The sequence below is a fragment of the Micromonospora sp. NPDC048843 genome, from assembly GCF_040649965.1.
Lineage (GTDB): Bacteria > Actinomycetota > Actinomycetes > Mycobacteriales > Micromonosporaceae > Micromonospora > Micromonospora hortensis.
In genome coordinates this window covers 1-45,656 of record NZ_JBEZGJ010000039.1, presented here as the reverse complement: position 1 = coordinate 45,656, position 45,656 = coordinate 1, and the positions used below count along the sequence as shown (strand labels likewise).

Below are 45,656 nucleotides of genomic sequence, written 5' to 3'. Positions count from 1 at the left end.
GGCACCGGCGCCGCCCGCATCGAGCTGGTGGGCTGGGTGGACTGGTCCCGGTCCCTGCTCTACCTCGACGTGGGCGGGCCGGGAGCGGGGGCCGCTCTTCTGCACACAACTGCAGCAGGTGTGATCGGTCGACGGGGCACGCGGCCGGGACCATTCAGGCGCGGGCGCGGGCCCAGGAGAGGAAGCGGTCGGTCAGCCGGGCCGGGTCGAGGTCGGTGAGGTGTTCGCCGGCCTCTGTTTGCAGCGTCGCCAGGTAGACGGTCAACGCGAGCCGGTCGTGCCGGTATTCGCCGAGCAGCCGCAGCTTCGCCGCCGAGCAGGGCCAGGCGATGCCGCACGCGGCACAGCGCCAGGTCGGTCGGGTCGGTAGGTGGTTCCGGTAGCGGCGGCGGGGCACGGGCTCATCTCCTTCGCGGTGGGCGGGGGCCGCCCCGCCTCCCCGTCGGGGCGACCCCGGACTGACGCCGACCGCCGGGCCCCTCCGCCTCCACCGGCCACGCCGTCTTCTGTGGACCACCATCGGGAGAGTTACGAGACAGATACACCGCGTAGCGATATGGTTCCCGGATATCTAGGACATCCGATGGAGGAGCCGTGAACGACGCGCTTCGGGTGGCGCTCAGCGACACCGGACACACCACCGAATCTCTCGCCGAGACCGTCGGCGTCGACCCGAAGACCGTGGGGCGCTGGTTGACCGAGGACCGGATCCCGCATCCACGCCACCGACTGGCGGCAGCGGAGGCGCTACACAAGGACGTGTCGGACATCTGGCCGGACACTTCAAGACGTCGTGACCCCATTTGGTTTCGTCCGTGGCAGGAGATCGAGCGCGAGGCGGTGTCGCTTCGCTGGTTCGAGTCGACAGTTCTGCCGGGATTGCTCCAGACCGAGGCGTACGCCCGCGCGGTGCTGGGCGACGCGGGCCTGATCCCCCGGGGTGAGATCGAGCGGCATCTCACGGTCCGACTCGGCCGGCAGGGCATCCTCAAGCGGGACGACCCGCCGCAGTTCACGGCGGTCGTGGACGAGGCGGTCATCCGCCGTCCGGTGGGCGGCCGGTCGACGATGCGCGAGCAACTGCTGGCCGTGGCGGCGGCGTGCGTCGAGCCGCACATCCGGGTGCACGTCGTGCCCAGCGCGGTCGGCGCCTATGCCGGCCTCAACGGACCTTTCGTGATCGCGCACAGCCACGACCACCGGGTCGCCGGCTACCTCGACAATCAACTTCAGGGACAAGTCGCTAGCGACCCCGAGGACATCGCGGCCATGATGGCGGCATGGGAGAACGTGCGCGGCGAGGCGTTGTCCCACTGGCAGTCGGTCGAACTCATCCAGGAAGTGGCGGAGTCATGGAGCTGAACGGCGCCCGGTGGCGCAAGAGCAGCCGCAGCAGCGGCAACGGCGGCGCCTGCGTCGAGGTCGCCGACAATCTGCCCGGCGTCATCGGCGTACGGGATTCAAAGGACCCGGCCGGCCCGGCGCTCGCCTTCGCGCCCACGGCCTGGCGCGCGTTCGTCAGCCAGGTCACCCGACGCACCTGACCTGCGCCCGGTCGCACGCCCACCGCGGCAGGTAGGTCACGAGCCGTCGCGGAGATCGCCCAGACGCTCTGCCCGGAACGTGATCTCGTCGAAGGTCACGCCGCACCCCTCACCGGTCGGGGACTGGCCCGCGAAGCCGATCCGGTCGCGAGACGTGTCAGGGTCGAGGAGGAAGACGCGGATCAACCGCCAGGTCACACCGTCGACCGAGGCGTGGTACGCGTAGACCCCGTCGACGCGGGAGACCCGCAGCCACACCGACCGGTCGGGTACGACGAAGGCGTTCGCGTCGTCGGCGACGCCTCGGCAGATGACCGACACGATCATCGGGTCGCCTGCTGGGGAGAACTCGAAGCACAGCTTGGCCCAGCGCCGCTCGTCGAGCCACAGCAGGAGCACCCCGGCATCGAAGGTGGCGGCGAAGTCCACTGTGACCCGGGCGCTGAACTGGAAGTCCCCCGTCGGCAGGTCCCCGAGCAGCGTCGCCGCGTTGAGCGTCGACTCGGCACTGACGGTGGTGGTCTCGGCCGCCCCGGCGGAGCCGGTGCTGGGGTCGATGAAGATGTCAGTGTGCGGCTGCGCCTCGACCGCCACGGTGCCGGCCGCCTCGTCGACCCGCCACAGCTCGGCGGACGAGGGCACGAGCGGGAACGGCACACCGGAGACGCTGAGTTGATTGGCCATGGCCAGGACCGTACAACCGTCGCCCTGCTCGCCGATGCCCTCTCGTCGAGCAGGGGCCCGGCACGTCCACCCTCCGGCCGGTACCGTCCCAGGCACGGAAGGCGGGGAATCCGTCGTACACATGTTCTATCCACAGGCTGTGGACGACCGGAGGTTCGATGGCTTACCAGCTCAGCGCGGTGGTCGCGGACGTTGAACTGCTCCGCGAGCAGACCGCCGAGCTGGATCACGCGGTCCTCGGCGAGCTGCGCCAGGACTTCGCGTTACTGCCGGTCACCCCGCAGTTGGTGATCGAGCTGACCGGGTCGTTGCCGGATTTCGCCACTGACGACCGGAGTGCCGCGCGCCCGTTCGGCCTGGTGTTGTCGACGGCGCTGGTCGAGGTGCTGACCCGCTGGTCACAGTCGGGGCCGGTGGCCTATCTGGAGGCGGAGTTCGGTGGTGGGGTCGGCTACCAGGCGGCGGCGGTGTGGTTGGGCGGGGCGCTGTCCTGGGGCCCGTGCTTCGACGACGAGTTGAGCGCGCCGCGCGAGCAGTGGCCGATCAACTGTGCGCTGAGTCAGCTCGGCGTGGAGCCCGGCACCTGGATCGACAGGTTCGCCGAATTGGGGTTGCACCTGGAGCGGAGCACCGAGGGTTGGCTGGCGCACGGCCGGCGTCGACTCAGCGCCGACTACTGGGACGAGCTGGTCGAGCAGTGGGAAAACCAGTAATCCGGCGATCGGCAGCAACCTGAACGCTTCCGTTCCGTTGGGGACTGGGGGATTCCATGAAATTGCGACAATTTGCGTTTATCGCCACGCTGATGACGGCTGCCTCGATCGCGGGCAGCGGCGTACCGCCAACCGGGTCGATTCCGAACGGCCGGCCCGCCGGCAACGTGGAGATCATCGACCTGAACGGCCTGCGCAACATCGAGTTCGGCGCCACCGAGGACGAGCTGACCCGACGCGGCATCCTGCGTACCAGCCTGGACGCCTGCGGGCCGATGCTCGCCGGCCACGACACGGTCAGCCCGGTCTTCGTTGAGGACAAACTCGTGCTGCTCTGGGTAGGCGACCCGATGCGGACACCGGAGGGCATCACGGCGGGCTCCCCCGTCGGCGAGGTCTGGGACCGCTACACGGAGGTCAGCCGGCTACGGGCTCCACAGGGGACACACAGGCTCGACGGGTTACTTGCCCGCAGCGGCGACCGCGCGTACCTGTTCCTGCACGACGGGCGCACTGTCCAAAAAACCATCGCCGGGTACGCGGACTGGGCCCGCCGCCTCTTCGACGAGGGTGCGGGCCCGTGCTGACCGGCGCGGACTGATCAGGACGACGTGCGGCTGACGCAGTCGAGGTCTCTGGCCGGCAACTGCCCGTCGGCGAGGTACGCGACGACCGCGTCGTCCACGCAGACGTTGCCGTAGTTGCCGAAGACACCGTGAATCCGAGCGTCGTGCAGGGTGATCAGCCGGGAACCGGTGAGCGCCCGATGCATGGCCTGACCGTGCCGGTAGATCGTGCGAGTGTCCCCCGTGGACTGCACGATCAGTGCCGGCACGGAATTCCGCACGACTGTCGGCCGCTCCCGGGGTTGCTGAGGCCAGAACGCACACGGGCTGATCGCCCTGGTCAACTCCCCAAAACGGGGCTCGGCGGTCTGATGCTGTCGAATATCGCGCCAGTAGTGCCCAGCATCACGGCGTACCGGCACGTCGCCGCAGAGGATCGCGGCCTGCACACTGCCCGTTGCCGACTCGGCCCCGGTCAACAGGAACGACAACGTGTCCGCCAGAGACGCGGTCGGCGTCGCAGAACCCGACACCGCGGCCTGCCACAGCACCCGAACCGTCTCCGCGAGGTCGGCCTGGGTTTCGTCCCGATCGTCGCTGAGCCGATTGATCAGCAGGTACGGCACCGACTGCCGGTCCACCTGATAGCCACCCACCCGTAGCGGGCGGCGGGCCGCGGCGGCGAGGATCCCGTCCACCACGGCCAGCACCTGCTGACCGGTGCGGCCCAGGCCGTACCGCTGGTGGTGGCGGGCCGTCCAGTCCGCCCAGTCGCGCAGTGCGACCTCGTTGGCGGGCCCGGCCTCGCGCAGCACCCTCGCGCCGTAGCTGGCGGGGTCGACAGCGCTGTCCAGGACGACCCGATCGGCACGCTCCGGGAACATCTGGGTGTAGACCGCGCCCAGGTAGGTGCCGTAGGAGTAGCCCAGGTAGGAGAGCTTCTGCTCGCCGAGCGCGGCCCGGAGCAGGTCCATGTCGCGGGCCGTGTTCCGGGTGGTGATGTGCGGCAACAGGTCGGCGTGCCGGCGGGCACATCGGGAGGCCAGGTCCCGTTCGAATGCGGTCAGCCGGTCGAACGTGGCGCGGTCTGGTCCGGCGGAGCGAGTCCAGGTGCCCGTTGGCCAGCCGCAGTCCAGCGGGGTGCTGCGACCAACGAACCGAGGGTCCAGCCCGATGAGGTCGAATCTTGCCCCGACCTCACCCAGCCACTGCCGGATCGGCAGAACGTCCGACATTCCCGGCGCACCGGGACCGCCGGTGTTCAGCAGCAGGACGCCGAGCCGGTGCGCGGTGTCGGTCGCCGGCAGCCGGGACAATGCCAGGGTGATGGTGCGGCCGTCCGGGCGGGCGTGATCCAGCGGAACGGCCAGCTCGGTGCAGGAAGCACCGGCCTGGTCCAGCTCCGCACCAGCCGGGTCGGCCGAGCCCCGCTGGCAGGTGTGCCAGTCGAGCCGCTGCCGCTGGGGACCGGCCAGGTCGGCGGCGGCGGCGGCCGGCACCGGCCCGGCGGCGGTGGCGGTGATGGCGAGCACGGTCAGCGCGGCCACCATTCTCAGCGCCGTCGCGGTCCATCTGCTCCAGGTCATGTTCATCTCCTCGGTGGGAAAATCGGCCCCGCGGCGGATCACCGGGACTCACACAGGGCGGTGTGCAGGGTCGTGGACAGCGCCTGCCAGCTCTCGTACGACGCCGGCTCGTCGTTCACCACCAACTGCGCCCGGCGACCGTCGGCGGTGACCCCGCCCAGGGTGCGAAAGCCCGGTGTCGTGCCACCGTGGCCCCAGTACAGGGCCCCGCCGCAGCCGGCCAACGGCGTCGAGATGATCCCGAGCCCGTATCGGGCGTCGGGCCACAGCCGGTCCGGATCGGTCGGCACGGTGTGGGTCATCTCGGCGAGGCGGACCGGGTCCAGCAGTTGACCGCCGAGCAGCGCGGCGAAGAACCGGTTCTGGTCGGCGAGGGTCGAGACCAGCGCCCCACCAGCTCCGCCGTACGACATGTTGAACTCGGTGACGTCGCGCCGCCGCTGGGTTATGTCGCTCCGCCGCTCAGCGCCGATCAACGCGTAGCCGCGCGGATGGGGACCCCGGATCCGCACCGAGTCGCCCGGCCAGTAGGTATCGCGCAGGCCCAACGGCCCGATGATCCGTCGGGTGATCTGCACGCTGATGTCGCGGCCGGTGACCTGCTCGACGATCAGGCCGGCGAGGACGTAGTTGGTGGTCGAGTAGTGCCAACTGGTGGCCAGCCGCGGCTGGCCCAGCGCCATCGCGATCAGCTCCGCTGGCGCGAAGTGCCGATACCGCCAGCGATCCACCCGGTCCCAGTCGAGCGCGTCGACGTGGTCGGGCAGGCCGCTGGTGTGCCGCAGCAGATCACGGACGGTGATCCGTCGGCCGTCGTACCCGTTGCCACGGACCCGGCCTGGCAGGTACCTCTCGATTGGGGCGTCCAGGACGAGCTGGCCCTCCGCGACGAGTTGCAGCACCACTGTCGCGGTGAATGCCTTCGTCGAACTGCCGATCCGGATCCGTTCGTCGACAGGCATCGGCCGGCCCGTCCGCAGGTCGGCCCACCCGCTGGCAGCAGCCCACCTGCCGCACCCCGGTCCGCTCACCTCGATGGCCGCGCCTGCCAACCGATGGGTGCCGGTCAGGTAATGCAGCGCGGCGGTCGTCGCCGGCCGATCGGAGCACGCCGGCCCCGGTTGACGGGCCGCGGCTGGTGCCCCCACGCCGGCGAGGGTGAGCAGGACAGCTCCGGCGAGCACCCCGATTGTGTGCCGTCGTCGTGTCGGTCTTCTCATGTCGTCGACGCTAGGGACGGCCAGGCGGGGCCACGAGGGAGCAGAGGCCCTGATCAATGGTGTAGCTGGCTACACTGCCCCGGCCGCCCCTGTGGACGGAGAATGTGACGATGCGGCGGGCTCGGTTCGCGACGACGTACCTGGTGACCGGCGGGGCTACTGCGGTGGCGTCGGCGGTCGCGATCGGCGCGCTCGCCGGGGCACTTGGCCTGAGCCTCGTCCTGGTCGGCATCGCGCTGCTGCCGCCAGCCGTGCGTGTCCTCCGGTCGATCGTTCGCCTGGAGCGGCGCCGCGCAGACCGGTTGCTGGGCCTAGCAGTTCCGGCCGAGTCCCAGGTGCTGTGCGCGAGTCAGGCCGCGTGGCTGCGCATTGCCGGAGGCGATTTGGTCACCTACCGAAGTGCGCTCTGGCTGACCGTGCACGCCATCGCCGGTGTGCCGCTAGCTGCCGGTGTGCTGCTGCTCTGGCTACTCGCGCTGGGCGGGTTGATCGTGCCGCTGATGTGGTGGACCGTGCCGGTCGAGGCTCCGCTCACCTTTGTCGTGCCGATCCGGAGCTGGTCCCAGGCGCTGCTGGTGCCGCCCCTGCTCGGGCTCGCCGCGCTGGCACTTCTCCGGTGGGCTGTCCCGGCCTGCGCCGTGGCGTACGCACGGGCGGCGCGAGCGTCGTTCGCGCCGTCCTCGCGGAGCCGGTTGGAGCGGCGGGTCACGGAGCTCACCGCCACCCGGGCCGGCGCGCTCGACGCCCACGCGGCGGAGCTGCGGCGGATCGAGCGCGACCTGCACGACGGCACCCAGGCCCGGTTGGTGGCGATCGCCATTCAGCTCGGCGTCGCGCAACGTCAACGGGCAGCCGACCCGGCGCTGGCGGACCAGCTGGTCGAGCGGGCGCGGACGAGCGTCGAGGCAGCGCTGACCGAGCTGCGCGCGGTGGTGCGGGGCATCTACCCACCAATTCTGGCTGACCGAGGTCTGCCGGGCGCGGTGCACGCGCTCGCCGCTGACTGTCCGGTGCCGCTGACGGTCCGGGTCACCCCGCTGCGACGACTACCGGCGGCGTTGGAGAGCGCCGCCTACTTCGTCGTGGCCGAAGCGCTGGCCAACATCACTCGGCACAGCAGGGCGACCGGTGGTGATCTGCGGGTGGAGCACCAGGCGGGTCACCTGGTGGTCAACGTGACCGACGACGGCGTCGGCGGCGCACAACCGTCGACCGGCACCGGCCTGACCGGCATCCGGCGCCGGGTCGCGGCACTGGACGGCACTGTCGAGCTGAGCAGCCCGATCGGCGGGCCGACAGTGCTACGGGTGGAGTTGCCGTGCGCGTCCTGATCGCCGAAGACAACGTCCTGCTCCAGGAAGGGCTCAACCTGCTGCTCAGCACCGCCGGCTTCGAGGTGACGGCAGCGGTCGACACGCCGGACGACATCATCGCGGCGATCGATCGGCAGCGGCCCGACGTCGCCATCATGGACATCCGACTGCCGCCGACGTTCCGCGACGAGGGGTTGCGCACCGCATTGGCCGTGCGTCGGCTGCACCCCGGACTGCCGGTGCTGCTGCTGTCCCAGTACGTCGAGCGCGCCTACGCGACCGAGCTGCTCGTCGACGGGCAGGGCGGCGTCGGCTACCTGCTCAAGGACCGGGTGTCCCGGGTCGAGGAGTTCCTCGACGCCTTACGTCGGGTCGCCGCCGGAGGCACAGTGCTGGACCCGCAGGTCGTGGCGCAACTCGTCACCGCCCGGCGCAACCCGCTCACCGAGCTCACCGCCCGGGAACGCGAGGTGCTCGCGCTGATGGCCGGAGGCAGCACCAACACGGGCATCGCCGCCCAGCTCGTGATCACCGAGCGCGCGGTGAGCAAGCACATCGGGAACATCTTCACCAAGCTCGACCTGCCACCCGACAGCGACGTGCATCGCCGGGTCGCCGCCGTGCTCGCCTTCCTGAAGGATCCGGGTAGGTGAGCGGGCCGGGTCCCCTGAGGGCCGGCCCACTCGTCGCGCCCGTGACGGCATCAGCGGCGCAGCGACCTCCAGAAGTCGTACGAGTGGGCCGCCGCGAAGTCCGTCCTGCCCGGTCCGCCGCCACCGGCGAACACCCGCACGTACGTGGCGTCAGGGCGCAGTCGAGGCCAGCTCGCCCGACCCGTCCGGGCGAAGTCGCTCCAGGTGCGCACCATCTCGTCGGAGAGCCGCCGCTGGGTCGGCGTCAACGCCTCGGCGTAGTCGACAGCGAACAGGTACGGCAGCTCGGCACAGTGGTACGCGCCGATGGCGAACGTCGGTTCGGGTCCTTCGGTGAAGAACGGCGCGTCCTCGTCGGCGAACTCGTACGCGAACGTCGGCACCTGCCGCGCGAATGCCAACGCGGCGGAGTAGACCGGCTCGGCGTAGTCGTGATCGGTCAGCACGGCGCCCAACGTCGCGCTGGCCGATTGGGCGGGGTCGCGCGGATAGCGGGCCAGCACCTCCTCGGCGTGGTCACCGAACATGGCGCGCACCTGGTCGCGGTGCTGGTCGTCGGTGAGCGGGCACGACTCCGGCTCCTGGTCCGGCTTCGGCGGCTCCGGGCAGTTGAGTCCGAACCGTTCCATCCCCCACACCACGAGCCGGGACTCGTCCCGGTTCATCCCGGTCAGCACCGGTACCGGATGCAGCCTCCCGGTGGTCAGCGCGTCCGCCGGGTCCACCGGTAGCGTGCGACCGTCGACGACCGGGCCCAGGTCGACACCCTCGCCGGGGTAGCCGGCCGTCTCGACCAGCCGGGCGGGGGGACGTCCGCGCAGGCAGGCGGCGACCACTGCCGGGTCGGTGCAGCCGATCCTCCGGGCGAACTCCTGAGCCGCCCCGATCGCCTCGGCCCGGGTCTGGACCGGGTTGGCGCACGAGTTGCTCTGCATGATCGCCCGGTGGAACAGTCCAGCGGAGCCCGGCGCGGCGAGCTGCGCGCAGACACTTGTCGCCCCGGCGGACTGGCCGAACACTGTGACGTTGCCCGGGTCGCCGCCGAAGGCCGCGGCGTTGCGCCGCACCCAGCGCAGTGCGGCCTGCTGGTCCTGCAACCCGAAGTTGCCGGTGATTCCGTCCCGACCGGCCAGCGCCGGATGCGCCAGGAAGCCGAGCGCGCCGAGCCGGTAGTTCACAGTGACGATTATGACGTCACCTCCGGCGGCCAGCCGCTGCCCGCCGTATCCGTCACCGCTGCCGAACCGGTAGTCCCCGCCGTGCAACCAGACCATCACCGGTCGAGGCGTTCGTTCGACCGAGCGCGGGGTGGTGACATTCAGGTAGAGGCAGTCCTCGGACTCGGAGGGTGTGTCCATCGGCAGCCCTTGCAGTTGGGCGCAGCCGTCACCGGGTCGGCTCGCGTCGCGCACTCCGGTCCATGTCGGACCGGGCTGCGGCGGTGCCCAGCGCAGCGCGCCCAGCGGTGGTCTCGCGTACGGGATGCCCTGGAACGAGCGGTGGTCTGCCGCGACGGTCCCCCGCACCGCGCCCTGGTCGGTCCGGACGACGGCAGCGCTCCGGCGGTCGTCGTCGGCCGCGGCCGGACCGACGGCCATCGCCGGGCAGACGAGGACGACAGCGCCCACCGTGACGGCCCATCGGGGGTACGGAAGTCTTCTCATGCTCTCCTCATTTCGTCGACGCCGGTACGGCGTACGCACCGGGCTGCGTCGAGCATGTCGAGCTGGTGACCAGCCGGCCAGGGAGCTCTAGTACGCAATGGCCGGAAGGGCGGGGGCGCCTACCGGTGCTCTAGTGCGCTACGGTCACCGCGAGGCTGGCGGGAGGCGATCGTGGCGGAGTTAGACGAATCCACTCCTCCTTATCTGCGCATCGTCGGGGAGTTGCGACGGCGCATCGTGGCAGGCGAGTTGGGCCCCGGCGACCGGGTGCCATCCACCCGGCAGATCGTCCGGGAGTGGGGCGTCGCCATGGCGACCGCCAGCCGGGCGCTCACCGCGCTTCGCCAGGAGAACCTGGTCCGGGCGGTGCCGGGTGTGGGCATGGTGGTGGCCGGCGCAACGCCGACCACGCCGGGTCGGGGTGCCCCGCCCGGCGGTCGGCGGCTGCCCGTCCAGGGGTTGACCCGCGACCAGGTGGTGCGGACCGCCATGACGATTGCCGACGCCGAGGGGCTACCGGCACTGAGCATGCGGCGCATCGCGATGGAGTTGGACGTCCCCACCATGTCGCTGTACCGGCAGGTTCGGGGCAAGGAGCAGCTTCTCGTGCTGATGGCGGACGCGGCCTTCGCCGCGCATCGGCTGCCGCGCACGTTCCCGCCCGGATGGCGAGCCCAACTGGAGTTGCTCAGCCGACTTCAGTGGTCGATCTACCGGCGGCATCCCTGGCTGGCCCAGGTCATCTCGCTGACCCGCCCACTGATGGCACCGCACGCCGTCGCGCACACGGAGTGGGCGCTGCGCGCCCTCGCCCGGCACGGCCTGGACCAGCACACCCAGCTTCACCTGGCGGCCGCACTGGCCAACCATGTCCGAGGTACCGCCGTCAACCTGGAGCGGGAGGCCGAGGCGGAGCAGGACACCGGCCTGACCGACGACGAGTGGATGGCGGCCCAGGCCGACGTGTTCGGTGGGCTGCTCGCGGCGGGCGAGTTTCCGCATCTGGCCCGACTCAGCCGGACAGCGGTCGACCTCAATGTCGAGAGTCTCTTCGAATTCGGTCTGCAACGTCTGCTCGACGGGATGGCGGCGCTGCTCGAACGGTGACCGCTCAGACCCTGTCGCTGGCCTGCTCGGGCAGGCGCGCCCCGGACGCGGCCACGAAACCGGCGAGCGCGATCTCCGCGGCCTGTCGCAGGTCTTCCCTGCTGACCCCGGCGGCTGCATGCACCGCCTGCCCCTCGGTGACGATCATGACGAAGCGGGCGAGCGCGACCGGGTCGGCCTGCGCGGGCAGGTCGCCGTCGGCGACGGCGCGGGCGAGCCGGTCGGCGAGGGCACCTTCACCGCCCAGGCGACTGGTGGCGAGGAAACCGGCGATGGACGCGTTCTCGGTAGAGCAGCTCGTGCCGCCCTGGATCGACAGGCAACCGGCCGGTCGGTCGGTCCGGGTCACGGCGATCGCGTTCTCGCGCAGCAGGGTGGCGACCACCTCGTACGCGGTCGGCTGGGCGAAAGCGTCCCGCGCGTACTCCATGTCCTTTTCGGCATAGCGGGCCACGGCCTTGCGGAACAGCTCCTCCTTACCGCCGAAGGCGGCGTAGAGGCTGGGTTTGTTGATCCCCATGGCCTCGGCGAGGTCGTTCATCGAGGCGCCCTCGTATCCCTGTCGCCAGAACACCTCCACCGCGCGCTCCAACGCCTCGTCGGCGTCGAAGCCACGTGGTCGACCTCGCTGCGGCACAGCCCATCACCCCTTCTCCGCCCATCCTACCGACAGCGGAAACCGATCGGTACAGAAATTTGCGGACCCGGTCGGCGGTTGCTACGTTCGGATACGTACCGCTCGGTACAAAACTTGCTTGAGGCCCGGCCGGCCGCACACCACCACACCCCAACAGAGGAGTTCCATCGTGGGACAGCTCGACGGCAAGACCGCCCTCGTCACCGGGGGCACCACGGGCATCGGCCTGGCCGCCGCCCGCCGCTTCGCCGCAGAAGGCGCGTACGTCTTCGTCACCGGCCGCCGCAAGGGCCCGGTGGACGAGGCCGTCGCCAGCATCGGCGCGAACGTCACAGGCATCGCCAGCGATGTCAGCAAGCTCGACGACCTGGACCGGGTGATGCGGGCGATCGAGGAGCGGGGCGCTGGGCTGGACGTGGTGTTCGCCAACGCCGGCGGTGGCGAGTTCCGTTCGCTCGACTCGATCACGGTCGAGCACGTGGCAACCACCTTCGACACCAACATCTACGGCACCATTTTCACAGTGCAGAAGGCCCTGCCCCTGCTCAACGAGGGCGCGTCGATCGTGCTGACCGGCTCGACCGCCGCCAGCAACGGCACCCCCGCGTTCAGCGTCTACGCCGCGTCCAAGGCGGCCATCCGCTCGTTCGGCCGCACCTGGGCCGCCGAGCTGATCGGCCGGAAGATCAGGGTCAACACCCTGATCCCCGGCTCGACCGAGACCCCCGGGCTCGCCGGCCTCGCGCCCAGCCCCGCCGAGGCACCCGGGTTGCTGAAGGCCATCGCCTCGGGCGTGCCCATGCAGCGCATGGCACACCCGGACGAGATCGCCAACGCCGCGCTCTTCCTCGCCTCCGACCAGAGCAGCTTCATGACCGGCGGCGAATTGTTCGTCGACGGCGGCGAGCAGCAGCTCTGACGCGAAAACGCCCGGTCGATCCTCGCGGATCGACCGGGCGTTTCTGCACTACAGAGCGGTGGCGGAGGGATTTGAACCCTCGGAGGGCGTTAACCCTCACACGCTTTCGAGGCGTGCTCCTTAGGCCGCTCGGACACGCCACCGCCGACGAGGGTACAGGACCGCCGGTTCCGACGCCGAACCGGTATCGCCCGGGCCGGCCTGGCAGGATCTTTGCCATGAGTACGCACATCGGCGCGAAGCCGGGCGAGATCGCCGAGCGGGTCCTGATGCCGGGTGACCCCCTGCGGGCCAAGTGGATCGCGGAGACCTACCTCGAGGGCGCCACCTGCTACTCGACGGTTCGGGGCATGCTGGGCTTCACCGGCCGCTGGAACGGCGTCGAGGTTTCCGTCCAGGGCTCCGGCATGGGCATGCCGTCGGCCTCCATCTACGCCCACGAGTTGATCAACGAGTACGGCGTGAAGACGCTGATTCGGGTCGGCTCGTGTGGCGCCCTCAGCACCGACCTGCAACTGCGGGACGTGGTGGCCGCGATCGGGTCGTCCACCGACTCGAACATGAACCGGATGCGCTTCGACGGGCTGATCGACTACGCCCCGGTGGCCGACTTCGGGCTGCTGCGTGCGTCGGTCGAGGTGGCCGAGCGGCGCGGCATCACCATGCACGTCGGGCCGATCCTGGCGGCGGATGCCTTCTACACCGACCGGCCGGACCTGTACGACACCCTCGCCGACTACGGCGTGCTGGCTGTGGAGATGGAGTCGGCGGCGCTCTACACGATCGCCGCCCGGTTCAAGGCCCGCGCGCTGACCGTGTTGACAGTCAGCGACCACATCAAGACCGGTGAGAAGACCACCTCGGAGGAGCGCGAGCAGACCTTCAGCCAGATGGTCGAGATCGCCCTCGACACGATCATCGCCTGACCCGTTCCGGCGGGCGGCGTCACCGCGACGAGCGTGATGACTGTGAGGCATCAATATGCCGCACAGTCATCACGCTCTTTCGCATCACGCCGACCCGGGACAGCCCGGCCGAGCCCCGCCAACCCAACCGGGCCAGGCCGACCGGCCCGTGCCACGCCGGTCACACGGCGGCCAGCGCCTCCGTCGGCGCGAGGCGGGCGGCACGCACCGCCGGGTAGAGGCCGGCGAAGCCGCCGATGACCAGCGTCGCGCCCACCCCGCCGAGCATCGCCCAGGCCGGCACCACTGTCGGCCAGTCCTGGGACAGCGCGTAGCCCGCTGTGACCAGGATGCCCAGCACCACCCCACCGATCCCGCCGAGCGCCGAGAGCAGCAGCGATTCGGTGAGGAACTGGGCCCGTACCTGACCGCGGGTGGCGCCGAGTGACCGGCGCAGGCCGATCTCGGCTCGGCGTTCCAGCACCGAGATCACCATGGTGTTCGCCACGCCGACACCACCGACCAGCAGGGCGACCGCGCCCAGGCCCAGCAACAGGCCGGTGAACGCGTCGTCGGTCGCCTCGGCGGCAGCCAGCGCGTCCGAGGGCCGGGACACCTCGACCTCGTTCGGCGCCTCCGGATTGGTGGTCGCGCCGAGCACCGACCGGACCGCCTCGACCTGCGACTCCTGTGCCCGGGTGTAGACGGTGGTCGGGTGACCGTCGAAGCCCAGGTATTCGGCCGCCGCCGCCCAGCCGACCAACGCCGACGTGTCCAACTCCGGGGCGAGCGGTGCGGCGGCGAGGGTGCCGACCACTGTGAACGGCCGTCCACCCAGCCACACCTGCATCTGCGGGTCCGCCGAGGTGATCCCGAGCCGCTGCGCGGCGGTGGCACCGAGCACGACCGCCGGGTAGCGAGCGGTCGCCTCGTTGAGCCAGGTGCCGGTGGTCACCTGGGCTCCCACTGTGCCGAGCAGGTCCAGCCGGGCCGCCCGGGTGGCGATGCCACCGGTCTCCGCCGTCGGGATCCGATCCGAGCGGTACACCTTGGCGTCAGGCACCTGCCCGGTCGCGGACACCTCGGTCACCGGGCCGATCCGCCCGATCATCGCGATCGACTCCTCGGGCAGCTGCGCGTCAGCGCCGAACAGGGTGCTGCCCGGCTCGACGGTGAGCAGGTTGGTGCCGAGCGCGTCGAGCGCCCGGTCCAGCTCGGCCCGGGACGACGAGGAGATGCCGACCACAGCGATCATCGCGGCGATGCCGATCGCGATGCCCAACGCGGAGAGGAACGCCCGCAGCGGACGGGTCCGCAGCCCCACCCCACCGACGCGCACGACGTCCGCCGGTCGCAGTCGGGCCGGCGTCAGCGTCGCCATCAGCCGACACCGCCCGACGCGAGGGCCGAGTCGTGCCGCACCGCGCCGTCGCGCATCCGCACCTGCCGGGGCAGGCTTCCCGCGATCTCCCGGTCATGGGTGATCACCACCACTGTGGTGCCGGCCCGGTGCAGGTCGTGCAGCAGCGCCAACACCCCGGCGCCGGAGTGGGAGTCGAGGTTGCCGGTCGGCTCGTCGGCGAGCAGCACCGCCGGCTCACCGACCACCGCGCGGGCCACGGCCACCCGCTGCCGTTCCCCGCCGGACAGCTCGTGCGGCCGGTGCCCCAACCGGTGGCCCAGGCCGACCCGGACCAACGCGGCCTCCGCCCGGTCCCGCCGCCTCCTGAGAGGTACGCCGGAGTAGAGCAACCCGTCGGCCACGTTGTCCACGACCGGGACGCCGGGGGCGAGGTGGAACTGCTGGAAGACGAAACCGATCCGGGTGGCCCGCAGCGCGGACAACTCCCGGTCGGTCAGCTTCGCCGCGTCGTACCCGTCGATGAGCACGCTGCCCGACGACGGCCGGTCCAGGGTGCCGATCAGGTGCAACATTGTCGACTTGCCCGATCCGGACGGGCCGACGATCGCGACCAACTCGCCCTGACCGATCCGCAGCGACACGTCGTCCAACGCGACGACACCGCCGGCGTACCGCTTGCTGACCCGGTCGAGCACTATCACCTCGCCGCTCACGTCGGCACCACCACCGTGGTGCCCTCGGTGAGGCCCGTACCGGTGACCTCCACCCGACCGTCGGCGAACAACCCGGTGGTCACCGCGACGACCCGGCTCGCGTCGCCCTCGGCGACCTGGACGCCGTAGCCGCCCTCGGCCAGCGCCAACAGGGCCGCCACCGGCACTGTGAGCACGTCGCGGCGCTCCGAGACGGTGAACGTGACGTTCGCGCTGGCCTGGTCGAAGCCGGTGAGGGCCTTCGGGTCGGTCACCGCGACTGTCACCTCGATCTTCGTCTCGGCGTCGCCGGCCTGCCCGTTGGCGCCGGTCGCGCCGGCCTGGACGACCGTCTCGACAGTGCTGATCGTGCCCGCCACCGACCGGCCGTCCGGCAACCGCACTGTGACCTTCGCGTCGCGCTTGGCCAACCGCTGGTCGTCCACGTCCAACTCGACGGTGACGACCCGGCTGGTGCCGGTGTACGTCAGCACCGCCTGGCCGGGCTGGGTGAGATCGCCGACGTCGACCTGGTGGCTCTCCACCCGGACCTCCCGGTCGGCGTACACGACCCGCCCCGGCTCGACCCGACCGGTCTCGGTCAGGCCCAGGTCCTCCTGCCAGTCCCGGACCGCGTCCGCTGTGGCGCCGGTGTACTCGTCGTCGACGGTGAAGCCGGTGTAGCCCAGCGCTTCGAGATTCCGCTCGAACTGCGCCACGTCGGGCCCCTCCACCCCGGGGGCGAGGTCCCGGTACGCGGGCAGCCCGCCGTAGAGCAGCACCACCTCCTCGTTGTCGACCAGGTAGAGCGCCTTGCCCCGCCGTACCGTCGATCCGGTGGCCGCCAGCCCGGTGACGGTGCCGCTGAGCTTCACCGTGGCGGTACGCGTCGCGCCGTACCCCAGCTCACCGTCCGCCGTCTCCGAGTCGGCGAGGGTCTGCCGGGTGACAGCGGCGGTGGCGGGTGGTGCGGAGCCGGCCTGGGCACGGCCCTCGTCGGCACCGCCGCCGAAGCCCACAGCGGCGACCACTCCCACGGCGGCGACCAGCAGGACGACGCCGCCGGTGACGGCGGCGCGCAGCCGCGTGCGTCGGATGGCGCCCGTCACCGGCCGGCCCCGAACTGCGGCGCGTGCTGCCGGCACTTCTCCAGCGCGGCCTTCATGGCCGGATCGCCGATGTTGATCGCGTTGCCCCCCGCCCCGATGCGGACCCGCCCGTCGGCGTCCGGGTCCGGGAAGTCCGGCACCCCGTTCTCCCGCATGCATTTGGCCAGCGTGCGCATCTGCTCGGCCTGCTCGGGGTTGAGCTGCGGTCCCTGCCCGCCGTTTGGCAGCTTGTCCTGGCACTTCTCCATGGCCGCCTGGACCTTCTGCTGATCCACGTCCACACCGAACCGGAAGCCGGGACGCCCGCCCGCCTCCGGGTCGGGCATGTCCACCCCGTTCTCCCGCATGCACCTGGCGAAGGCGAGTTGCCGCTCGGAGTCACTGGCCGGCGGGCCGCTCGCCGTGGCCTCTGCCTTCGCCCCACCGGCGGTCGCGACCCCGCCGCCGCCGTCGCCTCCCGCGCCGCACCCGGACAGCACCAGGGCGAGCAGGACGGGGATCGCAAGCATCTGTCGTCGCATCGTGTCCGCTTCCGCTCAGGTCCGACGCGGTTCGCCGAACGTGACACCCAGTGCAGGGCAGTGGGCGTATCCCCGGCGTTACCGTCGGCGGTTATGCCGCCGTTACCGCACCCCGAGCACCATGGAGGGGTGAGAGTGCTGGTGGTCGAGGACGAGAACGTGCTGGCGGACGCCATCGCCGAGTGGCTGCGTCGGGAGTCGTTCGCTGTCGACGTGGCGTACGACGGGGACGCCGCGTTGGAACGGCTCGGCGTCAACGAGTACGCGGTGGTGGTCCTGGACCGGGATCTGCCGGTGGTGCACGGCGACGACGTGTGCCGGGCGATCGTGGACGCGGGCGGGGAGACCCGGGTGCTGATGTTGACAGCGTCGGCGGCGGTCCGGGAACGGGTGGCGGGGCTGGCGCTCGGTGCCGACGACTACCTGACCAAGCCGTTCGCCCTGGTCGAGCTGTCGGCCCGGGTGCACGCACTGACCCGCCGGTCCCGCCCGGCGGCGCCGCCGACGCTGCGTCGCGCCGGCATTCAGCTCGACCCGGCCCGACACGAGGTACGCCGGGACGACCGGCACGTGGCGCTGTCCCGCAAGGAGTTCGCGGTGCTTGCCGAACTGCTGCGCGCCGACGGCGCGGTGGTCTCCGCCGAGGACCTGTTGGAACGCGCCTGGGACGAGCACATCGACCCGTTCACCAACGTGGTCCGGGTGACAGTCATGAAGCTGCGCCGCAAACTCGGCGACCCGCCGGTGATCGAGACGGTTCCCGGGGCGGGGTACCAGATCCGATGAAACGCCTCACGATCCGCGCCCGGCTCACCCTCATCTACGGCGGGCTCTTCCTGTTGGCCGGCGTGGTCCTGCTCGCCGTCACGTACGTGCTGGTGGATCAACGGATGGCGCAGCCGTTCGGGGTGAAACTGCGGGACCTGCCGAAGACCTCCCCCACGACGCCCAGCGGGCAGAACGTCGACGACCTGCGCGCCCTGTTGCAGGAGGTGCAGGACGAGGCGAAGCGCAACGCTTTGGAGTCGCTTCTCACCCAGGGCGGTATCGCGTTGATCGTGGTGTCGACGGTGGCGATCGCGTTCGGCTGGTTGCTCGCCGGTCGGGCGTTGCAGCCCCTGCTCCAGATCACCGGCACGGCCCGCCGGATCGCCGGCGCGGACACCGCCGGTCGTGGTCTGCACGAGCGGATCGCGCTCACCGGCCCTCCCGACGAGGTACGCGAACTCGCCGACACCTTCGACGAGATGCTGGAACGGCTGGATCGCTCCTTCGACGGGCAGCGCCGGTTCGTGGCGAACGCCTCGCACGAGCTGCGTACGCCGCTGGCGCTCAACCGCGCCCTGGTGGAGCTGGCGATCACCCGCCCGGACGCCTCGGCGGAGACCCGGCGACTGGGTGAGTCGCTACTGGCTGTCAACGAGCGCCACGAGCGGCTGATCGACGGTCTGCTGACCCTGGCCGACTCGGAGAACGAGCTGACCGAGCGTACGCCGGTCGACCTGGCCGAGGTCTGCGCGCACACGACCGATCAGGCCGGGAAGCAGGCACCCGGCGTGCCGGTTCGGCGGGCCCTGGCCCCGGCGCCCACCAGTGGCGACCCGGTGCTGTTGGAGCGGCTCACGTTCAACCTGGTGGAAAACGCGCTGCGCCACAATCTGCCCGACGACGGTTGGGTGGAGGTCCGCACCGGGCTGGTCGACGGCCGGCCCACCCTCACTGTGACGAACACCGGCCCGGTCATCCCGGGCTACGACGTCGAGACGATGTTCCAGCCCTTCCGGCGGCTGTCGCGGGAGCGGGTCGTCGGCGCGCGGGGCTTCGGGCTGGGGCTGTCCATCGTCCGCGCGGTGGCCCGGGCCCACTGCGGCACCGCCGAGGCGCAGCCCCGCCCGGACGGCGGTCTGATCGTCACCGTCACCCTGCCGCCGGCCTGACCGGCGGCGCGGCCTCAGCGGAAGAACGCGCGGAGGACGGTGGCGGTCTCGGCCTCCAGCACCCCGCCGTAGACCTCGGGGCGGTGGTTGAGCCGACGGTCCCGCAGCACGTCCCAGAGCGATCCGGCAGCGCCGGTCTTGGGTTCCCACGCGCCGAACACGACTGTGGAGACCCGGGACAGCACCAGCGCCCCGGCGCACATGGTGCACGGTTCGAGGGTGACCACCAGGGTGCAGCCGTCCAGCCGCCACCGGCCGGTGCGCTCGGCGCCCCGGCGTAGGGCCAGCACCTCGGCGTGGGCGGTGGGGTCGCCGGTCAGCTCGCGTTCGTTGCGTCCGGTGGCCAACTCGGTGCCGTCTGGCCCGTAGAGCACCGCCCCCACCGGCACGTCGTCGACGTCGGTGCTGACCGTGTCGTCGACCTGTGGACCGGCGACGGCGATCTCCAGGGCGCGGCGCATCCACAGCTCGTGCCGCTGTCGTCGGCCGACCTCGCCCAGGTCGGCCAGGCCCTCGTGGGCGCCCGGCCCGGCGCGGCCCACAGCGCCGGGGGTCGGCTGGCCCGGTCGGATCGACTCCAGCGAAGGATCGGTGGCGTCGGTCGGCTCAGACCTCACGCAGCTCCTCGACCTCGTCGGCGCAGCCGAGCACCTGGCAGATCTCGGCGGTGACGTCCGCCGGCATCATCCCCTCGTGGGTGCAGAGGGTCAGCAGCTTCTGCGCGGAGATGCCCAGGTTGGCCAGCAGGTCGGCGTCACCGACCGGGTCGGCCTCCGGGTCGACGACGGGCTGCTCGCTCTCCTCGTCACCGGTGCTCACCGGGCGTGGCTCGTCGTCACCGTCGAGCCCGGTGACCGAGGTCTTCAGGTCACCGACCAGCAGCGACCCGAGCTGCGACTCCTCGGCGTACGCGGAGTCCGAACCGAACACCCGCAGGTCCTCGCCCTCGTCGAGGCGCAGGATCACCAGGTACGCGTCGTCGGCCTCGACGAAGAGCAGCGACACGTCGGCCTCCTGGTCGACGTCACGCAGCCGGTCGGCAACCTCGTCGATGTCGGTGGCGCCACGCAGGCTGACCTCGGCGGCGGTCCAGCCACTGTCGTCGCGCACCACGGCCGCAGCGAAGTACGACACGGTCCCCCCAATAGCCCTCGACACAGCGTCGACTCGTTACGCGTGCACGTTAGCCGGTCGGGTCGGCAGGCGACCCGTCAACGCCCCGAAGGGCGGGTCATTCCTGACAAAGTCGGATCAGCCGACGACTCGACGGCGGGTCGCGATGAGCTGACGCAGACGCTCGGTGCGCTGCCGCTGCGGTCGGCTGCGCTGGCGGACCGCCCGGGCGCCCGCCAACTCGGCCAGCAACTGCAGTCGACGGCGATTGCGATCGGGATCCTGCCGGGGAGTGGTCCAGGCCATAGTCCCGAGCGTGCCGAGTCTCGGCGGCCACGTCAAGACGGCGTTCGCTACGCAGCCAACCGGGCACACGGTGCAGTCACCGAGCGCCGTTCAGAGCCCGTCCGTGCCGGTCACCACAGCGGCCAGTCACCACTGGTGGCCCAGCGGACCGCCACCACGGCGGCGGCGATGCTCCAGCCACCCGCCGTGACGATGGCGACCCCGGTGGCCACCCCTCGGTCGCCGAAGCGGACCAGCACCAGGGCGGTGGCCCAGGCCAGCAGGCCGGCGAACACAGTCCACCACGCGTAGCTGGCCACGTCGGTGCCGAGCAGGCCGAACAGCAGCAGCCAGCCGGCCGCCGCGCCGCCACCGGAGGCGACACCACCGCCGGTGACCGGGTGCGGCTCGCGGTAGGTGGGCCGCGTCGGTGGCCCGGAGGGGAAGAGACCCGACGGGGTACGCGGCACCGGGCGGACGGCGCCGAAATCCGGGCCACCGTCGGGTCGGGCAATGGTCACCGTCGCTGCCCTCCCTCACGCGTGCCGCTCGTGCCCACGGTACCGGCTCTGCCAGGATGACCGGATGTCCTCGCCGACGATCAGCCGCCGCGCTCGTCCGGCGTACCCGATCCTGCTGTTGCTCGCCCCGGTGCTGGCCGCCGGCTGTGCGACCACCCGGCCGGGGGTGCCCGACGGCGCCGCGCCGACGCCACCGTCGGTCTGGGCGACCGCCGACCAGCCGGCGTCGCAGCCGCCCACGCCGGCGGCGACCGGCCCGAGCTCCCCGGCGCCGTCGTCGGCCAGGCCGTCGGCGACGGCACCCCGCACCGGGCTGAAGCACGTCTTTCCGGTACGCGCCGACAACGTCGACTACCACCCGACGCACGGGGCGTACCCGGGGACGGATCTCTTCGCCGACTGCGGCGAACCGTTCGTGGCGGTGACCGACGGGACGGTGCTGCAGGTGAGCCGCGTGGACCGCTACCGCAAGCGTGGGCCGCAGGGCCCGGACAACGGCGGCCTGTCGGTCGCCCTGCTCGGCGACGACGGGGTGCGGTACTACGGCTCGCACCTGAGTGTCGTGGCCAGCGGAGTCGACCCCGGGGTGCGGGTCCGCGCCGGGCAGCAGCTCGGCAAGGTGGGCCGCACCGGCAACGCGAACAACGTGTGTCACGTGCACTTCGGCATCTCGCCGGCGTGCGCGGGCAAGGACGGCTGGTGGATCCGGCGCGGGGTGATCTGGCCGGCGCGTTACCTGGACTCCTGGCGGCGCGGCGGCAACAAGGAGCCGGCCGCCGAGGTCACCGCGTGGCAACGCAAGCACGGCTGCCCGAAGGCGCCCTGACATGGCTCGCGCGAGAGATCCCATCGCCGACCTGCGCCGGATCGCGTTCCTGTTGGAACGGGCGAACGAGGCCACCTACCGGGTGCGCGCGTTCCGGTCGGCGGCGAAGGCGCTGGCCGGCCTGCCTGCGGCCGAGCTGACCGAACGGGCCGGCAACGGCACGCTCACCGAACTGGCCGGTGTCGGTGACGTCACGGCCCGCTGCGTGGCGGAGTCCCTCGCCGGTGAGGAACCGGTCTATCTCCGCCGGCTGGTGGCGACCGAGGGCAGCGACCTGGACGCCGAGGCCACGGCGCTCCGCGCCGCCCTGCGCGGCGACTGTCACACCCACTCGGACTGGTCCGACGGCGGCTCGCCCATCGAGGAGATGGCGCTGGCGGCTGTGGAGTTGGGCCATGAGTACCTGGTGCTGACCGACCACTCGCCCCGGCTGACGGTTGCCCGGGGGCTGACCGCGGAGCGGCTGCGCCGGCAGCTCGACCACGTGGCGCAGGTAAACGCGGCGCTGCCCGAGGGTTTCCGGATCCTCACCGGGATCGAGGTGGACATCCTCGCCGACGGCTCCCTGGACCAGGACGACGACCTGCTGGCGCGGCTCGACGTGGTGGTCGGGTCGGTGCACAGCGGCCTGAAGGACGAGCGGTCGAAGATGACCCGGCGGATGCTGAAGGTGGTCGCCAACCCGCACCTGGACATCCTCGGTCACGTCACCGGCCGGATGGTGTCGTCCCGCCCGGCCGGGGTGACCGGTCCGGGCGATCGGGGGCACCGCGCGCGTACGCGGGCGGAGAGCGACTTCGACGCGGACGCCGTCTTCGCCGCCTGCGCCGAGCACGACACCGCCGTCGAGATCAACTCTCGGCCGGAGCGGCAGGACCCGCCGAAGCGCCTGATCCGCCGCGCCCTGGAGGCTGGCTGCCGGTTCGCCATCAACACCGACGCGCACGCGCCCGGCCAACTCGACTGGCAACGGTTCGGCTGTGAACGCGCCGCCCTGTGCGGCGTTCCCGCCGACCGCGTGATCAACACCTGGTCGGCAGAGCAACTGGTGGCCTGGACGCACAACCGCACCTGACCAGCCCTCCGGCGCCCGCCCCGCCCCGATCACCTACCGGATGACCCGTCCGCGAGCGGGCGCGTCGGTGTCAGCGGTGGGCGGGTTCGGCGGCGGGTGTGGCGGGAGCGCCGACGCCGACGACCGGGCTGCTCCGGCGGCGACTGAACATCCCCTGCGAGACCGCGACCCCGAGCAGCACGATCAGCGCGCCGACCGGTTGGTGCCAGTTGAGTCGTTCGTCGAGCGCCAGAGCACCGATCAGCACCGCGAAGATCGGAATCAGGTACGTGACAGTGGACGCGGTGCTCGCGCCGGCCACCCGGATGTTCCGCATGTTGATCACGAACGCGAGCCCGGTGCCGAGCGCGCCGAGGGTCAGCACACTTGCCACCACTCCTGCCGACAGCTCGGTGGGCAGCGGCGGCAGGCCGGCGACGAAGGGAGTGACGATTGCCAGTTGCGCGGCGGCGAGCAGCAGTTGCGCCGTGGAGAGCGACAGACCCGAGTACGCGCTGCCGGCGACGAACCGCTTCTGGTACGGGATGGCCACGCCGTAGCAGGCCGCCGCACCGAAGCACATGAGCTGCCCGGTGAAGTGCGCCCCGCCGATGCCCTCCCAGACCCCGAGCACCACCAGCACTCCGACGAAGCCCAGCCCGAGCCCGACCGCGCGGCGCGCTGTGAGCCGCTCGGTGCGGAAGACCAGCACCGCCAGCGGCAGCACGATCAAGGGCGTGGTGGCATTCCAGATGCCGGCCAGCATCGACTCGACCCGCTGCTCGCCGTAACCGAAGAGGGTGAACGGCACTGCCACGCCGAAGGCGGCGACGACTGTCAGGTGCGCCCAGACCCGGGGCTCGCGGGGCAGCCGGTCGCGCAGCACGGCGAGGACCACCAGCAGGGTCAACGCGCCGGCGAGGACCCGGTAGAGGGTGAGTTGGACCGGGTGCAGCTCGGCCACCCCGACCTTGATGAAGAGAAAGCTGGAACCCCAGATCGCGGCGAGGGCGACAAAGCCGGGCAGCCAGGCGCGGACCGGCGCTCTGTCAGGAGTGGTATCGGTGGTCACCCCTGACACTCTGCCCCAACCGTGCGACAAAGTCGCGCGCCTTTCGGCCGTCACGCAGTGCCTGAACCCGCAGCTCCAACACGACAAACGTCGGCGACATGGGGGTGGGGTGGTCACGTAGGGTCGCAGCGTGGGACGAATTGATGAACTCGCCAACCGCTACGTGGCCGAGTGGGCGCCGTTGAGCCCCACCGGCGCCACCTTCGTCGGCATCGCCGGCCATGACGACCAGCTCGACGACCTCTCGCCCGACGGCTACGGGGCGCGCGCGGACCTCACCCGCCGGACCCTCGCCGAGCTGGAGGTGACCGAGCCGGAGACCGAATCGGAACGGACCGCCAAGGAGGCCATGCAGGAACGACTCGGCCTGGACCTCGCCCGGTACGACGCCGGTGAGGTGACCAGCGAGGTCAGCGTGATCACCAGCGGGCTGCACGAGATCCGCATGGTGTTCGACCTGATGCCCACCGCCACCAGCGACGACCAGGCCAACATCGCCGCCCGGCTCAACGGCTTCGGCGCGGCGCTGGAGGGCTACAAGACCACACTGCGTGCGGCGCTCGCCGCCGGTGAGGTCAGCTCGAAGGTGCAGCTGGTCGAGGTGGCCAAGCAGTGCGACATCTGGGTCGACCCGACCGGGGACAACTTCTTCCACGGGCTGGTCGAGCGGCTCGGGGCGGAAGGCACGCTCGGCTCGGAACTGCGTCGGGGTGCGGCGGCGGCGACCGCGGCGACCGCCGAGTTCGGCCAGTTCCTGCGTAGCGAGCTGGCCCCGCACGGGCGGGACAAGCAGGCCGCCGGCCGGGAGCGCTACGAGCTCGCCTCGCAGTACTTCCTCGGCGCCAAGGTCGACCTGGACGAGACGTACGCCTGGGGCTTCGCCGAGCTGGCCCGCCTGGAGGCGGAGATGCGGGTCGTGGCGGGACGCATCGCCGGCTCCGGTGCCAGCGTCGACGAGGCCGTGGCCAAGTTGGACGCCGACCCGGCCCGGACCATCCAGGGCAAGGAGGCATTCCGAGACTGGATGCAGGCGCTGGCCGACAAGGCGATCACCGAGCTGCACGGCACCCACTTCGACATCCCGGAGCAGGTCCGCCGCATCGAGTGCTGCCTCGCACCGACCAGTGACGGCGCCATCTACTACACCGGCCCGAGTGAGGACTTCTCCCGCCCGGGTCGCATGTGGTGGGCGGTGCCGCAGGGCATCAGCGACTTCTCCACCTGGCGAGAGGTGACCACCGTCTTCCACGAGGGCGTGCCGGGTCACCACCTCCAGGTGGCGCAGACCGCCGTCCGGGCCGACCTGCTCAACCGTTGGCAGCGGCTGCTCTGCTGGGTCTCCGGCCACGGTGAGGGCTGGGCGCTCTACTCGGAGCGGCTGATGGACGAGCTGGGCTACCTGGAGGATCCGGGCGACAAGCTGGGCATGCTCGACGGCCAGGCGATGCGCGCCGCACGGGTGATCGTGGACATCGGCATGCACCTGGAGCTGGAGATCCCGAAGGACAATCCGTTCGGTTTCCACCCGGGCGAGCGGTGGACGCCCGAGCTGGGCTGGGAGTTCATGCGGGCGCACTGCCGGGTTCCGGACGAGAACCTGCGCTTCGAGCTGAACCGCTACCTGGGTTGGCCGGGGCAGGCGCCGTCGTACAAGGTGGGTGAGCGGATCTGGCTCCAGGCCCGCGAGGACGCCAAGGCCCGCAAGGGCGCCGATTTCGACCTGCGGGAGTTCCACCGGCAGGCGTTGGATCTGGGTGCGCTGGGTCTCGACCCGCTGCGCCGGGCGCTGGCCCGACTCTGACCGGCGGTGGCTGCGCGCGCCGACGGTACGACGAGTCCGTCGCCGCGCGCGGCCACGCCCGGAGCCCAGGCTGCTCGCGCGACAGAGCGCTGCACACCGAGGCCGCTCTGCGGCTGTGCGCTCAGCCGAGGGTGAGTGCCAACGCCGGGCGGGCGGTCAGCGTGTCGCTGGTGACGTACGCCAGGTCGATGGCGGGGTCGGTGAATGTGATCGGGATGGGCGAGGTGATCGGGAGGCCGTCCGGTAGCGGCAGATCCGGGGTCAGCGTGATCTTGATGCCGAGCAGCCGACCGACGAACCGGGTCGCGTAGAAGGCGACGTCTCCCCGCACTGTCAACTGGTTGGTCGCGTACCGCTGGTTGCGCCCTGCGGGGCCGTCGGCCCGCAGCAGGAAGTCGGTGGTCACCGCCTCCCGCATGCTGAACTTCAGCACCTTGAGGTCGCCCTTCACCGTGTGCAGGTCCGTGACCCCGTCGAACCGCAGCCCGGTCATCCGCACCGACGACCCGGTGAGCTTCGACGGCGTCTGGGCCACCGTCGGCAGGGCCGGATCGGCGGCGATCCGCGGCAGAAGCTTGCCCGGCTGCACAGTTCCCGGCTTGCCGGGCTTGCCCGGGGCCGGCTTGCCCGGGGGCCGCGACGGACAGTCGACGGGGCCGGGACGAGACGTCGCCGTGCTGGTCGGCCGGGCTGTCGGCGTGGCGGTGGGACGCACCGAGGGCGCGGGGTCCGCCTGGTCTCCGATGCCGAGCAGATCGCCGATCCCGTCCAGGATGTCGGTGATCACGTTGCCACCCCGCGCAGGGCTCGGGGTGGGCGTCGGCGTGGTCGCGCTGCGACTGGGCGACGGGGTGGCGGCCCGGGGCGGGGTGGGACAACCGGTCGAGGCCGGCCGGTTCGGTGCGGCCTGCACCGCTCGGGGCTGGCTGGCCAGACCGACGGCCGCCAGGCCGAGGATCACGAGAGCGATGGCGAAGGCTCGCGGATCAGCGGAACGCCCCGGCCACTCGGGCGGCGCACCCTCGTCGGACGCTCCGGCCCCCGGATGATCGACCCGCACGACACCACACTGGTCGACACCGCGCTCGTCGACACCGTCCTGGCCGACACCGTCCTGTTCGGTGCCGCCACGGTCGGATCCGTCGGCACCAACCTCAGCCAGGCCAACGTCGACCAGGCCGGCACCGCCCTGGTCATCGCCGTTCTGCTCGATCTCGGCCTGTTGCGGGGCGTGGGGTGTGGAGTGGATCGGGGTCCAGGCGAAGGCGAGCGCGCCTCCGACGATGCCGAGCAGCAGACCGACGAAGAAGCCGCCCAGGTTGAGCCCGATCAGCGAGTACACAGCGGTGACCGCCGCGACGACCGAGTAGAACAGCCGCTGCGCCGGGGTGAACCAGAGCAGCAGGCCACAGGTCACCAGGATGATCGGGATCAGCAGCGAGAGCAGGCCGGTCGCGCCGCTGTGGAAGCTGAGACCGTTGAGGGTCATCCGGGTGGAGGCGAACATCTCCAGCCCGGCCAGGGCGATGAGCAATCCGCCCCAGAACGGCCGGCTGCGCTGCCAGCGGCGGAAGCGCCGCCACGCCTGAGCCGGACCACCGGGCCGGGCGTGGGACGGGTTCGCGGTTGTCACGTACTCCTCCTGGCCGAGCGGGGACGGGACCGAGCGGGGACGGGACCGAGCGGGTTTGGGTCGGACCCGGCCCGCGGTGCTGACCACCGCGGGCCTGGGCTCAACTCAGAAGCACTCCTTGCCCTTGGCGTCGTCACCCACGTTGACCTTGAGTCGGAGGCCGACCAGGTTGAACGTGGCCGCCGTGGTGTAGCGGGAGACCTGTTGCAGGTTGGTGATGGTGACGTGGTCGGAGTTCTGACCGAACGAGCCGGCTTGCGCCGTCGGGTTCAGGTCGGTGGCGTCCCGACCGATCCTGATGTTGGTGAAGGTCGCGTTGCCGTTCAACGAGTCCATCGCGATCAGCAGGTCCTTGGCGCGGGCGGGTTCCTTGCCCTCGCCGGCGTTGATGGTGAGCACCACCGGCAGGCCCGGCAGGTCGGCGCGGACGGACTGGCAGAGGCTGTACAACTCGGCGCTGCTGATCTCGGAGAGGGCGATCGGGTGGACCTGACCGGACTTCCCGTCCTTGCCCTTCTCGCGGACGATGCCGCCGTACTGCTTGAAGCCGTCGCCCTCGAGGCGGTCGGCGCCGATCTTGAACGTCTGCCCGGAGACAGTGATGTCGGACGCGATCGCGCCTGTCGACATTCCGAAGAGGATGGCGCCGGCAGCCGCCGTGGCGGGCACCATCATCGCGGCGAAACGCCACCATCGGGTACGACCCTGACTGTCCAACCGATCCTGCACGGGTTCCTCCTCGGGTCGATGCGCGCGAGTGGCCGGTCTCGAGCGGGCGACCCGCACTGGGAGCCCGCGGTCTGTTACCGGCTGGTAACCATCGGGCTTGATGGTGCACCCGCTGCGGCGCAGGTCACAACCCCCTGATTACCGAGCGGTAACAGTCGGACGACCAGGCGGAGGTGGGGCATCACGGAAAGTGAGATACCGCGCCCTCGCAACCCTCCTATATGGCCACAAGGCGGGCGTAGGGCGGCAGCAGGTTCAGCGCAACGTGACTCTACATTGACTAATTACAATCGAATAACAAATGTAAAGCGCGCAGGTCGTACGGGTTGCCACATAGACCGAGGGGCGAACCGCGTCGCGGTCCACCCCTCGGTCGTACGTCGGTCGTACGCGCGTCAGCGCTGCTCCACCTCGCCCGGAGCCGGACGCTGGGTCGGCACGGTCGGGTCCTCAGACTTCCAGTTGGTCGAAGCCGGCGGGATCTCGTCGCTCAGTGGCCCGCCGACCGGCTGCGGCCTGGGCTGCTCGACCGTGTCCGTGTCACGCACCGGCTCCTGGTCCACCCGGGTCGGCGTCGGGTCGTCCACCGCCGGCTCGGCGCGGTGCCGGGCCGTCCCACCCTCGGGCCGGGTCACCAGCCACACACCGAAGACGACAGCGATCAGACCGAGGACACCGGAGACGATCGGGCCCCAGAAACTGATCAGGCCGATCTTGAAGCGGTTGTCCTTTACCGTCTCGACACTGCGGCTGACCGTGTCGTCGGTGTAGTTGAAGTCCGCGTCCAACAGCACGGTGGGGGTGCCGGTGTTGGGGCGCAGCTCCTTGTGCTGCTGCTCCCGCACGTTCACGTAGGAGCCGGTGACCGGGTCCACCCAGACCGTCCGGATGTTGCTGTAGACGATCTGACCGCTGGTGGCACCGGGCGCGAACTTGCCGACCAGCGTCTGGAGGCTGCTCTCCGGGGTGGCCAGCACCTCGTTCTCGATCCGCTGCTCGAAGCGGTACGCCTCGATGCCCTTGATCTTCTCGGTGCCGACGAACTTCGCCGGGGTGGCCCGCTTCAGGTCACGGTCGAAAATCTGGTAGTCGCGCTTGTCGGTGCCGAACGGGAACTTGTAGATCTGGCCGGTGTACTTCACGTTGCCGACCGGAGTCCCGTCCGCCCCGGTCTCGTTGAGCCACTGGTCCTTCCACGAGGCGGCCGCACCGGAGATCCGGTAGAGAGCGAGTTCGGTGCTGTACTGGCTGACCACGTCCTGGTTGTCGGTGCGCCGGACCGTCTGGTAGACGTCCCAGATCACCGCGTCGCCCTTGAGCTCCGCGGGCAGCCGGTCCTTGGTGTCGTCGGGCTGCGGAATGACCTCCACGTTGGACACCAGGTCGCCCTGCGGAACCTCGATGCTCACCGAGCTACCGGTGGCCGTGATCTTCAGGAACCTGGCGTTCTTCGCCTCGGCGACGGACGTCGTTGGCTCAAGATCGTAGGGGAGCTTGGTCACGGCGGGGGCCACATAAAACGGCAGCCCGGCCGCGAAGACCAGCAATAAGACGCCAAGCCCGAAGAGCGCGGCGCCCACGCGAAGCTTCACTCATCCTCCTGTAACCTGCCGCCCTACGACCTGTTGTCCGGGGCACCCGATCCTTAACATGGCGGGAGGTTACTCCCCGGTCACCTTCAAAGCGACCCCCTGGATGTCCAGATGTCCACAGCCGCCGCGCCAACAGTTTCGGAGCCTTCGGTAACCGGCCGACTTCCCGCCCTCGACGCGCTGCGAGCAATCGGCGCGGTGGCGGTCGTCGGTCACCACGTCGGGTTCCAGACCGCCGTCACCATGAACACCACCTGGGGCGGCTGGCTGGCTCGACTGGACGTCGGCGTCGCCATCTTCTTCGTACTGTCCGGGTTTCTGCTGTTTCGGCCGTGGGCGCTCAACGCCGCTACGGGCCGGGCCCGACCCCGCGCCAAGCGCTACCTGTGGCGGCGATCCCTGCGCATCCTGCCCGCCTACTGGTTGGCGATCGCGGTCTGCCTGATCGTCTTGCCGCAGAACGGGCAGGCGTCCGTCGGCGACTGGATCCGCCATCTCACCTTCACGCAGATCTACCAACCCGGGCAGTTGCGCGCCGGGCTCAGCCAGACCTGGAGTCTCGCCACCGAGGTCGTGTTCTACCTGATCCTGCCGCTGATCGCCGTGCTCGCCGTCGGCCGGTCCTGGCGTCCGGTCCGGACCATCGTGATCGTCAGCGGAAGTGCGCTGCTCACCGCCGGTTGGCTCACCCTGATGGGGTTCGGCTGGCTCGACGCCGCCCTGCACACCATGTGGTTCCCCTCGTACGCCGCCTGGTTCGGCACCGGCATGGCACTGGCGGCGGCGCACGTCGCCCTGCGCACCGGGACCGCGCCCGCGGCCTTCCGGATCCTGGACGACCTGGCCTCGGCGCCGGTCACCTGCTGGGCCGCCGCCGTCGGCCTGATGGCGATCGCGACGACGCCAGTCGCCGGCCCCCGCGACCTCACCGAGCCGACGGCCGCCGAGTTCGGCGTCAAGCTGGCCCTCTACCTCGTGATCGCGGCGCTGATCCTGATCCCGGTTGCCTTCGGCGGGCCGAGCCGGGCCAAGGAGATCTTCGGCAGCTCGTCCGCCCGGTGGCTCGGCGCGGTCTCGTACGGGCTGTTCCTGTGGCACCCCATGGTCATCGAACTCATCTACCTGGTCGACGACCGACAGCTGTTCACCGGCGGGCTGCTCAACACCTTCGCCCTCACCATGGCCTTCGGCCTGGTGTACGCGGCGGTCAGCTACTACGGCGTCGAGCGGCCCCTGCAACTGCTCGGGTCGCAGGGTCGGCGCCGATTCACCGGGCGTGGGCAGACGTCCGGGACCCCCGCCGCCGACGTGGCCGCACCGGCCACCACACCGCCGACCGTCGCTGCTGGCACTCCGGTGCCCACCGTCGGCGGGTAGCGCGCAGCGCTGGCTCATCGGGGCATTGCCGGCCGGCACACCAGCCCCTAATGTGACGCGGGTCGCTAAATTACTTGAGAGTAGGGTTCGCGTGGAGCGTCGCTTCGGCATGCCCGGACACGTGTTGTTCCTCAACTGGCGAGACACCCGCAACCCCGAGGGTGGCGGTTCCGAGGTGTACGTCGAACGGATCGCCGCCGAACTGGTGGCGCGCGGATTCCGCGCCACTCTCTTCTGCGCCGCCCACAGCCAGGCTCCCGCCGACGAGGTCAACGAGGCGGGCGTACGGCTGGTGCGGCGCGGCGGCCGACACAGCGTCTACCTCTGGGCGGCACTCTGTTACGTGGGCGGCGCGCTGGGCATCGGCCCGCTGGCGGCCCGCCGCGGCGGCCGGCCCGACGTCCTGGTCGACGTCTGCAACGGGTTGCCGTTCCTCGCCCCGCTGTGGTCACGACGCCCCGTGGTCAAGCTGATCCACCACGTGCACCGCGAACAGTGGCCGGTGGTGCTTCCACAGTGGGCGGCCCGGTTCGGCTGGTGGATCGAATCGTCGCTCGCCGTACGCGTCTACCAGCGGTGCCGGTACGTCACCGTCTCGGAGGCGACCCGCCGAGAGTTGGCAGTGCTCGGCGTGCCGCCGGAGCAGGTCTCCGTGGTGCACAACGGCACCCCGACGCTGCCCCACACCGACGCCGAACGGGCGACGTTCCCACTGCTCGTGACGCTGAACCGGCTGGTGCCCCACAAGCGGGTGGAGGTGGCGCTGCGGGCCGTCGCGGCCCTCGCCGACGAGCTGCCCCAACTACGTCTGGTCGTCGCCGGCCAGGGCTGGTGGGAGTCGCACCTGCGTGAACTCGCCGCGGAGTTGGACATCACCGAGCGGGTGGACTTCCGGGGCTTCGTGACCGAGGAGGAGAAGGCCGCCCTGCTCGCCTCGGCCTGGGTGGCGCTGACCCCGTCCCTCAAGGAGGGCTGGGGGCTCACGATCGTGGAGGCGGGTTCGGCGGGCACGCCGACTGTGGCGTTCCGGGCAGCGGGCGGAGTCGCCGAAGCTATCGCCGACGGGCGTACCGGCCTGCTGGCCGACGACATCGACGACTACCTGATGAAGGTGCGCACGCTTCTGCACCGGGATGAGCTGCGCCGGGAGATGGGTGCCCAGGCCCGGGAGCACGCCGCCAGCTTCACCTGGCAGGCGGCGGGTGGGCGCTTCGAGGCGATCCTCAAGGGTGTGGAGTCGCCCCGCCCAGTGCAGCAGCGGGGCGAGCCGTCCTACCTGTCGCCGTAAACCGCTGGGGCGTACGGGTCCTTCTTACCGGCCCGCTTGGCCGCCTCCGAGACGAGCTTGGCCTCACTCGCGGCCTCCTCGTCGGTGGCGGTCGCGGCGGCCGAGATCCCGCCGAGAGCCAGGATCCCCAGCAACGCCGCCACCAGGCCAGACACGACCAGGGTCAGAGCTCTACGCATGCCAATCCTCCAATGGCGAGACGTGCGAGCGGACGTTACCACGCGGTAGCTCGCCGGTGTAGTGCCGAAACGGCGGCAGCGATGACCACCAGAAGGGCAGCGCTGAGGGCCACCACCACCGCCAGTCGGGCCGGCCCGGACCCACCGGATTCCCGCACCGTCGCCGGGTTGCGGTACAGCGTGAGGAACGGTCCGTCGTGGACGCGCTCCAGGCCGCCGAGCACCTGAGAGTCCACCTCGCCGGAGACCTCGTGCTGCACCAGGACCCAGCGCACCCCTGTGGTCCAGACCGGCCGTCCCTCGGCCAGCGCCCGGCGCATCTCACGGACGCGCGGGTTCTCGCCGGCCACGGCGACGTCGCCGACCCGGAGCGTGTCGTCGGTCAGCACCGTCCCCGGCAGGTAGCGCGGCGCCGGGTCCAGGACGACCCGACCAGGGTTCCACTGGTACGCCCGGTAGGCGCTCAGCGGCAACGCGAGGATCTCCCCCGGCTCCTCCTCGATGTGCTCGGCCACCCGCTGCCACTCGGCCGGATAGCTCACCGGCCGAAGCCGACCGGCACCGCCGAACGCCAGGTCCGGCAGGACGGCCACCGGCAGGAACAGCAGCCCGACCAGGACCACCCCGGCCACCTCCCGGTCGATCCGGGCCACCAGCCGCTCGGCCCCCAACGCCGCGCACACCACCAGCAGCAGGGCATACGGCGCCAGGAACTTCTGCCCATCTCGCAGCAGCCCCGCGCCCGGCAGGTGCACCACCGCCCAGCGCAGCGCGGCATCCCCGCCGGGGAGCAGCCCGAACGCGGCGAGCACACAACCGGTCCCGGCGAGCACCGCCAGGCGCGCCGCCCCACCCCTGGGTAGCCGGTGCCGCAGCAGGCCCGCACCGACGCCGGCCAGGATCAGCAGCACGACTGTCGCCACCGGCACCAGTGGCGTCGCGCGACTGGAGGGGGTGGCCTGCGCGCTCCAGATGCCACCGGTGCCGGCCAGCGCCACCAGTGGGCCGGCCCAGTTCTCCGAACGCGCCGCGAACGCCGCCACCCCCGCCGGGTCCGAGGAACCCCCGGCACCGGTGACCAGGGCCGCGACCACCCAGGGCGCGTTGAGCACTCCGACCGCTGCCAACGCCTGCCGGGACCGGTGCGGATGCATCCGCTGCGACACCAGCAGCGACCGGGGCGCGCGCATCCGGTCCGACGCCAGCAGCGACCGGGGCGCGCGCATCCGGTCCGACGCCAGCACCAGCACAGTTGCCAGCGCGATCAGACCGCCGGTCGGCGTGATGGCGGCGGGAGCGGCGGCAAGCACCACCCGGGCGAGCGCGCCGTCGCGCCCGGCCCGCAGGTCCAGCGCCGCCCGCACCAGCCAGGGCAGCGCGGCGTACGCGAGCAGCAGCCCCCACTGCCCGATCAGCAACCGCTCGGCGAGGTAGGGCGTCCACGCGTACGCCAACGCGGCGAACAGCCGGACCGCTCGCCGTTCGGTCGGCACCAACCGGCCAGCGCCGACCGCCGCGAGGAAGACCGCCCCGGCGAGCGCCAGCCGCTGCACCACCCAGCCCGGCACGAGCTGGGTGACCAGCGAGACCAGCGCGTCCATCGGCACCGCCCGGGGCAGACTCTGCGCCGGGGCGACGAGATCCCAGGTCAACGGCTGCCGGGGTACGAACACCATGTCGTACAGCAATGCGTAGCCGGGCGCCGCCAGCGGGGCCAGCACCACCACGGTGACCGCCGCCGCTACCGCGTACAGCGACAGCGTGTGCCGCGCCCGCCGAACCGGTGCGGCCTCGACGCCGTCGGTCGGCTCAACCATTCACGATGCCGGCACCGCCCGGCCGATGGTGATCAGCTCGGTGCACACCCCGACCCCTGGCGTCTGGACGGTGACCTCGACGGCGTCCCCCGCACCCTCCAGCAGGAAGTACAGGTCGTTCAGCCCGCGTCGCAGGGTGATCTCGCGCGTGGCGTCCCCGAGCCGGAACAGCGCTGTCGAGTCGCCCGAGCTGAGGTAGCCGAAGTGCACCACGTACGGCCACTCCACCAGGTACCCGTCCAACGGGATCCGGGTGGGTCGGCCGCCCTCGGCCAGGTGCCCGCAACCGTCCACCGGGCCGGGCACGATCTTCCGTCCCTGGACCACCACCGGGCGGATCCGACCGAGATCATCGAACGTCGACGGTCGCGCGGCCTCCGTCACGAAGGTGGGTCGACGCTCGGCCGGGCGGAAGAAGTGCGACTGGAGATTGTCCGGCCAGAAGTAACCGGCGATCACCCGGTCCGGGACGGCGGTGTCGAAGAAGACGGTGCCCGGCGGCGCTGCGGCGAGCTCAGCCTGCGTCGTCGCGAGATAGTCCCGCCCGTACTTCGTACTCCAGTTGTCCCCGAAACGGGCAGTGCTCCACAGGGTGCCCACGCCGATGGTCGCCAGGACGATGATCATCGAGACCAGGCCGACAGCGAACGCGCCCGGCTCCCGCAGGACCGTCGGCACCGGCCACGCCGACACCTCGTCCTCGTCGGTGTCCTTGATCCCCAGCAGTGCCGCACCCACACAGATCGCGGCGACCAGCACGACGTCGGCGACGTACCGGGGGACGACGCCGATCAGTGGGCCGAGCGGCCCGCCCAGCCGGGTGATGGCGAAGAGCGCGGCGACCAGGCCGAGGTAGGAGGTCAGCAGCAGCCAGGCCCGGCCGGCCGACGGACGCCGCCGGACGGTGACCACGACGAGCGTCGCCAGCACCGCCCACGACAACCACTTGGCGATGTCGTACGGGTCGACGAGCGGGGGACCGTCACCGGCGTAGCTCCAGCGCCAGGGACCCCCGAGCAGACCCGGCACCACTGTCTCGCCGACCAGGTCACCGAGGAAGTTGAGGACCGGACCGACCGAGGTCGGGTCCCGGAGTTCACCGGAGGGACGCGTCAGGTAGAACGCCAGGTATCCCCCCGACAGCGCGCCGAGCATCAGCCAGGCCGGCCAGTACCGGCGGATCGCCGTCGCGAGGCTGCGCCACACGCCACCGGAGGTGAAGAGGAAGACTGTCAGCAGGAACAGCAGCGGCACGATCAGCAGCGACTTGGTGTCGAAGAGCAGGCCGAACACCAGCCAGAGCGCGACCGCCACGAGGTGCCGCAGGCGACCGGTCCGCACGTACCGGACCTGGGCTGCCACCGCCATGACCAGTGCCAACTGCATCGGCAGCACGAGCAGCCCGACCAACCACAGCGAGGAGACCTCAAGCGTCAGCGGGCTGAACACGAACAGGCACAACGGAATGAGCAGGCCCCAGCCGGGCCGGAGCAGGTCGCGCAACAGCCGGTAGACGGCGATTCCGGTGGCCGCCTGGCCAACCGCCAGCAGCAACACCCACGGCCAGGTGGCGAAGCCCGCAGCCCGCACCATCGCCCAGGCCACCAGCAGGCCGCCGGGCATGAGGTGGTTGTTGAACGTACGCAGGAGATAGTCCGCGTCCAGCCCGGTGTCGAGAACCTGGGCGGCGATGACGAACTCGTCCTGCGAGAACCAGCCACGGGTGGCGAGGCCGGCGCGCCAGGCGACGGACACCGCGATGAGGGCGATCGCCACGGCGCGGACGGGGTCGGCGCGGAGCCATCGGCCGATCGGCCCGGGCCCGTCGCCGTCGGACGCGACGCGTTCCGGATGCGTCTCGGCCTCAGCTTCTGGCATTGACATGGTCGGCAGCCTGCCACACGCTTACACGCCGTGGGGACGGCCGTTCTCCCGATAACGCCACCGCAGCGCCCCTGGTCGCCCGTCCGTGCCCGGTCCGGATAACGTCGCGCGACAGTCGTCGGCTGCAGGTGCGCGTCCGGCCGGTGAAGACAGGAGCCGAAATGCGTGCAGAGGTGGCCAGTGACGCCGCTCCGGGGTCCAGCCGGAGCCGGCACACGGCCCGACGGTTCCGGCACCTGGTCATCTGCATCGCTCTCACCGCCCTCGCCTTCCAGCAGGCCCCGGGCCAGGTCGTCCCGGACACCAAGGTCGACCTGAATGTCAACCCGGCCGGGTGGCTGCTCCGCTCGCTGCACCTGTGGGACCCCACCGGCACGTTCGGCCAGCTACAGAACCAGGCGTACGGCTATCTCTGGCCGATGGGCCCGTTCTTCCTGCTCGGGTCGGAGTCCGGCCTCGCGCCATGGGTGGTGCAGCGGCTGTGGTGGGCACTGCTCTTCTGTGTCGCCTACCTGGGGGCCGTACGCCTGGCGGGCCGGCTCACCATCGGGACGCCCGCCGGGCGCATGATCGCCGGCGTCGCCTTCGCGCTGTCACCGCGCATCCTCACCCAGCTCGGCTGGTCCTCGGTGGAAGCCTGGCCCAGCGCCGTCGCCCCCTGGGTGCTCATTCCGCTGGTCGGTCTCGCCGCCGGCACGCGACTGCGACGCGCTGTCGCCGCGTCGGCCATCGCCGTCGCCTGCGCCGGTGGGGTCAACGCCACCGCCGTGTTCGCTGTGGTGCCACTGGCGATGCTCTGGCTCGCCACCGTCCAGCCCGTACGCCGCCGGGTCTCCGCCATCGCCGCCTGGTGCGGCGCGGTGGCCCTGGCCACCGCGTGGTGGTTGGTCCCGCTGCTGGTCCTCGGGCGGTACAGCCCACCCTTCCTGGACTACATCGAGACCGCCCGAAACACCACGAGCGTCACCGACGGGCTGACCACGTTGCGCGGCGCCTCCTACTGGGTCGCCTACCTGGCCTCTCCGTTCGGAGCGACCATCCCGTCCGGTGCGCGACTCGCCAACGAGGCGGTGCTGGTCGCCGCCACCCTGGCGGTCGCCGCCCTCGGTGTGCTCGGGCTGTCCCGCCGGGGGATGCCGCACCGCCGGTTCCTCATCACCGGTCTGGTGCTCGGCGTCGCGCTCGTCGGTCTCGGGCACGTCGGCGACCTGCCGAACATCCTCGCCGGGCCACAGCGGGAGTTCCTCGACGGCGTCGGCGCACCCCTGCGCAACGTGCACAAGTTCGACGTCCTGCTCCGCCTACCTCTGTGCCTGGGCATGGCGCACCTGATCGGGCTGGCCGTCCGGGCGGCGCGCACCGCGCCCGCACGGCACCGTCCGCGAACCGTCGCACGCGCCTGGCTGACCGCCGGCGCCGCCATCGTCGCCGTCACGGCGGTCGCCACGCCCGCCCTCGCGGGCGGTCTCGCCACCCCGGGCAGCGTCAAGGAGGTGCCCGGCTACTGGCACGACGCCACCGAATGGCTCGACGCGAACACGGGACGCGGGCGGGTGCTCGTCGTACCCGGGGCGCGTTTCCCGTCGTACGACTGGGGCAACACCACCGACGAGATCACCCAGCCGCTGCTCAACAGCCGGTGGGCCGTACGCAACGCCATCCCCTTCACCCCACCGACCACCATCCGGCTGCTGGACGTGATCGAGTCGACGCTCGCCACCGGCGCCGGCTCGACCGGCCTGGCCGACCTGCTGGCCCGATCCGGAATCAGCCACGTCCTGTTCCGGGCCGACCTCGACCACGGCCGCTCCGACACGGCCCGCCCAGCGGTGGTCCGCCAGGCGCTGGAACGTTCACCCGGGCTGACCCGCGTCACGTCCTTCGGCCCCCTGCGCGGCGGGCCCTCGTCTCCCGACGAGTTCCGCGACCATGGGCTCGACGTGCCCGTCCGGGCGCTGGAGGTCTACCGGGTCGACCGGCCCGTCGAGCCGGTGGTCGCCTACGACAAATCCGACGTGACGACAGTGGTGGGCGGCCCCGAGTCACTGCTCGACCTCGCCGCGGCCGGGCAACTCGGCTCGGCACCCACGGTCCTGGCCGGCGACGCGTCGACAGCCGACGTCGCCGGACCGGTGGCGATGACCGATGGCCTGCGCAGGCGGGACGTGTCGTTCGGCGGACTGCGCGACAACACCTCGCAGACGTTGACCGCCGACGACACCTTCGAGGTCACCGCACCCGCCCACGACTACCTGCCCGAGTGGGGCGCGGCGCACTCCACCGTCGCCCGTTTCGAGGGCATCGACGCGATCCGCACCTCCACCGCCCGTTCGCAGGTGGACAGCCCCGGCGGTGCCCGCCCCGAGCACCAGCCGTACGCGGCGATGGACGGCAACCCGGCAACCTCCTGGCAGTCCGCGCCGTACTCGCCCAGCGACCAACAGTGGATCGAGGTGGACCTCGCCAACCCGACGACTGTCACCCGGGTCGAGGTGTGGTTCGACCTGAAGGCCGATGCCCTGCCCACTACGGTGACCGTCAGCGCCGGGTACGAGAGCAGCACCAACGAACAGTTCAGCGACCACATGGTGTTCGAACTGCCCGGCGTCCACGCCACCCGCGAGGTCCGGGTGTCGGTCGACAGCGCGTACGACCTGCGCCCGTTCGGAAACGGCTCGGTCGGTGTCGCCGAGATCAAGATCCCCGGTATCCAGACCAGCCGCACCCTGGTCCTGCCCGCCGCACCGGTCACCGACCGGCCGGCGACCGTCGTCGTGTCCGCGGCACCCACCACGCCGGCCTGCTTCTCCGTCGACGGGCACCCGCGCTGCTCCACCGACGCCATCCGTGGTTCCGAGGACGGGTCCACCATCGACCGGACAGTGACCCTGCCGGCGGCCGGCGCGTACGACGCCAAACTGTGGGCGCGGCCGACGGCCGGCCCCGACCTGGACAACGCCCTCGACAAGCTGGTGACCGACGCGCAGCCGCTGCGCCTCGCGGCGCAGATCAGCGCCTCCTCGACGGCAGTGCCCGACCCGACCGGCCGGGCCGGTGCAGCGCTCGACGGGAACCCGGCCACCAGCTGGTCACCGGCGATCGACGACGAGGCACCGATCCTGCGACTCAAGTGGCTCAAGCCGCAGACCATCACCGGCCTCCGCTTTGCGGTCGACGACAAGACAGCCGCCACCCGTCTCGGCAGTGTGCGCGTGGTCGGCGACGACGGCTTCCGCAGCAGCCTGCTCGGCGACGACGGGCTGCTCCGCCTGGACCCGCCGATGCGGACCGACGAGATCACCATCCAGTTCCTCGACAAGCCGTCGGCCACCAGCACCGACCCGTACAAGCTGCGGCTGCCGGAGCGGTTGCCCATCGCGGTCGGCGAGGTGACGGTGCTACCCGGAGCGCCCACCGTCGGACCTCGCCTCGACACACCACTGTCGCTGGCCTGCGGATCGGGGCCGACACTCCAGATCGGCGCGGCACGGGTCACCACCACGCTGCGCGGCACGCTCCGCGACCTGCTGGAAATGCGCGAGATGGCGGTGACGCCGTGCGGCCGGGAAACGCCCCGGCAGCTTGACCTGGGCCGCGGGGAGCACCGCGTCGTCGCCACCTCGAGCCAGCTGACCTCGCCCACCACTGTTGCCCTGGTACCGAAGACGACCACCCCGGCCTCGGCGACCGCCAGCGCCAGCGCCACCGAGATCGAATCCTGGGCGGCCACCGAGCGACGGGTTCGGGTGGCCAGTCACCCCGTCGACCGGGTGCTCGCCGTGCGGGAGAACACCAACACCGGTTGGCAGGCCACCATCGGCGGACGGACGCTGAAGCCGCTGGTGGTGGACGGGTGGCAGCAGGGCTGGATCCTTCCCGCCGGCGCCTCCGGAGAGGTGCTGTTGCGTTTCGCCCCGGACACGCCGTACCGGGCGGGGCTTCTCCTCGGCGGCATCCTGCTCGCGGTGGTGGTCCTGCTCGCTGTGGTGCCCGCCCGACAGCCCACCGGGCGAACCTCGGCGGCCGTCCCACCACGCGGCCGACGTCGGGTCACCCGCTCGCTGCCGCTGCTGGCCGTCGGAGCCGCCGCGCTGGTGCTGTGGAGCGGCCTCATCGGCGGCCTACTGGTCGCGGCGGGATTCATGCTGGCGGTACCCGGCCCACGCCGCCTGCCCTGGCCGGCCGACCCACACCGGGCCAGGACGATCAGCCGGGCCGTCGAGACCTGGCTCCCCGGCGCGCTCGTCCTGCTCGCCGGGTTGCTCTACCTCGACTCGACGCGGCGGCACACCGACGCGCTCGTGCAACTCACCATCGTCGTCGCCCTGGGTGCCCTCTGGCTCTCCACCGCCGCCCGACGGCGGCCCGTACGCCGGGCCAGGCCGACCGCCGCGACCCCAGCCGCTCCGGCCGCTGCGCTCGTCGCGGAAGGACCGAAGCCGTACCCGGCCGAACCGGCGAGGCCCGGCCAGGCGGCCGGGCCGGCCGACGGGCAGCTTCCGACCTTCTCCGAGATCACGTGAGCCCTCGACGACCCGTCCGTCGCAAGAGGACGGCCCAGACGGAGCTTGCACGCGGATGGAGCACCGGCCTCGGCGCTGCCGGCGTCAGCGTCACGGTGGCCGGGGTCCTGGTCAACGGCATGGCCTACCTGGTGCCGGTCCTGGCCGCCCGTCGGCTCGACCCGGCCGACCTCAGCACGCTCGCCGCCGCCCTGGGTCTGGTGGCCATCGTCGGTGTGCCAGGGCTCGGCCTGCAACTGGCCGTCGCCGTGCACCGTGCCCGGCACGGCGCCTCCGACACTCGGCGGCTGACCGCCGTCACCGCCACAGTGTGCGCGGTAACCCTGGTCGCGGCGACACCGCTGCTGGTGACCGCCCTGGATCTCCCGGTCGAGATGCCCGCGCTGCTGGCGGTCACCACTGCGGCGATAGTGCTCTCCTCCCGGTCCCTCGGAGAGTTGCAGGGTGGCCAACGCTTCGTACGACTCGCCATCGGGATGGCGGTGCTCGCCGCCGGCCGCTACGGCGGCGTGATCGCCGGGTTGCTGCTCGGCGCGGGACCGACCGGCGCGCTGGCGGTCGGCGCGTTGACCGCCGCCCTCACCCCAGCGGTCCTGGCCCGACTCGCCCGCGAGCCCCAACTGTCGTCCACCGCCCCACGGCTGACAGTCGCTCAGGTTGTCGCCGGCTGCGGTGCGACACTGGCGATGCTCGTCGTCTCCTACGCCGACCTGCTGCTGTCCCGGCAACTGCTGTCCGCGTCGGATTCCGGGGCGTACTCGGTCGGCACCGTCCTGAGCAAGGGCGCGCTCTGGGCACCGCAGGTCGCCGCCGTCCTCGCCCTACCGCGGCTGGCCCGCGGTGACCGGCGCAGCCGAACGGTTGCGCTCGCGGTGACCGGCGGGTGTGGCGCGGTGCTGGTCCTCGCCTCGACGCTCGCCGGAGGGCTCGCATTCCGCTTCGCCGGTGGGCCCGACTACGACCACCTGGGCCGGTACGCACCAGTCTTCGCGGCGGTCGGTGCGCTCTACGCGGTGACGTTCGTGCTGCTCAACGACCGCCTCGCGGCCGGCGCACGCTGGGCGGCGGCACCGCTGTGGGTGGGCGTGGCCGGCCTGGTGGCCGTCACCGCGACCCTCCGGCCGCACACCATCCCCGGTCTCCTCCTCGCGGCAGTGGGCACTGCCATCGTCACCACAGCGCTGATGGCGGTGACGGCCCGTCGGCCCGCGCCGGTTCCGGCGACCGAGCCGACTAGCCCTCCGCGAGCCAGTCCGTCAGCAGTCGGTGGTCGATCGAGTCCACCCGACCGAGCGGACGACCCGAGGACGCCCGGTCCCGCAGCTCCGCCCGGGTGAACCAGCGCGCCTCCAGCAACTCCTCGCCGTCCACGCGTACCTCGTCGGCGGTGGCTGTGGCCCGGAAGCCCACCATCAGGCCGGCGGGAAACGGCCACGCCTGTGACCCCTGGTAGGTCACGTCGGTGACTGTCACGCCCGCCTCCTCGCCCATCTCCCGCCGGACCGCGTCCTCCAGGCTCTCACCGATCTCGACGAAGCCGGCCAGCGTCGAGTACGCGTCCTCGGCCGCACCCGCGTGCCGGGCCAGCAGGCAGCGCCCCGACCGACCGGGTGCCTCGACCAAGACGATGACGGCCGGCTCGATCCGGGGGAACAGCAGACGTCCGCACTCCGTGCCGGTGCAGGTCCGCAGGTGCCCGCCGCCGCCGGCGACGGCCGGCGCGCCGCACGTACCGCAAAATCGCTGCTGCCGGTGCCAGTGCAACAAACCCCTGGCGTACGCCAGGACGGACGCGTCGCCGGGTTCGAGCCGCCCGACCAGTGCCCGCACGTCGACGGACCGCACCGCACCGGCCATCTCGACGGCGGACCGCTCGGGGAGCGCGGAGAGGTCCGCGGCGAACACGGCGGCCTCCCCATCGAGCCCCAGGAAGACGGTCTCGCCGGCGGCGGACCGGACCAGCGCCGCGCGCTCCGCGCCGAGCCGGACCGGCCCGTGCTCGTCCACGAGACAACGGTCCCGCCAGATCGGCAACAGCACTGTGGTCGACGCGGTGAGCAACGCACCCAACCGCGTCGGATCGGTACGCAACGGTCCCGCCCGGTCCAGCGAACCGCCCCCGTACGCCAACACCCGCTCCGCAGTGCTCACCCGGTCACCGTGCCACGTCGGTGGTCGGCCGTCGGCACCGCCCCCGGACCGGCGCGACACGCCGAACGACACGCGGTAGCAGCGCCTGGTGGGCGTAGCCGACGAGGACGGCCGGGCATTCGTTACCGTAGGTGCCTCCGGGAGGGAGGACCTCCCGCGGCACCCTGGCGATCGAGGTTGCAGTGACGCTGTACGGCGAAAACAGTCCACCCGCCGACGACCGGCCCACAGTGCAGGTCACCGCGGTCACCTGGCCGGACGACGGACCTGAGCCGGTCACCACAGCCACTCCCGGCGAGCCGGACGGCGGCCCTCGCCGGCCGCGTCGGGTGCGCATGCTGCTCGCCACCGGCATCACCGGTGGCGTCCTCGCCGCCGTGGCGGGCGCCGGTGCCTGGGCGTACGCCGGTGACGTTCCCCGTGGCACCAGCGTGCTCGGCACCGAACTGGGCGGCCGGAGCCGCGCGGACGCCGACCGGGAATTGCGGGCAGAGCTGGACCGGCGGGCGGCAACGCTCGCCACGCCGCTGAAGGTCACCGTCGACGGGCGCACCGCCGAGATCAACCCCGCCGACGTGGGGTTGACCGTCGACGTGCCGGCGACCGTCGCGGCAGCCGCCGAGGCCGACGCGCACCCGGTCAGCCGGTTGGTCGGCTCCCGCACCGTCGAGCCCGTGGTGACAGTCGACGCGGGTCGGTTGGACGACGCGCTCCGTAAGGTGCTCGGCAACCAGGCCCAGGGCATGACGATGCCGGCGATCACCTATCAGGGCACCACGCCGAAGGTGGTACGGCCCAAGCCCGGGCTGGCTCTGAAGCCGGAGCGTTCCGCCGAGGTGGTCCGCACCGGCTGGTTGGCCGGCGCCCCGGTCACCGTGCCCCTGGTGGAGACCCACCCGGCGACCACCCCGGAGGAGTTGGACCGGATGGTCAGCGAGCTGGCGAAGCCGGCGGTCGCCGCACCGGTCACCCTGCGCACCACCAAGGGCCAGGTGTCGATCCCGCCCGCCGCCATCGCGAAGAGCCTCCGGTTCAGCGCCGACAAGACCGGCAAGCTCACCCCCTCGGTGGACGTCAAGCGGCTGCGGGCGGCGCTCGGCGACAAGCTGGCCGCCATCGAGGTGCCAACGAAGGACGCCACGATGACCATTTCCGGTGGCCGGCCCACCGCCAAGGAGGGGCGATCCGGCCAGCAGCTGGACACGGCGGCCCTCAGTCGAGACCTGCTGGCCGTGCTACCCAAGGCGGACGGCCGCGAGGTGACCGGCGAGTTGAAGCCGACGCCGCCGCAGCTGACCGCGGAGAAGCTCGCCGGTCTGGGCATCAAGGAGCGGGTGTCGACCTTCACCACACGATTCACCGGCGGCATGGCCTCGTCGCGCAGCCAGAACATCGCGACCATCGCGAGGAAGGTGGACGGCACGGTCGTGCTACCTGGAAAGACGTTCTCGCTCAACGGGCACACCGGCGAGCGCGGCTACGCCCAGGGCTACCGGGACGCACCCGTCATCCTCGACGGCAAGCTGGTGCCGGGTGTCGGCGGCGGCACCTCGCAGTTCACCACCACGCTGTTCAACGCGACCTACTACGCCGGATTGGAGGACGTCGAGCACAAGCCGCACTCGTACTGGTTCGACAGGTACCCGGCGGTCATCGAGTCGACCATCTTCTGGCCGAACCTGGACTTCAAGTTCCGCAACAACACCGAGTACGGCGTACTCATCGACACGTCGTACACGTCCAGCACGATCACCGTGTCGATCTGGAGCACGAAGATCTACGACAGCGTGAAGACCGAGTACGGGCCGCGCCACAACATCACGACGCCGAAACAGATCCATCTGGCTCCCGGCCCCTCGTGCATCGAGACCAACGGCATCAACGGCTTCACCCAGGACGCCTTCCGGGTCATCAAGAAGGGCGGCGTGGTGGTCAAGCGGGAGAAGTTCACCTGGCGCTACGACGCCGAACCCCGCTACGTCTGCGGGCCGAAACCGTCCTGAGGCCCGACCCGCTCCGCGTCGATGCTGCTCTGAGGTCCGCCCAGCTCCAAGCCCAGCTCACGCCTGCGGTCGGCTCAGGCCCGCGGTCAACTCGGGTCAGCGCGGTCCGCTCAGGCCTGGCGTCAGGTCACCAGCGTTGCCGCCGTGCCCATTGCGCTTGCCGCCCTGCGGTGGCATCGGCACCCTGCGAGTCTCCTGCACCCGGATCTCGGCCCGGAACCGGTGCGCCGCAGGGTGCCACATCTCCTCGAACGGACCCATCACCTCGCCCCCAACGCCACGACGGCGGACCCGGGACGCAAGCCACCAGAGGATGCCCAGCACCGCCGCCACGCAGCCGGCGAACACCGCAAATATCAGGACCTCATCCACGGGCCGAGCCTAGCCCCGAGCCCCAGACCCACTCCTGAACCACCGCGATCTTGCACTTTCGGTCGTCGCAACGCGAACTCTGAGCCGATTTGTCGCCGCACAAACTGCAAGATCGCGGGTGAGAGAGGGTGCGCGGGGCAGGGCTCGGGGCAGACCCCAGACTGCTGACCTGCTGACCGTACGATCGCTGACCTCCGCTTGGCCGCAGCCGCAGGCCCGCGCAACATCCTGGATGTAGTTAGTGGCATCAGGACGCGCGGATACCACTACAACCAAGGATCGAGCGTGACCTTGTCGGGCTTA

42 protein-coding genes and 1 tRNA gene are annotated in these 45,656 nt (G+C 71.3%); 19 read left to right on the top strand and 24 right to left on the bottom strand.

From position 1 onward, the window contains the following. Nucleotides 1-154: 154 nt before the first annotated feature. Nucleotides 155-397 carry a flavin reductase gene (locus tag AB0C20_RS12575; protein WP_327033599.1) on the bottom strand — a complete coding sequence of 81 codons (243 nt, stop codon included), beginning with the start codon at nt 395-397 and terminating at the stop codon, nt 155-157. Between the two features lie 197 nt (nt 398-594). Between AB0C20_RS12575 and AB0C20_RS12570 the strand changes: the two genes are divergently transcribed. Both AB0C20_RS12570 and AB0C20_RS12565 read left to right on the top strand, forming a co-directional pair. Beyond that, a complete protein-coding gene (locus tag AB0C20_RS12570; protein WP_210780741.1) occupies nt 595-1,362 on the top strand; it encodes a helix-turn-helix transcriptional regulator in 768 nt (255 codons plus the stop codon). Continuing rightward, nucleotides 1,353-1,544: a DUF397 domain-containing protein gene (locus tag AB0C20_RS12565; RefSeq protein ID WP_357190862.1), complete on the top strand. Its 192-nt coding sequence runs from the start codon at nt 1,353-1,355 to the stop codon at nt 1,542-1,544. The genes AB0C20_RS12570 and AB0C20_RS12565 overlap by 10 nt, the downstream gene beginning before the upstream one ends. Nucleotides 1,545-1,580: 36 nt before the next feature. Here the strand turns inward: AB0C20_RS12565 and AB0C20_RS12560 are convergent, their stop codons facing one another. Continuing rightward, nucleotides 1,581-2,228 carry a DUF1349 domain-containing protein gene (locus AB0C20_RS12560; protein ID WP_357567984.1) on the bottom strand — a complete coding sequence of 216 codons (648 nt, stop codon included), beginning with the start codon at nt 2,226-2,228 and terminating at the stop codon, nt 1,581-1,583. 158 nt (nt 2,229-2,386) lie between these two features. On the opposite strand from AB0C20_RS12560, the gene AB0C20_RS12555 reads away from it, so the two are divergent. Next, nucleotides 2,387-2,941: a hypothetical protein gene (locus tag AB0C20_RS12555; protein WP_357190858.1), complete on the top strand. Its 555-nt coding sequence runs from the start codon at nt 2,387-2,389 to the stop codon at nt 2,939-2,941. A 92-nt stretch (nt 2,942-3,033) separates the two neighbouring features. After that, the gene (locus AB0C20_RS12550) at nt 3,034-3,528 is read left to right on the top strand and encodes a hypothetical protein (protein WP_357190856.1); all 495 of its coding nucleotides are present in this window, start codon (nt 3,034-3,036) and stop codon (nt 3,526-3,528) included. A 14-nt stretch (nt 3,529-3,542) separates the two neighbouring features. Here the strand turns inward: AB0C20_RS12550 and AB0C20_RS12545 are convergent, their stop codons facing one another. Together AB0C20_RS12545 and AB0C20_RS12540 are read right to left on the bottom strand one after the other, a co-directional pair. Next, nucleotides 3,543-5,093 (bottom strand): alpha/beta hydrolase, encoded by a 1,551-nt coding sequence (locus AB0C20_RS12545; RefSeq protein ID WP_357567982.1) that lies wholly within the window; start codon nt 5,091-5,093, stop codon nt 3,543-3,545. 38 nt (nt 5,094-5,131) lie between these two features. Further along, nucleotides 5,132-6,313 (bottom strand): serine hydrolase domain-containing protein, encoded by a 1,182-nt coding sequence (locus AB0C20_RS12540; protein ID WP_357567981.1) that lies wholly within the window; start codon nt 6,311-6,313, stop codon nt 5,132-5,134. A 110-nt stretch (nt 6,314-6,423) separates the two neighbouring features. Here AB0C20_RS12540 and AB0C20_RS12535 point away from each other — a divergent pair, with 110 nt between their 5' ends. Beyond that, nucleotides 6,424-7,644, top strand: a complete 1,221-nt coding sequence (locus AB0C20_RS12535; RefSeq protein ID WP_357567980.1) for a sensor domain-containing protein — start codon at nt 6,424-6,426, stop codon at nt 7,642-7,644. Then, nucleotides 7,632-8,279: a response regulator transcription factor gene (locus AB0C20_RS12530; RefSeq protein ID WP_357190848.1), complete on the top strand. Its 648-nt coding sequence runs from the start codon at nt 7,632-7,634 to the stop codon at nt 8,277-8,279. Before AB0C20_RS12535 ends, AB0C20_RS12530 begins: the two co-directional genes overlap by 13 nt. 50 nt (nt 8,280-8,329) lie before the next feature. On the opposite strand, the gene AB0C20_RS12525 is transcribed toward AB0C20_RS12530, so the two are convergent. Continuing rightward, entirely contained in the window at nt 8,330-9,943 is a 1,614-nt protein-coding gene (locus tag AB0C20_RS12525) for a carboxylesterase/lipase family protein (protein WP_357567979.1), read from the bottom strand. Nucleotides 9,944-10,114: 171 nt separating this feature from the next. Here AB0C20_RS12525 and AB0C20_RS12520 point away from each other — a divergent pair, with 171 nt between their 5' ends. Beyond that, nucleotides 10,115-11,050 carry a TetR/AcrR family transcriptional regulator C-terminal domain-containing protein gene (locus AB0C20_RS12520; protein ID WP_357567978.1) on the top strand — a complete coding sequence of 312 codons (936 nt, stop codon included), beginning with the start codon at nt 10,115-10,117 and terminating at the stop codon, nt 11,048-11,050. A 4-nt stretch (nt 11,051-11,054) separates the two neighbouring features. Here AB0C20_RS12520 and AB0C20_RS12515 read toward each other — a convergent pair whose 3' ends face one another. Continuing rightward, complete coding sequence (locus AB0C20_RS12515; RefSeq protein WP_357190842.1) at nt 11,055-11,687, bottom strand: TetR/AcrR family transcriptional regulator; 633 nt, start codon at nt 11,685-11,687, stop codon at nt 11,055-11,057. Nucleotides 11,688-11,856: 169 nt separating this feature from the next. On the opposite strand from AB0C20_RS12515, the gene AB0C20_RS12510 reads away from it, so the two are divergent. Further along, a complete protein-coding gene (locus AB0C20_RS12510; RefSeq protein ID WP_112586831.1) occupies nt 11,857-12,606 on the top strand; it encodes an SDR family oxidoreductase in 750 nt (249 codons plus the stop codon). A 56-nt stretch (nt 12,607-12,662) separates the two neighbouring features. Here AB0C20_RS12510 and AB0C20_RS12505 read toward each other — a convergent pair. Further along, nucleotides 12,663-12,749: transfer RNA gene (locus AB0C20_RS12505), tRNA-Ser, on the bottom strand. Nucleotides 12,750-12,824: 75 nt separating this feature from the next. Between AB0C20_RS12505 and deoD the strand changes: the two genes are divergently transcribed. Continuing rightward, the gene (gene deoD / locus AB0C20_RS12500; protein ID WP_357567977.1) at nt 12,825-13,532 is read left to right on the top strand and encodes a purine-nucleoside phosphorylase; all 708 of its coding nucleotides are present in this window, start codon (nt 12,825-12,827) and stop codon (nt 13,530-13,532) included. A 160-nt stretch (nt 13,533-13,692) separates the two neighbouring features. On the opposite strand, the gene AB0C20_RS12495 is transcribed toward deoD, so the two are convergent. The 4 genes from AB0C20_RS12495 to AB0C20_RS12480 are packed head-to-tail and all read right to left on the bottom strand — an operon-like array spanning nt 13,693 to nt 17,184. After that, nucleotides 13,693-14,892: an ABC transporter permease gene (locus AB0C20_RS12495; protein WP_357190839.1), complete on the bottom strand. Its 1,200-nt coding sequence runs from the start codon at nt 14,890-14,892 to the stop codon at nt 13,693-13,695. Next, complete coding sequence (locus AB0C20_RS12490; RefSeq protein ID WP_357190902.1) at nt 14,892-15,575, bottom strand: ABC transporter ATP-binding protein; 684 nt, start codon at nt 15,573-15,575, stop codon at nt 14,892-14,894. The genes AB0C20_RS12495 and AB0C20_RS12490 overlap by 1 nt, the downstream gene beginning before the upstream one ends. An 8-nt stretch (nt 15,576-15,583) precedes the next feature. Next, nucleotides 15,584-16,675, bottom strand: a complete 1,092-nt coding sequence (locus AB0C20_RS12485; RefSeq protein WP_357190837.1) for a peptidoglycan-binding domain-containing protein — start codon at nt 16,673-16,675, stop codon at nt 15,584-15,586. Then, complete coding sequence (locus AB0C20_RS12480) at nt 16,672-17,184, bottom strand: hypothetical protein (RefSeq protein ID WP_357567976.1); 513 nt, start codon at nt 17,182-17,184, stop codon at nt 16,672-16,674. The genes AB0C20_RS12485 and AB0C20_RS12480 overlap by 4 nt, the downstream gene beginning before the upstream one ends. A 141-nt stretch (nt 17,185-17,325) precedes the next feature. Here AB0C20_RS12480 and AB0C20_RS12475 point away from each other — a divergent pair, with 141 nt between their 5' ends. Together AB0C20_RS12475 and AB0C20_RS12470 are read left to right on the top strand one after the other, a co-directional pair. Further along, a complete protein-coding gene (locus tag AB0C20_RS12475; protein ID WP_181518658.1) occupies nt 17,326-17,982 on the top strand; it encodes a response regulator transcription factor in 657 nt (218 codons plus the stop codon). After that, on the top strand, nt 17,979-19,133 hold the full coding sequence (locus AB0C20_RS12470; RefSeq protein WP_357190833.1) for a HAMP domain-containing sensor histidine kinase: 1,155 nt from the start codon (nt 17,979-17,981) through the stop codon (nt 19,131-19,133). The genes AB0C20_RS12475 and AB0C20_RS12470 overlap by 4 nt, the downstream gene beginning before the upstream one ends. A 14-nt stretch (nt 19,134-19,147) precedes the next feature. Here AB0C20_RS12470 and AB0C20_RS12465 read toward each other — a convergent pair whose 3' ends face one another. From AB0C20_RS12465 to AB0C20_RS12450, 4 genes are all read right to left on the bottom strand, one after another. Further along, entirely contained in the window at nt 19,148-19,594 is a 447-nt protein-coding gene (locus AB0C20_RS12465) for a nucleoside deaminase (RefSeq protein ID WP_357190900.1), read from the bottom strand. A 145-nt stretch (nt 19,595-19,739) separates the two neighbouring features. Then, nucleotides 19,740-20,267, bottom strand: a complete 528-nt coding sequence (locus tag AB0C20_RS12460) for a tRNA adenosine deaminase-associated protein (protein WP_210780732.1) — start codon at nt 20,265-20,267, stop codon at nt 19,740-19,742. A 117-nt stretch (nt 20,268-20,384) separates the two neighbouring features. Then, nucleotides 20,385-20,552 carry a hypothetical protein gene (locus tag AB0C20_RS12455; protein WP_167362451.1) on the bottom strand — a complete coding sequence of 56 codons (168 nt, stop codon included), beginning with the start codon at nt 20,550-20,552 and terminating at the stop codon, nt 20,385-20,387. Nucleotides 20,553-20,662: 110 nt separating this feature from the next. Beyond that, nucleotides 20,663-21,052 (bottom strand): hypothetical protein, encoded by a 390-nt coding sequence (locus AB0C20_RS12450; RefSeq protein ID WP_357190830.1) that lies wholly within the window; start codon nt 21,050-21,052, stop codon nt 20,663-20,665. Between the two features lie 64 nt (nt 21,053-21,116). On the opposite strand from AB0C20_RS12450, the gene AB0C20_RS12445 reads away from it, so the two are divergent. Further along, nucleotides 21,117-21,878, top strand: a complete 762-nt coding sequence (locus AB0C20_RS12445) for a peptidoglycan DD-metalloendopeptidase family protein (protein WP_357190828.1) — start codon at nt 21,117-21,119, stop codon at nt 21,876-21,878. Nucleotide 21,879: 1 nt separating this feature from the next. Beyond that, nucleotides 21,880-22,953 (top strand): PHP domain-containing protein, encoded by a 1,074-nt coding sequence (locus tag AB0C20_RS12440; protein ID WP_357567974.1) that lies wholly within the window; start codon nt 21,880-21,882, stop codon nt 22,951-22,953. 70 nt (nt 22,954-23,023) lie between these two features. On the opposite strand, the gene AB0C20_RS12435 is transcribed toward AB0C20_RS12440, so the two are convergent. Then, nucleotides 23,024-24,004 carry a DMT family transporter gene (locus AB0C20_RS12435; RefSeq protein WP_357567973.1) on the bottom strand — a complete coding sequence of 327 codons (981 nt, stop codon included), beginning with the start codon at nt 24,002-24,004 and terminating at the stop codon, nt 23,024-23,026. Between the two features lie 130 nt (nt 24,005-24,134). Between AB0C20_RS12435 and AB0C20_RS12430 the strand changes: the two genes are divergently transcribed. Further along, nucleotides 24,135-25,805 carry a DUF885 domain-containing protein gene (locus tag AB0C20_RS12430; RefSeq protein ID WP_357190823.1) on the top strand — a complete coding sequence of 557 codons (1,671 nt, stop codon included), beginning with the start codon at nt 24,135-24,137 and terminating at the stop codon, nt 25,803-25,805. A 121-nt stretch (nt 25,806-25,926) separates the two neighbouring features. On the opposite strand, the gene AB0C20_RS12425 is transcribed toward AB0C20_RS12430, so the two are convergent. The 3 genes from AB0C20_RS12425 to AB0C20_RS12415 all read right to left on the bottom strand — a co-directional run bounded on the left by AB0C20_RS12425 (nt 25,927) and on the right by AB0C20_RS12415 (nt 29,759). Then, nucleotides 25,927-27,438 (bottom strand): DUF6114 domain-containing protein, encoded by a 1,512-nt coding sequence (locus AB0C20_RS12425; protein ID WP_357567971.1) that lies wholly within the window; start codon nt 27,436-27,438, stop codon nt 25,927-25,929. A gap of 105 nt (nt 27,439-27,543) precedes the next feature. After that, entirely contained in the window at nt 27,544-28,167 is a 624-nt protein-coding gene (locus tag AB0C20_RS12420) for a DUF6230 family protein (protein ID WP_112700053.1), read from the bottom strand. A gap of 395 nt (nt 28,168-28,562) precedes the next feature. Further along, nucleotides 28,563-29,759, bottom strand: coding sequence for a DUF3068 domain-containing protein (locus AB0C20_RS12415; RefSeq protein WP_357567969.1), 1,197 nt, complete (start codon nt 29,757-29,759; stop codon nt 28,563-28,565). A gap of 111 nt (nt 29,760-29,870) precedes the next feature. On the opposite strand from AB0C20_RS12415, the gene AB0C20_RS12410 reads away from it, so the two are divergent. Both AB0C20_RS12410 and AB0C20_RS12405 read left to right on the top strand, forming a co-directional pair. Then, on the top strand, nt 29,871-31,136 hold the full coding sequence (locus AB0C20_RS12410; protein ID WP_357190816.1) for an acyltransferase: 1,266 nt from the start codon (nt 29,871-29,873) through the stop codon (nt 31,134-31,136). Nucleotides 31,137-31,245: 109 nt separating this feature from the next. Next, a complete protein-coding gene (locus tag AB0C20_RS12405; protein WP_357190898.1) occupies nt 31,246-32,424 on the top strand; it encodes a glycosyltransferase family 4 protein in 1,179 nt (392 codons plus the stop codon). On the opposite strand, the gene AB0C20_RS12400 is transcribed toward AB0C20_RS12405, so the two are convergent. The 3 genes from AB0C20_RS12400 to AB0C20_RS12390 are packed head-to-tail and all read right to left on the bottom strand — an operon-like array spanning nt 32,409 to nt 36,196. Then, nucleotides 32,409-32,603, bottom strand: coding sequence for a hypothetical protein (locus AB0C20_RS12400; RefSeq protein ID WP_112589285.1), 195 nt, complete (start codon nt 32,601-32,603; stop codon nt 32,409-32,411). The two genes, AB0C20_RS12405 and AB0C20_RS12400, sit on opposite strands and share 16 nt — an antisense overlap. A 35-nt stretch (nt 32,604-32,638) precedes the next feature. Beyond that, a complete protein-coding gene (locus AB0C20_RS12395) occupies nt 32,639-34,420 on the bottom strand; it encodes a hypothetical protein (RefSeq protein ID WP_357567968.1) in 1,782 nt (593 codons plus the stop codon). After that, the gene (locus tag AB0C20_RS12390; protein ID WP_357190896.1) at nt 34,421-36,196 is read right to left on the bottom strand and encodes a hypothetical protein; all 1,776 of its coding nucleotides are present in this window, start codon (nt 36,194-36,196) and stop codon (nt 34,421-34,423) included. Nucleotides 36,197-36,465: 269 nt separating this feature from the next. Between AB0C20_RS12390 and AB0C20_RS12385 the strand changes: the two genes are divergently transcribed. Together AB0C20_RS12385 and AB0C20_RS12380 are read left to right on the top strand one after the other, a co-directional pair. Further along, nucleotides 36,466-40,827 (top strand): alpha-(1->3)-arabinofuranosyltransferase, encoded by a 4,362-nt coding sequence (locus AB0C20_RS12385; protein WP_357567967.1) that lies wholly within the window; start codon nt 36,466-36,468, stop codon nt 40,825-40,827. 119 nt (nt 40,828-40,946) lie between these two features. Beyond that, on the top strand, nt 40,947-42,164 hold the full coding sequence (locus tag AB0C20_RS12380; RefSeq protein WP_357567985.1) for a polysaccharide biosynthesis protein: 1,218 nt from the start codon (nt 40,947-40,949) through the stop codon (nt 42,162-42,164). Here the strand turns inward: AB0C20_RS12380 and nudC are convergent. Further along, on the bottom strand, nt 42,061-42,978 hold the full coding sequence (gene nudC / locus AB0C20_RS12375; protein WP_357567966.1) for an NAD(+) diphosphatase: 918 nt from the start codon (nt 42,976-42,978) through the stop codon (nt 42,061-42,063). The genes AB0C20_RS12380 and nudC overlap by 104 nt on opposite strands. A gap of 182 nt (nt 42,979-43,160) precedes the next feature. On the opposite strand from nudC, the gene AB0C20_RS12370 reads away from it, so the two are divergent. Next, complete coding sequence (locus tag AB0C20_RS12370) at nt 43,161-44,981, top strand: VanW family protein (protein ID WP_357567965.1); 1,821 nt, start codon at nt 43,161-43,163, stop codon at nt 44,979-44,981. A gap of 96 nt (nt 44,982-45,077) precedes the next feature. Here the strand turns inward: AB0C20_RS12370 and AB0C20_RS12365 are convergent, their stop codons facing one another. Next, a complete protein-coding gene (locus tag AB0C20_RS12365; RefSeq protein WP_357190802.1) occupies nt 45,078-45,353 on the bottom strand; it encodes a hypothetical protein in 276 nt (91 codons plus the stop codon). Nucleotides 45,354-45,656: the final 303 nt, after the last annotated feature.

What these genes read in the sequence shown, in the direction of transcription:
- AB0C20_RS12385 (WP_357567967.1), top strand. Translation starts at nt 36,466, where the DNA reads ATGCGTGCAGAGGTGGCCAGTGACGCCGCTCCGGGGTCCAGCCGGAGC.
- AB0C20_RS12525 (WP_357567979.1), bottom strand. Translation starts at nt 9,943, where the DNA reads ATGAGAAGACTTCCGTACCCCCGATGGGCCGTCACGGTGGGCGCTGTC.
- AB0C20_RS12440 (WP_357567974.1), top strand. Translation starts at nt 21,880, where the DNA reads ATGGCTCGCGCGAGAGATCCCATCGCCGACCTGCGCCGGATCGCGTTC.
- AB0C20_RS12495 (WP_357190839.1), bottom strand. Translation starts at nt 14,892, where the DNA reads ATGGCGACGCTGACGCCGGCCCGACTGCGACCGGCGGACGTCGTGCGC.
- AB0C20_RS12470 (WP_357190833.1), top strand. Translation starts at nt 17,979, where the DNA reads ATGAAACGCCTCACGATCCGCGCCCGGCTCACCCTCATCTACGGCGGG.
- AB0C20_RS12480 (WP_357567976.1), bottom strand. Translation starts at nt 17,184, where the DNA reads ATGCTTGCGATCCCCGTCCTGCTCGCCCTGGTGCTGTCCGGGTGCGGC.
- AB0C20_RS12410 (WP_357190816.1), top strand. Translation starts at nt 29,871, where the DNA reads ATGTCCACAGCCGCCGCGCCAACAGTTTCGGAGCCTTCGGTAACCGGC.
- AB0C20_RS12550 (WP_357190856.1), top strand. Translation starts at nt 3,034, where the DNA reads ATGACGGCTGCCTCGATCGCGGGCAGCGGCGTACCGCCAACCGGGTCG.
- AB0C20_RS12545 (WP_357567982.1), bottom strand. Translation starts at nt 5,093, where the DNA reads ATGACCTGGAGCAGATGGACCGCGACGGCGCTGAGAATGGTGGCCGCG.
- deoD (WP_357567977.1), top strand. Translation starts at nt 12,825, where the DNA reads ATGAGTACGCACATCGGCGCGAAGCCGGGCGAGATCGCCGAGCGGGTC.
- AB0C20_RS12465 (WP_357190900.1), bottom strand. Translation starts at nt 19,594, where the DNA reads ATGCGCCGCGCCCTGGAGATCGCCGTCGCCGGTCCACAGGTCGACGAC.
- AB0C20_RS12555 (WP_357190858.1), top strand. Translation starts at nt 2,387, where the DNA reads ATGGCTTACCAGCTCAGCGCGGTGGTCGCGGACGTTGAACTGCTCCGC.
- AB0C20_RS12540 (WP_357567981.1), bottom strand. Translation starts at nt 6,313, where the DNA reads ATGAGAAGACCGACACGACGACGGCACACAATCGGGGTGCTCGCCGGA.
- AB0C20_RS12405 (WP_357190898.1), top strand. Translation starts at nt 31,246, where the DNA reads ATGCCCGGACACGTGTTGTTCCTCAACTGGCGAGACACCCGCAACCCC.
- AB0C20_RS12560 (WP_357567984.1), bottom strand. Translation starts at nt 2,228, where the DNA reads ATGGCCAATCAACTCAGCGTCTCCGGTGTGCCGTTCCCGCTCGTGCCC.
- AB0C20_RS12395 (WP_357567968.1), bottom strand. Translation starts at nt 34,420, where the DNA reads ATGGTTGAGCCGACCGACGGCGTCGAGGCCGCACCGGTTCGGCGGGCG.
- AB0C20_RS12445 (WP_357190828.1), top strand. Translation starts at nt 21,117, where the DNA reads ATGTCCTCGCCGACGATCAGCCGCCGCGCTCGTCCGGCGTACCCGATC.
- AB0C20_RS12455 (WP_167362451.1), bottom strand. Translation starts at nt 20,552, where the DNA reads ATGGCCTGGACCACTCCCCGGCAGGATCCCGATCGCAATCGCCGTCGA.
- AB0C20_RS12380 (WP_357567985.1), top strand. Translation starts at nt 40,947, where the DNA reads ATGGCCTACCTGGTGCCGGTCCTGGCCGCCCGTCGGCTCGACCCGGCC.
- AB0C20_RS12400 (WP_112589285.1), bottom strand. Translation starts at nt 32,603, where the DNA reads ATGCGTAGAGCTCTGACCCTGGTCGTGTCTGGCCTGGTGGCGGCGTTG.
- AB0C20_RS12535 (WP_357567980.1), top strand. Translation starts at nt 6,424, where the DNA reads ATGCGGCGGGCTCGGTTCGCGACGACGTACCTGGTGACCGGCGGGGCT.
- AB0C20_RS12565 (WP_357190862.1), top strand. Translation starts at nt 1,353, where the DNA reads ATGGAGCTGAACGGCGCCCGGTGGCGCAAGAGCAGCCGCAGCAGCGGC.